The sequence below is a fragment of the Actinomycetospora chlora genome, from assembly GCF_039542135.1.
GTDB classification, from domain to species: domain Bacteria; phylum Actinomycetota; class Actinomycetes; order Mycobacteriales; family Pseudonocardiaceae; genus Actinomycetospora; species Actinomycetospora chlora.
On the sequence record NZ_BAABHO010000015.1, the window covers coordinates 56830 to 113395 of the forward strand.

Annotated in this window: 55 protein-coding genes (2 of these 55 running past the window's edge); 27 read left to right on the top strand and 28 right to left on the bottom strand. The window is 74.6% G+C overall.

The window, feature by feature from the left end; all coding sequences use genetic code 11:
* The 3 genes in view from ABD994_RS11545 to ABD994_RS11555 are tightly spaced (each overlapping or abutting the next) and all read right to left on the bottom strand, a layout consistent with a single transcriptional unit that may run on beyond the window.
* Positions 1 to 377, bottom strand: partial view of an amidohydrolase family protein gene (locus tag ABD994_RS11545; RefSeq protein WP_345414291.1) — the 5' end (the start) only. Its footprint begins 832 nt before the window's first position; only the first 377 of its 1209 coding nucleotides appear in the window; it begins with the start codon at positions 375 to 377; its stop codon lies off the left edge, out of view.
* The gene (locus tag ABD994_RS11550; protein WP_345414293.1) at positions 374 to 658 is read right to left on the bottom strand and encodes a hypothetical protein; all 285 of its coding nucleotides are present in this window, start codon (positions 656 to 658) and stop codon (positions 374 to 376) included. Before ABD994_RS11550 ends, ABD994_RS11545 begins: the two co-directional genes overlap by 4 nt.
* Positions 645 to 1037, bottom strand: coding sequence for a Rieske (2Fe-2S) protein (locus ABD994_RS11555; RefSeq protein ID WP_345414295.1), 393 nt, complete (start codon positions 1035 to 1037; stop codon positions 645 to 647). The genes ABD994_RS11550 and ABD994_RS11555 overlap by 14 nt, the downstream gene beginning before the upstream one ends.
* A 57-nt stretch (positions 1038 to 1094) precedes the next feature.
* Between ABD994_RS11555 and ABD994_RS11560 the strand changes: the two genes are divergently transcribed.
* Positions 1095 to 2015: a LysR family transcriptional regulator gene (locus ABD994_RS11560; protein WP_345414297.1), complete on the top strand. Its 921-nt coding sequence runs from the start codon at positions 1095 to 1097 to the stop codon at positions 2013 to 2015.
* Entirely contained in the window at positions 2012 to 2494 is a 483-nt protein-coding gene (locus ABD994_RS11565) for a protein-tyrosine phosphatase family protein (RefSeq protein ID WP_345414299.1), read from the top strand. The genes ABD994_RS11560 and ABD994_RS11565 overlap by 4 nt, the downstream gene beginning before the upstream one ends.
* Here the strand turns inward: ABD994_RS11565 and ABD994_RS11570 are convergent.
* The 3 genes from ABD994_RS11570 to ABD994_RS11580 all read right to left on the bottom strand — a co-directional run bounded on the left by ABD994_RS11570 (position 2430) and on the right by ABD994_RS11580 (position 4512).
* Complete coding sequence (locus ABD994_RS11570) at positions 2430 to 3014, bottom strand: TetR/AcrR family transcriptional regulator (RefSeq protein WP_345414301.1); 585 nt, start codon at positions 3012 to 3014, stop codon at positions 2430 to 2432. The two genes, ABD994_RS11565 and ABD994_RS11570, sit on opposite strands and share 65 nt — an antisense overlap.
* Positions 3015 to 3046: 32 nt before the next feature.
* Positions 3047 to 3430: a hypothetical protein gene (locus ABD994_RS11575; protein WP_345414303.1), complete on the bottom strand. Its 384-nt coding sequence runs from the start codon at positions 3428 to 3430 to the stop codon at positions 3047 to 3049.
* Positions 3431 to 3618: 188 nt separating this feature from the next.
* The gene (locus ABD994_RS11580; RefSeq protein ID WP_345414305.1) at positions 3619 to 4512 is read right to left on the bottom strand and encodes an isocitrate lyase/PEP mutase family protein; all 894 of its coding nucleotides are present in this window, start codon (positions 4510 to 4512) and stop codon (positions 3619 to 3621) included.
* Positions 4513 to 4636: 124 nt separating this feature from the next.
* On the opposite strand from ABD994_RS11580, the gene ABD994_RS11585 reads away from it, so the two are divergent.
* Genes ABD994_RS11585 through ABD994_RS11600 form a run of 4 tightly spaced genes read left to right on the top strand, consistent with a single transcriptional unit; the run spans position 4637 to position 9907 of the window.
* Positions 4637 to 5293: a GntR family transcriptional regulator gene (locus tag ABD994_RS11585; RefSeq protein ID WP_345414307.1), complete on the top strand. Its 657-nt coding sequence runs from the start codon at positions 4637 to 4639 to the stop codon at positions 5291 to 5293.
* Positions 5290 to 7392, top strand: a complete 2103-nt coding sequence (locus ABD994_RS11590; protein WP_345414309.1) for a hydantoinase/oxoprolinase family protein — start codon at positions 5290 to 5292, stop codon at positions 7390 to 7392. The genes ABD994_RS11585 and ABD994_RS11590 overlap by 4 nt, the downstream gene beginning before the upstream one ends.
* A 2-nt stretch (positions 7393 to 7394) precedes the next feature.
* The gene (locus ABD994_RS11595) at positions 7395 to 9266 is read left to right on the top strand and encodes a hydantoinase B/oxoprolinase family protein (protein ID WP_345414311.1); all 1872 of its coding nucleotides are present in this window, start codon (positions 7395 to 7397) and stop codon (positions 9264 to 9266) included.
* A complete protein-coding gene (locus ABD994_RS11600; RefSeq protein WP_345414313.1) occupies positions 9263 to 9907 on the top strand; it encodes an isochorismatase family protein in 645 nt (214 codons plus the stop codon). The genes ABD994_RS11595 and ABD994_RS11600 overlap by 4 nt, the downstream gene beginning before the upstream one ends.
* A gap of 18 nt (positions 9908 to 9925) precedes the next feature.
* On the opposite strand, the gene ABD994_RS11605 is transcribed toward ABD994_RS11600, so the two are convergent.
* From ABD994_RS11605 to ABD994_RS11620, 4 genes are read right to left on the bottom strand one after another with little or no spacing between them, the layout of a single operon-like run.
* Positions 9926 to 10459 (bottom strand): HAD family hydrolase, encoded by a 534-nt coding sequence (locus ABD994_RS11605; protein ID WP_345414315.1) that lies wholly within the window; start codon positions 10457 to 10459, stop codon positions 9926 to 9928.
* On the bottom strand, positions 10456 to 10992 hold the full coding sequence (locus ABD994_RS11610) for a DUF305 domain-containing protein (protein WP_345414319.1): 537 nt from the start codon (positions 10990 to 10992) through the stop codon (positions 10456 to 10458). Before ABD994_RS11610 ends, ABD994_RS11605 begins: the two co-directional genes overlap by 4 nt.
* Before the next feature lie 26 nt (positions 10993 to 11018).
* Entirely contained in the window at positions 11019 to 12683 is a 1665-nt protein-coding gene (locus tag ABD994_RS11615; protein WP_345414321.1) for an AMP-binding protein, read from the bottom strand.
* Positions 12683 to 13645 carry a cyclase family protein gene (locus tag ABD994_RS11620; protein WP_345414323.1) on the bottom strand — a complete coding sequence of 321 codons (963 nt, stop codon included), beginning with the start codon at positions 13643 to 13645 and terminating at the stop codon, positions 12683 to 12685. The genes ABD994_RS11615 and ABD994_RS11620 overlap by 1 nt, the downstream gene beginning before the upstream one ends.
* 128 nt (positions 13646 to 13773) lie before the next feature.
* On the opposite strand from ABD994_RS11620, the gene ABD994_RS11625 reads away from it, so the two are divergent.
* The 5 genes from ABD994_RS11625 to ABD994_RS11645 are packed head-to-tail and all read left to right on the top strand — an operon-like array spanning position 13774 to position 20233.
* The gene (locus ABD994_RS11625; protein ID WP_345414325.1) at positions 13774 to 14520 is read left to right on the top strand and encodes a Crp/Fnr family transcriptional regulator; all 747 of its coding nucleotides are present in this window, start codon (positions 13774 to 13776) and stop codon (positions 14518 to 14520) included.
* The gene (locus ABD994_RS11630) at positions 14504 to 16111 is read left to right on the top strand and encodes an acyl-CoA dehydrogenase family protein (RefSeq protein WP_345414327.1); all 1608 of its coding nucleotides are present in this window, start codon (positions 14504 to 14506) and stop codon (positions 16109 to 16111) included. The genes ABD994_RS11625 and ABD994_RS11630 overlap by 17 nt, the downstream gene beginning before the upstream one ends.
* On the top strand, positions 16111 to 17160 hold the full coding sequence (locus tag ABD994_RS11635) for an alpha/beta fold hydrolase (protein ID WP_345414329.1): 1050 nt from the start codon (positions 16111 to 16113) through the stop codon (positions 17158 to 17160). The genes ABD994_RS11630 and ABD994_RS11635 overlap by 1 nt, the downstream gene beginning before the upstream one ends.
* 57 nt (positions 17161 to 17217) lie before the next feature.
* Positions 17218 to 18069 (top strand): LLM class flavin-dependent oxidoreductase, encoded by an 852-nt coding sequence (locus tag ABD994_RS11640; RefSeq protein WP_345414331.1) that lies wholly within the window; start codon positions 17218 to 17220, stop codon positions 18067 to 18069.
* A 52-nt stretch (positions 18070 to 18121) separates the two neighbouring features.
* Positions 18122 to 20233, top strand: coding sequence for a DUF222 domain-containing protein (locus ABD994_RS11645; protein WP_345414333.1), 2112 nt, complete (start codon positions 18122 to 18124; stop codon positions 20231 to 20233).
* 78 nt (positions 20234 to 20311) lie between these two features.
* On the opposite strand, the gene ABD994_RS11650 is transcribed toward ABD994_RS11645, so the two are convergent.
* Genes ABD994_RS11650 through ABD994_RS11660 form a run of 3 tightly spaced genes read right to left on the bottom strand, consistent with a single transcriptional unit; the run spans position 20312 to position 22786 of the window.
* Entirely contained in the window at positions 20312 to 20629 is a 318-nt protein-coding gene (locus tag ABD994_RS11650; RefSeq protein ID WP_345414335.1) for an STAS domain-containing protein, read from the bottom strand.
* Positions 20630 to 20633: 4 nt separating this feature from the next.
* Positions 20634 to 21671: a cobalamin B12-binding domain-containing protein gene (locus ABD994_RS11655; RefSeq protein ID WP_345414337.1), complete on the bottom strand. Its 1038-nt coding sequence runs from the start codon at positions 21669 to 21671 to the stop codon at positions 20634 to 20636.
* Positions 21668 to 22786, bottom strand: coding sequence for a PP2C family protein-serine/threonine phosphatase (locus tag ABD994_RS11660; RefSeq protein ID WP_345414339.1), 1119 nt, complete (start codon positions 22784 to 22786; stop codon positions 21668 to 21670). The genes ABD994_RS11655 and ABD994_RS11660 overlap by 4 nt, the downstream gene beginning before the upstream one ends.
* 14 nt (positions 22787 to 22800) lie before the next feature.
* Here ABD994_RS11660 and ABD994_RS11665 point away from each other — a divergent pair, with 14 nt between their 5' ends.
* The gene (locus ABD994_RS11665) at positions 22801 to 23931 is read left to right on the top strand and encodes a GlcG/HbpS family heme-binding protein (protein WP_345414341.1); all 1131 of its coding nucleotides are present in this window, start codon (positions 22801 to 22803) and stop codon (positions 23929 to 23931) included.
* Here ABD994_RS11665 and ABD994_RS11670 read toward each other — a convergent pair whose 3' ends face one another.
* On the bottom strand, positions 23932 to 24936 hold the full coding sequence (locus tag ABD994_RS11670; protein WP_345414343.1) for an ornithine cyclodeaminase: 1005 nt from the start codon (positions 24934 to 24936) through the stop codon (positions 23932 to 23934).
* A 209-nt stretch (positions 24937 to 25145) separates the two neighbouring features.
* Here ABD994_RS11670 and ABD994_RS11675 point away from each other — a divergent pair, with 209 nt between their 5' ends.
* The 3 genes from ABD994_RS11675 to ABD994_RS11685 all read left to right on the top strand — a co-directional run bounded on the left by ABD994_RS11675 (position 25146) and on the right by ABD994_RS11685 (position 27014).
* Positions 25146 to 25787, top strand: coding sequence for an OmpA family protein (locus ABD994_RS11675; RefSeq protein WP_345414345.1), 642 nt, complete (start codon positions 25146 to 25148; stop codon positions 25785 to 25787).
* Positions 25788 to 25879: 92 nt separating this feature from the next.
* A complete protein-coding gene (locus tag ABD994_RS11680; protein ID WP_345414348.1) occupies positions 25880 to 26200 on the top strand; it encodes a YrhK family protein in 321 nt (106 codons plus the stop codon).
* Positions 26201 to 26333: 133 nt separating this feature from the next.
* Positions 26334 to 27014 carry a hypothetical protein gene (locus ABD994_RS11685; RefSeq protein WP_345414350.1) on the top strand — a complete coding sequence of 227 codons (681 nt, stop codon included), beginning with the start codon at positions 26334 to 26336 and terminating at the stop codon, positions 27012 to 27014.
* Positions 27015 to 27084: 70 nt separating this feature from the next.
* On the opposite strand, the gene ABD994_RS11690 is transcribed toward ABD994_RS11685, so the two are convergent.
* Positions 27085 to 28092: an NAD(P)-dependent alcohol dehydrogenase gene (locus ABD994_RS11690; protein WP_345414352.1), complete on the bottom strand. Its 1008-nt coding sequence runs from the start codon at positions 28090 to 28092 to the stop codon at positions 27085 to 27087.
* Between the two features lie 60 nt (positions 28093 to 28152).
* Between ABD994_RS11690 and ABD994_RS11695 the strand changes: the two genes are divergently transcribed.
* From ABD994_RS11695 to ABD994_RS11710, 4 genes are read left to right on the top strand one after another with little or no spacing between them, the layout of a single operon-like run.
* The gene (locus ABD994_RS11695; protein ID WP_345414354.1) at positions 28153 to 28788 is read left to right on the top strand and encodes a DUF47 domain-containing protein; all 636 of its coding nucleotides are present in this window, start codon (positions 28153 to 28155) and stop codon (positions 28786 to 28788) included.
* A gap of 1 nt (position 28789) precedes the next feature.
* Entirely contained in the window at positions 28790 to 29785 is a 996-nt protein-coding gene (locus ABD994_RS11700) for an inorganic phosphate transporter (RefSeq protein WP_345414356.1), read from the top strand.
* Between the two features lie 52 nt (positions 29786 to 29837).
* A complete protein-coding gene (locus tag ABD994_RS11705; protein WP_345414358.1) occupies positions 29838 to 31223 on the top strand; it encodes an FAD-binding oxidoreductase in 1386 nt (461 codons plus the stop codon).
* Positions 31224 to 31260: 37 nt separating this feature from the next.
* Complete coding sequence (locus tag ABD994_RS11710; RefSeq protein ID WP_345414360.1) at positions 31261 to 31710, top strand: hypothetical protein; 450 nt, start codon at positions 31261 to 31263, stop codon at positions 31708 to 31710.
* A gap of 17 nt (positions 31711 to 31727) precedes the next feature.
* Here the strand turns inward: ABD994_RS11710 and ABD994_RS11715 are convergent, their stop codons facing one another.
* The 3 genes from ABD994_RS11715 to ABD994_RS11725 all read right to left on the bottom strand — a co-directional run bounded on the left by ABD994_RS11715 (position 31728) and on the right by ABD994_RS11725 (position 34264).
* Positions 31728 to 32342: a thermonuclease family protein gene (locus tag ABD994_RS11715; RefSeq protein ID WP_345414362.1), complete on the bottom strand. Its 615-nt coding sequence runs from the start codon at positions 32340 to 32342 to the stop codon at positions 31728 to 31730.
* A gap of 66 nt (positions 32343 to 32408) precedes the next feature.
* A complete protein-coding gene (locus ABD994_RS11720) occupies positions 32409 to 33584 on the bottom strand; it encodes a cytochrome P450 (protein WP_345414364.1) in 1176 nt (391 codons plus the stop codon).
* Entirely contained in the window at positions 33581 to 34264 is a 684-nt protein-coding gene (locus tag ABD994_RS11725) for a TetR/AcrR family transcriptional regulator (RefSeq protein WP_345414366.1), read from the bottom strand. The genes ABD994_RS11720 and ABD994_RS11725 overlap by 4 nt, the downstream gene beginning before the upstream one ends.
* A 115-nt stretch (positions 34265 to 34379) precedes the next feature.
* On the opposite strand from ABD994_RS11725, the gene ABD994_RS11730 reads away from it, so the two are divergent.
* The 4 genes from ABD994_RS11730 (at position 34380) to ABD994_RS11745 (ending at position 37369) form a co-directional block, all read left to right on the top strand.
* Positions 34380 to 35378: a zinc-dependent alcohol dehydrogenase family protein gene (locus ABD994_RS11730; RefSeq protein WP_345414368.1), complete on the top strand. Its 999-nt coding sequence runs from the start codon at positions 34380 to 34382 to the stop codon at positions 35376 to 35378.
* Complete coding sequence (locus tag ABD994_RS11735) at positions 35375 to 36394, top strand: phosphotransferase family protein (RefSeq protein WP_345414370.1); 1020 nt, start codon at positions 35375 to 35377, stop codon at positions 36392 to 36394. The genes ABD994_RS11730 and ABD994_RS11735 overlap by 4 nt, the downstream gene beginning before the upstream one ends.
* 142 nt (positions 36395 to 36536) lie before the next feature.
* On the top strand, positions 36537 to 36734 hold the full coding sequence (locus ABD994_RS11740) for a hypothetical protein (RefSeq protein ID WP_345414372.1): 198 nt from the start codon (positions 36537 to 36539) through the stop codon (positions 36732 to 36734).
* A 110-nt stretch (positions 36735 to 36844) separates the two neighbouring features.
* Complete coding sequence (locus ABD994_RS11745; protein ID WP_345414374.1) at positions 36845 to 37369, top strand: hypothetical protein; 525 nt, start codon at positions 36845 to 36847, stop codon at positions 37367 to 37369.
* 5 nt (positions 37370 to 37374) lie between these two features.
* Here the strand turns inward: ABD994_RS11745 and ABD994_RS11750 are convergent, their stop codons facing one another.
* The 7 genes from ABD994_RS11750 to boxC all read right to left on the bottom strand — a co-directional run bounded on the left by ABD994_RS11750 (position 37375) and on the right by boxC (position 46316).
* On the bottom strand, positions 37375 to 38406 hold the full coding sequence (locus ABD994_RS11750; RefSeq protein WP_345414376.1) for an acyltransferase family protein: 1032 nt from the start codon (positions 38404 to 38406) through the stop codon (positions 37375 to 37377).
* 122 nt (positions 38407 to 38528) lie between these two features.
* Positions 38529 to 38705 carry a hypothetical protein gene (locus ABD994_RS11755; protein ID WP_345414378.1) on the bottom strand — a complete coding sequence of 59 codons (177 nt, stop codon included), beginning with the start codon at positions 38703 to 38705 and terminating at the stop codon, positions 38529 to 38531.
* A 41-nt stretch (positions 38706 to 38746) separates the two neighbouring features.
* Positions 38747 to 40021 carry a DUF1501 domain-containing protein gene (locus ABD994_RS11760; RefSeq protein WP_345414380.1) on the bottom strand — a complete coding sequence of 425 codons (1275 nt, stop codon included), beginning with the start codon at positions 40019 to 40021 and terminating at the stop codon, positions 38747 to 38749.
* On the bottom strand, positions 40018 to 41355 hold the full coding sequence (locus ABD994_RS11765) for a DUF1800 domain-containing protein (RefSeq protein WP_345414382.1): 1338 nt from the start codon (positions 41353 to 41355) through the stop codon (positions 40018 to 40020). Before ABD994_RS11765 ends, ABD994_RS11760 begins: the two co-directional genes overlap by 4 nt.
* Positions 41356 to 41461: 106 nt before the next feature.
* Positions 41462 to 43078, bottom strand: a complete 1617-nt coding sequence (locus tag ABD994_RS11770; RefSeq protein ID WP_345414384.1) for a benzoate-CoA ligase family protein — start codon at positions 43076 to 43078, stop codon at positions 41462 to 41464.
* An 80-nt stretch (positions 43079 to 43158) separates the two neighbouring features.
* On the bottom strand, positions 43159 to 44586 hold the full coding sequence (gene boxB / locus ABD994_RS11775) for a benzoyl-CoA 2,3-epoxidase subunit BoxB (RefSeq protein ID WP_345414386.1): 1428 nt from the start codon (positions 44584 to 44586) through the stop codon (positions 43159 to 43161).
* A gap of 5 nt (positions 44587 to 44591) precedes the next feature.
* Positions 44592 to 46316 (bottom strand): 2,3-epoxybenzoyl-CoA dihydrolase, encoded by a 1725-nt coding sequence (boxC, locus tag ABD994_RS11780; protein ID WP_345414388.1) that lies wholly within the window; start codon positions 46314 to 46316, stop codon positions 44592 to 44594.
* A gap of 87 nt (positions 46317 to 46403) precedes the next feature.
* Between boxC and ABD994_RS11785 the strand changes: the two genes are divergently transcribed.
* Positions 46404 to 46844: a GNAT family N-acetyltransferase gene (locus tag ABD994_RS11785; protein WP_345414389.1), complete on the top strand. Its 441-nt coding sequence runs from the start codon at positions 46404 to 46406 to the stop codon at positions 46842 to 46844.
* Here ABD994_RS11785 and ABD994_RS11790 read toward each other — a convergent pair.
* Positions 46841 to 47467, bottom strand: a complete 627-nt coding sequence (locus ABD994_RS11790; RefSeq protein ID WP_345414391.1) for a TetR/AcrR family transcriptional regulator — start codon at positions 47465 to 47467, stop codon at positions 46841 to 46843. The genes ABD994_RS11785 and ABD994_RS11790 overlap by 4 nt on opposite strands.
* 122 nt (positions 47468 to 47589) lie before the next feature.
* Between ABD994_RS11790 and ABD994_RS11795 the strand changes: the two genes are divergently transcribed.
* Together ABD994_RS11795 and ABD994_RS11800 are read left to right on the top strand one after the other, a co-directional pair.
* Entirely contained in the window at positions 47590 to 48378 is a 789-nt protein-coding gene (locus ABD994_RS11795) for an SDR family NAD(P)-dependent oxidoreductase (protein WP_345414393.1), read from the top strand.
* 2 nt (positions 48379 to 48380) lie between these two features.
* A complete protein-coding gene (locus tag ABD994_RS11800; RefSeq protein ID WP_345414395.1) occupies positions 48381 to 49913 on the top strand; it encodes an acyl-CoA synthetase in 1533 nt (510 codons plus the stop codon).
* Here ABD994_RS11800 and ABD994_RS11805 read toward each other — a convergent pair whose 3' ends face one another.
* Together ABD994_RS11805 and ABD994_RS11810 are read right to left on the bottom strand one after the other, a co-directional pair.
* A complete protein-coding gene (locus ABD994_RS11805) occupies positions 49914 to 50564 on the bottom strand; it encodes a hypothetical protein (protein ID WP_345414397.1) in 651 nt (216 codons plus the stop codon).
* On the bottom strand, positions 50561 to 51376 hold the full coding sequence (locus ABD994_RS11810) for a ParA family protein (RefSeq protein WP_345414399.1): 816 nt from the start codon (positions 51374 to 51376) through the stop codon (positions 50561 to 50563). The genes ABD994_RS11805 and ABD994_RS11810 overlap by 4 nt, the downstream gene beginning before the upstream one ends.
* Positions 51377 to 51823: 447 nt before the next feature.
* On the opposite strand from ABD994_RS11810, the gene ABD994_RS11815 reads away from it, so the two are divergent.
* Positions 51824 to 56566 carry part of the coding region annotated (locus tag ABD994_RS11815) for a LysM peptidoglycan-binding domain-containing protein (RefSeq protein WP_345414401.1) on the top strand (this coding region is incomplete at its 3' end). 8622 nt of the annotated region lie beyond the right edge of the window, so 4743 of the 13365 annotated nt are shown.

The window sequence follows — 56566 nt, forward strand, 5'->3', positions numbered from 1 at the left end:
ACGAGCGTCACGTCGCGCTCGGCGCCGTCGGCCGCCCCCGGGGTCTCCTCGGCCAGCGAGGCCTGGTGCGGGATGCGGCCCGAGACGTCCTGCATCGTCAGGCCGGGCGGGTGGTTGTGCAGCGCCAGGTGCGAGGCCTGCGGCCAGTTGCGCATCATCTGGTGCGCGGTGTCCTTGAGCACCGGCGAGTCCAGGAACTCGAGGATCTCCGGCCACGAGTCGAGCTCGACGTGGTGGGAGTCGACGTCGACGATGAAGTACTCGTCGAGGCCGTAGCGCTCGGTGTCGCGGGCCGCGTTGGCCAGGATCTCGCGGCTGTCGGTGTGGGTGGTGATCTCCTGCGTGGGCAGGCGGCGCACACCGTCGTCGATCGTCATGAACTGCTCCTCGAGAACCACAGGGCGAGATCGAACGGGTTGAGGTCGTGGGCGCGCAGCGCGGCGGTGGCGACGACGACCGACTCCGTCGGCGTGACGTCGGTGCCCGCCAGCGGGTGGGCGCCCTCCTCGGCGGCGACGGCGTAGAGCCGCCCCGCGACGGCGAGCAGGCGCCGGGCGACGTCCGGGTCGAGCGACGCGATCGCCCCGTCGCCGAGGCCCGCGTCGACCTCCGTCGTCAGATCGCCGACGAGGGCGGCGATGCGCTCAGACCGAGACACGGATCCGCCCGCCCTGCTCGTCGACGGTGACGGCGCGCAGCGCGTAGTCGGGCCGGCCCGGGTGGCGCCCGGTGGTGACGTCGTACTCGAAGCCGTGCCAAGGGCAGACGATGTGCATGACCGACTCGTCGAACACGGTGCCCAGGCTGCGCTGCTGGTCGTCGAGGCGCTCGCGGACGCGGGAGACGATGCGGCCCTGGCAGGCCGGACCGCCCTGGTGGGCACACACGTTCTCGTAGGCGTAGAGCCGCCCGCCGAAGCGGAAGACGCCGACCGTCACCGCGGCCGCCCCCTCCCCCAGGGTCACGACCAGGCGGCCGCGCTCGGCGACCTCGTGGCTGGCCCCGACGTCGTAGCTGCGCGCGACCGTGCTCGTCATGCGACCACCGTGCGCCGCACCACATCCCTTGTAAAGTTCAGATATCGAGGCTGATTCGTGAGTTCTCCTGGGTATTCGCTGCGGCAGCTCGCGTACTTCGTCGCGGTCGCCGAGGCCGGGACGCTGGCGGGCGCGTCGGCGACGCTGCACGTCTCGGCCTCGGCGCTCTCGCTGGCGCTCGACGAGCTCGAGCGGGCCCTCGACGTCCAGCTGACGGTCCGGCGCCGCGCCCACGGCATCCGTCTGACCCCGGCCGGCCAGGACACGCTGCGGCGGGCGCGGCGGCTGCTGCGCGACGCGGGCGAGCTCGCCGACGCGGCCGGCGGGGAGGCCGGCGACGTCGCCGGCACCGTGCGCGTCGGCTGCTACACGACGCTCGCGCCCGGCCTGCTGCCCGCGACGCTGGGGCGCTTTGCCGTCCGGCACCCGCGGGCGCGCGTCGAGTTCGTCGAGGGCCCGCAGGACGGGCTCCAGCGCGGGCTGCTCGAGGGTGAGCTCGACGTCGGCGTCCTCTACGACCACCGGCTGGACCCCGCGCTCGAGCTCACCGGGCTGTCGTCCAACACGCCCTACCTGGTGCTGCCGGGCGGGCACCGCCTCGCGCACGGGGCGCCGGTGCACCTCGCGGAGCTGGCCGAGGAGCCGATGGTGCTGCTCGACCTGCCGCCCAGCTCGGAGCACGCGCTCGGGGTCTGCCTGGCCGCCGGGCTGTCGCCGCGGGTGCGCCACCGCACCGCCAACCCCGACACCGCGCGGGCGCTCGTCGGGGCCGGGCTCGGATTCTCGGTGCTGGCGCAGCCCGTACCGGGTACGCGGACCCATGCGGGCGACGAGGTGGTCGCCGTGCCGATCGCCGACGATCCGGCTCCCCTGCCGATCGTGCTGGCATGGTCGGGACAGGTGGCGCCCACCGCCACCGCGCGGGCCTTCGCGGCGGCGGCCGCGGGAGACGACGAGGGCGGGAGGAGCCACCGGTGACGGAGGACGTGCAGGAGGACGGCTACGTCGCGGCACACCTGCGGGACGACCTGGACGAGGAGCCGCCACCCTGGCCGCCCCACGAGATCGTCCCCGGCCTGTGGCAGTCGGGCAGCCCCGAGCCCGGGGAGCACTGGGACGCCGTGTTCGACCTGCACGGGAGCGCGCCGCCGCTGGAGGACGTCGAGTTCTACGTGCACTGGCTCATCGAGGACGGCCCGGCGCCGTCGTTCACGACGCTGCGCAGCCTCGCCGACCTCGTGTCGGACCTGCGCGCCGACGGCAAGCGCGTGCTCATCCACTGCGCGGCCGGGATCAACCGCTCCGGCCTGCTGTCGGCCGCGTCGCTGATCCGCGACGGCCACGACCCCGACGAGGCGATCGAGCTGGTCCGTCACGCCCGCACGGGCGCGCTCAACAACCCGAACTTCGTGGATCTCCTGCACGACCCGCGGTGGTCGGCGCGCTCCGGGGACTGAGCGCGTCGAGCTCCTCGAACAGGCCGAGGAGCTCGCCGACGTCGGTCGGGCCCAGGCGCTGCTGGGACCCGATCAGCACCGCGAGGGCCAGGTCGGCCAGGCGGCCGGCGCGGTCGGGCTCCACCTCCGCGGCGGCGAGCGCGTCGGCGACCACCCGCCGGCGCTGCTCGTCGACGCGCTCCTGTACCGCGGCCACGCGCGGGTCGCCGTGGGCCCAGGCGCGGATGGCCGTCTCGGCCTCGTGCGGGAAGGTCAGCGCCAGGTGCTTGAGCACGTCGAGACGGCCCTCGGGGTCGGGCTCGCGGGCGGCGAGCTCGGCCAGCCGGCGGGTGTCGACGGTCTCCCAGTGCTCGAGCAGCGCGTCGACGAAGGCGTCCCAGCCACCGAAGTGGTGGTAGAAGGATCCGCTGGTCACGCCGACGTCCCGGCACAGCGTCGCCAGCCGCAGCCCCGACCGCCCGTCGCGCGCGAGCAGTGCCATCGCCGCGGTGAAGTAGCCCTCGCGGTTGGTCACCGTCACGTCGCCACCCCCGGTGGCGAACGTAGCACCGGCTATGTTCGCTCCCGGCCGCTGGGAACGGTGTCCGCGAACGTCCGGTGCGGCAGGTCGATGCCGTCGGAGTAGTGGTGCGTCGCCGCCCGCAGCCAGAGGGCCTGGCGCTCGTCGGCGTCGGGCTCGGGGAAGCGCTCGCAGACACGGGCGCGTCCCGCGACGACCTCCTCGCACGGCCCCCAGATCTCGGCGTACTCGTAGGCGCCGGCCGCCGTGACGGCCCGGGCGAGCACGGCCGCGTCGTCATGGGTCTCGCTCCAGCCCAGACTGCGCCAGCCCTCGACGTCGGGGCGGTTGCCGGGCGGGTCGGACCACCCGCGGACCTCCCACGCCAGCTCCGCGTGCTCGTGACGACGACGATCGGACAGCGGACGCTCGCTCACGGCGATCACGCTCCTCGCACCTGCTCGGCGACGGAGGCGGCCCGATCGTGGGTGAACGGGTCGTCACTGCCCGGCATACACCGGCCGATCACCCGCGTCGAGCCGACGAAACCGGTCCTTCCGCCCGCCACGGGATGCGGCGGGCGGCGGCGCGGACGATCGTGATCCGGCCGTGATCCCCGGCGACCTCAGACCTGCCGGAAGCGCTCCTCGAGCGCCCGCACCTCGTCGATGCCGACGAGGGAGGTGATCTCCTCGAAGCTCGGCAGGCGGTCGAGCCGGCCCTCCGGGGTGCCGTGGGCCTTCAGGTGCTCGAGGTGCTCGCGCACCCCCGCGGTGGCGGCCAACAGCGCGCCGATGGGGAAGAGCACGAGCGCGTACCCGAGCTCGCGCAGGCGCTCGACGCCGACCGGCGGGGTCCGGCCGCCCTCGGCCCAGTTAAACACCAGCGTGTGGTCGGCGAGCTCGGTCGCGACCTGCTCGACCTCCTCGTCGCTGGTCGGGGCCTCGACGAAGAGCACATCCGCGCCCGCGTCGGCGTACCGGCGCGCCCGCTCGATCGCCGCGTCGATCCCCTCGACGGCCCGCGCGTCGGTGCGGGCGATGATCACGAAGTCGGGATCGGTGCGCGCGGCCACCGCGGCGCGGACCTTGGCCTCCATGTCCTCGGCGGGCACGACCACCTTGCCCGCGAGGTGCCCGCACTTCTTCGGGCTGACCTGGTCCTCCAGGTGGATCGCGGCCACCCCGGCCTGCTCGTACTCGCGCACCGTGCGGATGACGTTGATCGGGTTGCCGTAGCCGGTGTCGGCGTCGGCGATCACCGGCCGGTCGACGGCCTGGACGATCCGCCGGGCGTTGTCGACCATCTCGGCCTGGCCGAGCAACCCCACGTCCGGGCGCCCGAGCAGCGAGGCCGTGGTGCCGAAGCCGGTCATGTAGACGACCTCGAAGCCCGCGTCCTCCACCAGCCGCGCGGTCAGCGCGTCGTAGGCCCCGGGCGCGGCGACCGCCCGCCGCTGGGCCAGCGCGGCCCGCAGCTCGTCGCGCCGCGGGTTGTCCCGGACCAGCAGATCGGCCACGTCCGCCCCTCTCGATCGTCGACGGCGACCGCCATTGCATACACCACGGGGCATCTGCGCCGCCAACCCTTGACGGGCCTCGTAGTTTGCATGCAATCCGTGGAACCAGCCGGGGAGAGCCGACATGACGCGAGCGACCGAGCGCGCCGTCGTCGGCCTGCGCGAGGCCATCCTGGGCGGGGAGTTCGCCGGCGGCACGCGCCTGGGCGAGGTCGAGCTCGCGGAGCGGCTCGGCGTCAGCCGCACCCCGGTGCGCGAGGCCCTGTCGCGGCTGGCCGTCGAGGGCCTGGTCGACCTGAGCCCCCACCGCGGCGCCCGGGTCGCGACGTGGACCGCGGCGGATCTCGACGCCGTCTTCGAGGTCCGCCTCGCCCTGGAGCCGCGGGCGACCGCGCGGGCCGCGACCCGCGCGGGACCCGACGACCTCGCCGAGCTCGACCGGCTCGCCCACGCCATGGACCGGGCCGGACGCCCGGGCCCCGCGCAGGACCTCGACGAGCTCGTCGAGCAGAACCGCGACTTCCACGCCCGGCTCGTCACCGTCTCCGACCAGGCGGCGCTCGCGACCGCCCTGGCGGGCGTCGTCCACACGCCCGTGGTCCTGCGCAACTTCCACGCCTACGACGCGGACTCCCTGGCCCGCAGCCTGGCCCACCACCACGAGGTGGTCGCGGCGCTGCGGGCCCGCGACCCGGACTGGGCGGCGTCCGTCATGCGCTCGCACATCGGCAACGCCCGGGCGGCACTGCTCGGGCCCCGACCCCTCGAGGAGGCCCGGTGACCTATCGGTTGGGCGTGGACGTGGGCGGCACGTTCACCGACGTGCTGCTGGTCGACGAGGACGACGGCCGCACCTGGCGCGCGAAGACGCCGTCGGTGCCGGCCGACCAGTCGGTCGGGGTGCTGACCGGCATCCGGAAGGTCTGCGACGAGGCCGGCATCGCCCTGCGCGACGTCGGCCAGGTCCTGCACGGCACGACGGTGGCCACCAACGCCATCCTCGAGGGCAAGGGCGCGCGGGTCGGGCTCGTCACCACGACGGGCTTCCGGCAGGTGCTGCAGATCGCGCGCTCCTACGTCCCCGGCGGGCTGGCCGGGTGGATCATCTGGCCGAAGCCCGAGCCCCTGGCCGCGCTGGAGAACACCGTCGAGGCCGACGAGCGCATCGCCAGCGACGGCAGCCTCGTGCGGCCCCTCGACGAGGACGGCGTGCGGGCGCGTCTGCGCGAGCTCGCCGGGCACGGCATCGAGGCGCTGTGCGTCTCGCTGATCAACTCGTTCGCCGACCCCGCGCACGAGCGCCGCATCCGCGAGATCGCCGGCGAGGAGCTGCCCGGGGTCCCGGTGTCGCTGTCCAGCGACGTGCTGCCCGAGCTGCGCGAGTACGAGCGCGCGGTGACGACGGTGGCCAACGGCTACGTGCAGCCGCAGGTCGCCCGCTACGTCACCCGCCTGTCCGAGCAGCTCGGCGAGGCCGGCGTGGCCGGCGACCTCGCGATCCTGCGCAGCGACGGCGGGCTCGCCGGCTCCGCGGCGGCCGCGGCGAACCCGGTGACGATGCTGCTGTCCGGCCCGGCCGGCGGCGTGACCGGCGCGGTGTGGGTGGCCGAGCAGTGCGGCCTGTCCGACCTCATCACCTTCGACATGGGCGGCACCTCCACCGACGTCGCGCTCGTGCAGGGCCTGTCGCCGCGGATCGGACGCGAGACCCAGGTCGGCGACCTCACCGTCCGCGCCTCCTCGATCGACGTCAGCACCGTCGGCGCCGGCGGCGGCTCGGTGGCCCACGTGCCCGAGCTGACGAAGGCGCTGCGGGTCGGGCCGCAGTCGGCGGGCGCCGACCCCGGGCCGGCCTGCTACGGCCGCGGGGGCACCGAGCCCACCGTCACCGACGCGAACGTCGTGCTCGGCTACCTGCCCTCGAGCCTCGCCGGCGGCGAGGTCACCCTGGACCGCGAGGCCTCGCGGGCCGCCGTCGCGCGGATCGCCGAGGGCATGGGGCTCGACGACGTCGAGACCGCCGCCGCGGGCATCGTCGACATCGTCAACGAGAACATGCTCGGCGGCCTGCGCCTGGCCACCGTGCAGCAGGGCTTCGACCCCCGCGACTTCGCGCTCGTCGCCTTCGGCGGCGCCGGGCCGCTGCACGCCAACGCGCTGGGCCGACTGACCGGGGCCTGGCCCGTGGTCGTCCCGCCCTCCCCCGGCGTGCTCTGCGCGCTCGGGGACGCGACGACGTCGCTGCGCAGCGAGGCGGCCCGCACGTGCCTGCGGCGGTTCGCCGACATGGACGCCGGCGAGCTCGCGACGATCCTCGCCGACCTCGCCGAGGAGGCCGGCCGGCGCCTCGAGGAGCAGGGCGTCGCCGCCGCCGACCGGCGCACGACCTACCAGGTCGACGTCCGCTACTTCGGCCAGGGCTTCGAGATCGCGGTGGACGTGGACCCGAGCTGGCTGGGTGACGAGGGAGACGCAGCGGAGCGGAGCTCGACCCGGAACGTGGGCGCGCTGCAGAAGCTCGGCGAGGCCTTCGACACCGAGCACGAGCGGCTGTTCTCGTTCCTGCTCACCGTCGACCACGAGCTGGTCAACGCCCGGGCCACCGTCACCGGACCCCGCCCGGAGGTGACCGGCACCCACGTCGACGCCGGTGACGGCGACCCGTCGCGGGCGCGGGTGGACACCCACCCGGTGTACGTCGACGGCGGCTGGGTCGACGCGCACGTCTACGACCGCGGGGCGCTGCGGGCGGGCGACGTCGTCGCCGGTCCGGCCGTGGTCGTCGAGATGGACTCGACGACCCTCGTGCTGCCCGCGCACCACGCCACCGTCCACCCGAGCGGCAGCCTGCTCCTCGAGCCCGACACCCGGGAGGCCTGACCATGGCGCGCATCGTCGAGACCGCCACCGAGCCGCTCGCGTCCGTCGACGTCGACCCCGTGACGCTCGACCTCGTCGAGAACGGGCTGCGCAACGCCCGCTACGAGATGGACGAGGTGCTCTTCCGCAGCGCCCTGTCGCCGGGCATCCGCGAGCAGCACGACGAGTTCCCCCTCATCGCGGACCCGCAGGGGCGGATGGTCGTCGGCCAGTTCGGCCTGTCGATCCCCGACTTCCTCGACGGGTTCGACGGCGACATCGTCGAGGGCGACGTCCTCATGACCTCCGACCCGTACGCGTGCGGGGCGGCGATCAGCCACGCCAACGACTGGCTGGTCGTCACGCCGATCTTCACCGAGGGCCGGCTGGTGGGCTGGGCGTCGATGTTCGGGCACATGTCCGACGTCGGCGGCAAGACGCCGTGCTCGATGCCCACCGACGCCCGCACGATCTACGAGGAGGGCGTGGTCGTCCCGCCCTTCAAGCTGTACTCGGCCGGCCAGGTCAACGAGGACGCGCTGCGGATCATCCTCAACCAGGTGCGGATGCCGGACTGGAACCGCGCCGACCTCAACGGCCTCGTCGCCGCGTGCCGCACGGCGAGCCGGCGGGTGGTGGAGATGTGCCGGCGGTTCGGCACGGCGACCTACCTGGCGGCCCTGCAGTCGCTGCTCGACCGCAACCACGACGCGATGAAGGCCCTGCTCGCGGCCGTCTTCACCGACGGCGAGACGATCAGCTTCACCGACCACATCTGCGACGACGGCGTCGGCAACGGGCCCTACGAGCTGCGCATCGCGCTGACGCGGCACGGGGAGAAGGTGCACCTCGACTTCACCGGGTCCTCGCCCCAGGCCGAGGGACCGGTGAACTACTACCTCAACGAGAACCTCGCGCGGATGTTCTTCGGCATCTACATGATCACGGTGGCCGACCCGCAGATCCTGTGGAACGACGGCTTCTACCCCTTGATCGACGTGACGATCCCCGAGGGCTCGTACTGGAAGCCGCGCCCGCCCGCCGCGCTCAACGCCCGCAACCACGGCATCGGGCGGGTGTTCGACCTGTTCGGCGGGCTGCTCGGCCAGACCAACCCGGCGCTGCTCAACGCGGCGGGCTTCTCGTCGTCGCCGCACTTCATGTACTCCGGGTACTACAGCGGCGGGGAGCGCGCCGGCGAGTGGTTCCAGCTCTACTCGATCGGCTTCGGCGGCATCCCCGGCCGCCCGCTCGGCGACGGGCCCGACGGGCACTCGCTGTGGCCGTCGTTCGTCAACATCCCCTGCGAGTACCTGGAGTCGTACTACCCGCTGCGCATCGAGCGCTGCGAGACCGTCGCCGACACCGGCGGCGCCGGGGTGCACCGCGGCGGCAACGGCGTCGACGTCGCCTACCGCTTCGACGAGCCCGGCACCATCGCCATCCACGACGACCGCTGGCTCACCTACCCGTGGGGCGTCAACGGCGGCGAGCCGGGCGCGCGGGGGCGCAAGTGGATCGAACGGGCCGACGGCACCCGCGAGGTGCTGCCCTCGAAGTGCCACGACGTGCCGGTCCGTCCGGGCGACGTCCTGCACTTCGTGACGTGGGGCGGCGGCGGCTGGGGCGACCCGCTCGAGCGCGACCCCGACCTCGTCGGGCTGGAGATCCGTCGCGGTCTGGTCACCGCCGACGGCGCGCGCCGCTACGGCGTGGTGGCCGACGACGCCGGCGCGGTGGACGCGGCGGCGACCGAGGCGCTGCGCGGCGAGCTCCGGGCGGGGCGCACCGGGCCGCTGCCGGTGTTCGACATGGGTCCGCCGGTGGAGGAGCTGCTGGCGCGCTGCGAGGAGGAGACGGGCCTGCCCGCCCCGAAGCGCCCGGTGTGGACGTGACGCACGGGGACGCGTTCTCGGGGCGGGTCGGCTGCGGGTCGCGGCCGGCGGTGGTGGTCGTCGACATGGTGCGGGCGTACTTCGACGACGGCGGGCCGCTGCAGCTGCCGTCCCGCACGGCGGTCGACGCGTGCGCGTCGCTGGTCGACGCGGCGCGGGCCGGCGGGCACCCGGTCGTGTGGACCGTCGTGCGCTACGGCCCAGACGCCGGCGACGCCGGGTGGTTCGTGCACAAGGTGCCGGCGCTGCGCCACTTCGCCGAGGGCGCGCCGGGCGGGTGGGGCGACGTCGTCGCCCCGCTCGCCCCCGCGCCGGAGGAGACGGTGGTGGTCAAGCAGTACGCCTCGGCATTCTTCGCGACCTCGCTGGCCTCGACGCTGCTCGCCCGGGGCGTCGACACCGTCGTCGTCTGCGGGGTGTCCACGTCGGGCTGCGTGCGGGCCTCGGCCACCGACGCCCTGCAGCACGGCTTCCGCCCGCTGGTCGTCCGCGAGGCCTGCGCGGACCGCAGCGCCGCGCTGCACGAGAACAACCTCGTCGACCTCGACGCCAAGTACGCCGACGTCGTCGACCTCGCCGAGGCGCGCGCCCGGCTCGGCGGCCCGGACGGCGACTGCGGCGGGGCGCCGCGGCCGTCCTGAGGGCACGACCCGCCGCGGTCACTCGGCTGCGGTCAGACCGCCGTCGCGGCGCCAGACGTCGCCCTCGACGTGGTCGAGGTCGAGGTCCCGGGCCGCCTGCAGGGCCTCCGGCGAGCGGGCCACGAGCAGCGCCATCCACAGCGGGTAGTGCTCCTGCTGGCGCAGGGCGACCTCGTGCTGGGCGGCGATGAGCATCCCGGGCTTGGGCAGGCGGCACCAGCAACGCGCGTGGTCGGGCATCGGCGCGTCGGGGTGGTGCGGGCAGAGCACGACGTGGTCGAGCAGGTTGGCGACGCGCTCGCGCACGGTCCACAGCGTGCGCATCGCCGTCTGCTCGTCGGTCTCACCCAGCGCGACGCCGGACTGCTGGCTGAAGCCGATGATCCGCCCGCCGGCGCCCTTCCACAGCCGCAGGCGCTCGACGGCGTCGACGAAGACGTCGATGTCGAACGGTCCCCGGTACGGGCGGCCGAGGTCGTCGGGCGTCTTGCGCAGCACGCCCTCGACCTCGACGAACAGCATCGGCACCGCGGGCCGCGCGGGAGGGGTCATGGCCCCGCGATGCTAGTCCCGAGCCGCCGCATCGTGGTGATCTCGCCGGACTGCGCGGCGAGGAGGACCTCGGCGTAGCGGCGCAGGGTGTCGTCCCGACCCGTCGCGAGGTAGTCGCGCGCCATCGCCAGCGCGCCCTCGTGGTGGGTGATCATCGTGTCCAGCCAGAGGCGCTCGAAGTCCGGACCCCGCAGCTCCCGCAGCCGCGCGACCGTCTCCGGAGCGGCCATCCCGCTCATGGTGTGCGCGTGGACGGCCGGCAGGCCGCGCGCCAGCGCGAGGCCCTGCAGCTGGCCGATCTCCTCGACCTGGTCGCGGTCGATGCGCAGCGCGATCGCCTCGAGCCCCGGCGACGCGCCCCGCCCGCCGACCATCGCCGTGAGCTCCAGCGCCTGCTCGTGGTGCGGGACCATGCCCCCGACGAACCCGGCGTCCGCCGAGGTCGGATCCGGCACCGGCGGGGTCACGGGGGCGTCGGCGCACCCCGCGGCGGCGAGCACGACCAGCAGGACGGCGGCGAGGACCCGGAGCATCGCCCCCGATCCTCGCCGACGTCCGGCTACTGGCGCAGCGCGCGGCGCAGGAGCTTGCCCGTGACGGTCTTCGGGATCTCGTCCATGAGCTCGACCTGGCGGGGGTACTTGTACGCCGACATCCGCTCCTTGCAGAACGCGATGAGCTCGTCGGGCGTCACCTCCTGGCCCGGGCGCAGGCTCACGAACGCCTTCACCGTCTCGCCGCGGTACTCGTCGGGGACGCCGACGACGGCCGCCTCGCGGACCGCGGGGTGCTCGTAGAGCACGTCCTCGACCTCGCGGGGCCAGACCTTGTAGCCGCCCGCGTTGATCTGGTCCTTCTTGCGGTCGACGACGTAGAACCAGCCCTGGTCGTCCATGTAGCCGACGTCGCCGGTCTTGAGCTCGACCGACCCGTCGGGCGCCCGCAGCGCGTTCTCGGTCTCCTCGGGCTTGTTCCAGTAGCCGGGGACGACCTGCGGGCCGCGGGTGACGATCTCGCCGACCTCGCCGACGTCGGCGTCGCTGCCGTCGTCGCGGGCGATCCGCACGACGGTGGAGAACACCGGCACGCCGACCGACAGCGCGCCCGACGCCGAGTCCACGGGCGCGTCGCCGCCGAGGGGGACGCCGTGCGACGGCGAGTTGGTCTCGGTGAGCCCGTAGAAGTTGTGGATGTAGTGGCCGAACTGCTCCTGGAACGCCTTGACCGTCGAGGGCGGGATCGGCGCGCCGCCGGAGTAGACCTTGACCATCGACGACAGCGCGTCGCGGTCGGCGTTCGGCGCGTTCATCATCGCGATGAACACCGTGATCGACCCGATGGAGAAGGTCGGGCGGTGCTCGCGGATCGCGTCGACGACCACGCCCGGCTCGAACCGGTAGGCCAGCACGAGCGGCGCGGGCAGCAGCAGCGCGATCGCCATGTGCCCGACGACGCCGGTGATGTGGAACAGCGGGGCCACGCCGAAGATCGAGTCCTCGCGGCCGAGCTGGATCCAGTCCCGGTAGGTCTGGGCGTTGAACACGATGTTGCGATGGGTGTTCATCGCGCCCTTGGGTGGGCCGGTGGTGCCCGACGTGTAGCCCAGGAAGGCGACGTCGTCGCCGTCGAGCTCGACGGGCTCGGGCGTGCGGTCTCCGACCGACTCCAGCACCTCGGTGAGGTCCTCGGTGCCCTCGTGGCGGGTGCGCTCGACGCCCTTGAAGAGGCGCTCGTCGTGGCGCGTCTGGAACTCGAGCGGCGAGGTCGTCCACGCGATCCGCAGCGACGGGATCGTCGGCACGACCTCGGCCGCGACCTGCCCGAACAGGTCCTCCTCGGCGAGGATCGCCGTCGCCTCGCAGTCGGTGAGCAGCGTCGTCAGCTCGCGGACGCGGCTCATCGGGTTGATCGAGACGACGATGCCGCCGGCCTTCCAGGTGCCGATCACGGCGATGAGCACCTGGGGGATGTTCTGCAGGTAGGTGGCGAGCCGGTGGCCCTTCTCGAAGCCCCGGTCGACCAGCGCGACGGCGAACTGGTCCGAGAGCCGGTCGAGCTCGCGCATCGTCAACGTGCCGTCGAAGTACTTGACGATGATGCCGTCCGGGTCGCGCTCGAGCGCCGCGCGGAACATGTGCAGCGCGCTCGGGAACTCGACCTCGAGGTCCGCCGGGTAGTCCTCGCGGTAGCGCGCCAGCCACGGGCGGTCGTCATAGGTGCCCATCAGCGGATCACCACCGGGTTCACGGGCGCGCCGGTGGCCTCGTGGATCTTCAGCGGCGCGGCGGTGTAGAGGAAGTCCCAGCGGCCGTCGGCCGCGCAGGCGTCGGCGAGGTCGTCGAGCCAGATGATCTCCGCCAGGCTGACGCCGAGGTTGCGCAGCAGCGAGGCGTGCAGCGGCAGGAGCACGCCGCTCTCGGGGTCGGCGGTGACCTCGTTGGCGATGGTGTCGGTGACGAGGTTCGGGATCTCCTTGTCCTGGAACCACTCGACCAGCTCGCGGGAGTACGTCAGGCCGGGCTCCACGAAGCCCTCGTAGAACTCGTCGGCCGGCGTCGCGTAGAAGTACTTCAGGAAGCCGGTGCGCACCAGCAGGATGTCGCGGTTCTCGATCGACGTCCCCTGGGCCGCCGCGGCCTCCTCGAGGTCGCGGTGGGTGAACGTCTCGCCCTTGTCCAGCCACTCCTTGCCGCGGTGGCGGGCCATGTCGATGAGCACCCCGTGCCCGGCGATGCCGCGCGTGGCGATGGGCAGCACCGACGCCCAGCTCATGCCGCCGCCGTTGGTGGTGTCGGCCGAGCGCCCGTTCCAGAGCGTGTCGTCGTACCAGGCGTGGCCGAGCGCGTCGTACTGCGACGAGCCCTGCAGGAAGATCTCCGCCTTGTCGTCGCTGGCGCGCAGGCCGCCCGGGAAGCTCGGGCCGTTGCCCGACTCGAACAGCTCCTGGTCCCAGACCATCTCGCGCTTGATGCCCTCGCGGCCGGGGAAGACCGGGTCGCCGTGCGGGTGGCCCATCGGGCACTGCAGCGTGAGGACCTGGCCGTCGCGCACGCTCCCCACACCGCGCAGGACCTGGTTCGCGTCGAGGTAGTTCAGCGACCCGACCTCGTCGTCGTCACCCCACTTCCCCCAGTTCTGCGGCGGGTTGTCGCCCAGCAGTTCCCGCATGGACGGGGCGTCGGCCATGAGCTCCTCCTCGAGATCACGTTGACGATCACCGTGACGTGGCCCACGGTGCCCCGTCGACCACGCAGCGACAAGTGCTGGCCCTCGCGGACGGCGACGCCCATCACAACGTTCGCTACGGTTGCTCCATGCGGCCGATGGTCGAGGAGCTCGCGGAGATCGAGTGGTTCCGCCGCCTCGCGCCCGGCCACCTCGCCGCGCTCGCCCGCTCCTGCCGGGTGGAGACGCTCGCGCGCGACGCCGCGCTCTACCGCTCGGGCGGCGCACCGGACGCCTTCTTCGTGCTGCTCGCCGGGCGGGTGGGCGCCTGGCGCGGAGAGCCGAGCGATCCCGAGTCGATGCTCTACTTCGTCACCGACGTGCGGCACGAGAGCCTGTGCCTGGAGAACGTCGTGGCCGACATCCCCTACTTCGCCACGATGCGCGCCCTGCTCGACGGCACCCGGGTGCTCCGCGTGCCGCGCAGCGCCCTGCCCGGGATGCTCGACGCCGATCGTGACCTCGGCATCGCCATCGCCCGCCACATCGCCGAGCGCCTGCAGGCCTTCACCGAGCAGATGACCGATCTCGGGTCGCTGCCCGTGACCCGCCGGGTGGCCAAGTTCCTGCTCGCCTGCCAGCGCCCGGACGCCGACCTCATCGTCGTGACGCTGCGCCAGGCGGAGGTCGCGAGCCGGCTCGGGGCCGCCCGCCAGTCGGTCAACCAGGCCCTGGCCACGCTCGCGGCGCGCGGCATCATCCAGCCCGTCGGCCGCGGGGTCTACCACCTGCTCGACCGGCCGGCGCTGGTCGCGCTGGCCCGCGGCGGCGCCGCGCCCGGCCCTGGCCGCCCGGCGCGCGGCGTGGTCGGATCCGCCCGTGCCCGCGACGCATGAGGTCACCAACCAGGTCCCCGATCTCGTCGGCCACGACGTGGCCGCGGATCCCCCACTGCTCGAGTCCCTGGAGCGCGAGGGGGCCGGCTGGGCCCGGGACGAGCTGCACGAGGTCGGGCGCCGGGCCGGCTCCGCGGAAGCGCAGGAGTGGGCCGACGCCGCGCACCGCCACGAGCCCCGCCTGCGCACGCACGACCGCGTCGGCCACCGCGTCGACGAGGTCGACTACGACCCGGGCTACCACGCGCTGCTGACCGAGGCCGTCGGGCGCGGGTTCGCGGGCGCCCCCTGGGCGGACGACCGGCCCGGCGCCCACGTCGCCCGCGCCGCGGGCTTCCTGACCTGGTCGCAGCTCGAGGCGGGGCACGGCTGCCCGGTCTCGATGACCTACGCCGTGCTGCCCGCGCTGCGCGCGGCGCCGGAGCTGCTCGCGGCGTACGGCCCGGGCCTGACGAGCCGGGTGTACGAGCCCGGCCTGCGCGTACCGACCGAGAAGCGCGGCCTGCTCGCCGGCATGGGCATGACCGAGAAGCAGGGCGGGTCGGACGTCCGGGCCAACACGACGGTCGCCCGGCCCGACGGCGAGACCTACCGGCTGACCGGGCACAAGTGGTTCACCAGCGCGCCGATGTGCGACCTGTTCCTGGTGCTCGCGCAGGCCCCGGACGGGCTGACGTGCTTCCTGGTGCCGCGCGTGCTGCCCGACGGCACCCGCAACACGTTCCGCATCCAGCGGCTCAAGGACAAGCTCGGCAACCGTTCCAACGCGTCCTCGGAGCCCGAGTTCGACGAGACCGTCGCCTGGCGCGTCGGCGACGAGGGCCGCGGGGTCCGCACGATCATCGAGATGGTCGCCTGCACCCGCCTGGACAACGCGCTGGGCTCGGCGGCCGGGATGCGGGCGGCGGTGTCGCGGGCGGCGCACCACGTCCGGCACCGGGCCGCGTTCGGTCGCACGCTGTACGACCAGCCGCTGATGCGGGAGGTGCTGGCCGACCTGGCGTGCGAGTCCGAGGCGGCGGTGACGCTGGCGATGCGGCTGGCGGGGGCGCAGGACCGGTCCGCGCGGGATCCCCACGACGCCGCGTTCCGCCGGATCGGCGTGACCCTGGGCAAGTACTGGATCTGCAAGCGCCAGACGGCCGTCGTCGGCGAGGCGCTGGAGTGCCTGGGCGGCAACGGCTACGTCGAGGAGTCCGGGATGCCGCGGCTGTTCCGCGAGTCGCCGCTGAACTCGATCTGGGAGGGCTCGGGCAACGTCAACGCGCTGGACCTGCTGCGGATCCTCGCGCGGGAGCCGGCGTCGCTGGAGGCCTGGCGGGCAGAGGTGTCGGGCGTCGACGATCGGATCGACGCCGGCCGCAAGGAGGTCGAGGCCGAGCTCGCGCACGCCGACGAGCGCTCCGCGCGCCGGCTCACCGAGCGGATGGCCGTGCTGCTCTCGGGGGCGCTGCTCGTGCGGCACGCGCCGGCGGCGGTGGCCGACGCGTACGTCGCGTCACGGGTCGACGGCGGGGGCGGCCACGCGTTCGGGACCCTGCCGCGGGGCACGGACGTCGACGCCGTCCTCGACCGGCTCCCGGTGACCTGATGGACCTCCTTCCGGGTGTGCGGGCCGCCGAGGTCCAGGGCCGCGTCCGCACCCACTACCTCGAGTCCGGGCCGGCCGACGGCGAGCCCGTGGTGTTCGTCCACGGCAACCTCTCGACCGGCCGTTTCTTCGAGCACCTCATGCCCGGCGCCCCCGAGCGCTGGCGGATCCTCGCCCCGGACATGCGCGGGTTCGGGCGTACCGAGCCGGCCCCGATCGACGGCACCCGCGGGCTCGGCGACTGGGCCGACGACCTCGTCGGCTTCCTCGACGCCCTCGGGATCGACCGCCCGCCCCACCTCGTCGGGTGGTCCACGGCCGGTGCGGCGATCGCCCTGGTCGCCCGGGCGCGTCCGGTGGCGTCGCTGACGTTCCTCGACCCGGTCTCGCCGTACGGGTTCGGCGGGGTGTTCCGCGACGGCCGCCCGTGCTTCCCGGACTTCGCGGGCTCGGGCGCGGGCGTCGCCAACCCGGAGTTCGTGCAGCGACTGCGCGACGGCGACCGCTCCGAGGACAGCCCGCTCTCGCCGCGCACGGTCATGAACGCGACCTACTGGCGCGCGGGGCACCGTGAGCCGCCGGCACGCGAGGACCTGCTCGTCGACGAGATCCTGCTGACGCAGATCACCGACGACGGCTACCCCGGCGACGCCGCGCCCTCGGAGCACTGGCCGGGCGCCGCGCCGGGCACGCGGGGACTGCTCAACGCCCTGTCGCCCAAGTACTGCGACTGGTCCTGGCTGCCCACCCTGCGCGACAGGCCGCCGGTGCTGTGGACCCACGGCGGGCAGGACGTCGTCGTGGCCGACGGCTCGGCGCTCGAGCTCGGCACGCTCGGCGCCGGCGGGGTCGTGCCCGGCTGGCCGGGCGCGGACGTCTTCCCGCCCCAGCCGATGGTCAGCCAGATCCGCGACGTCCTCGAGGCGTACCGCGCGGCCCGGGGGCGCGTCGAGATCGAGCCCTTCCCGGACTCCGGCCACGGCCCGCACGTCGACGCCGCGGACCGGTGGGCCGCGACGTACTGGGCGTTCCTGGAGTCGTTGCGTTAGCGGAACGAGGTTCCGTATCGTAGGCGGAACAGAGTTCCGCCTTCCTCGGGAGACCTCGTGCCCAGCTTCGGCATCGTCACCGCACCCCAGCAGGTCAGCTACGACGACGTCCTGCGCGTCTGGCGCGAGGCCGACACCGTCCCGGAGATCGAGCACGCGTGGTTGTTCGACCACCTGCTGCCCATCGGTGGCTCGATCGACGGCCCGATCCTCGAGGGTTGGACGCTGCTGTCGGCCCTCGCGGCGCAGACCTCGCGGCTCGCGGTGGGTTTGCTCGTCACGAGCAACCGCATCCGCCCGCCGGCCCTGCTCGCGAAGATCGCGACGGTGGTCGACCACGTCTCGCGCGGCCGACTGGTCCTGGGCCTCGGGGCCGGTTCGCGGCCGAGCATCCCCTGGGCCCGGCGGGAGTACGAGGCGCACGGGCTCCCGTACCACGACTTCGGCGACTCGGTCGCAGCGCTCGACGAGGCGTGCACGGTGATCGAGCGGCTGTGGACCTCCGACGCGCCGTTCGACTTCCACGGCGAGCACGTGCAGGTCACCGGCGCGTTCGGCAACCCGAAGCCCGTGCAGCGACCGCGCCCGCCGATCCTCATCGGCGGTCGGGCCTCCGCGACGCTCCGCGTCGTGGCGCGGCACGCCGACCTGTGGAACATCCCCGGCGGCGACCTCGCCGACTGCGTGGAGCGCAGCGCCCTGCTCGACCGGTACTGCGCCGAGATCGGCCGCGACCCTACGGAGATCACGCGCTCGATCCACCTGCCGGTGTCCTACGAGCACCCGGAGGACACGCGGAAGGCCGTCGGCGAGGCCGTGGCGGCGGGGTTCGGGCACGTGACGCTGGGCCTGCCCGCGCCGTGGCCCGAGGGCGTCGCGCGGTGGGTGGCGGACGAGATCATCAGGTAGGCATCGATCGTCGGGCCCGGGACTGTCGGGGGTCGGGGCTAGCGTTCCGTCCGTGAGCATCGACCAGGACGTGCGGCCCTCGGTGGCCGCTGTCTTGGATGGTCTGATCGCGGGTCCGGAGCTGGATGGCCTGTTGGAGGAGCTGTCGGCGGCGGCGTTGGCCGGGGAGGACCTGGCCGCGTATCTGCGGGCGTGCGCCCGCCAGCAGGCCCGCTCGGAGTCCCGGACGTTGACGGCGATGCACCACCTGGGTCGGGCCCGGGCGGGCTCGACCGAGCGCTATGCGGGCTGTGACGAGTTCTCAGGGGACGAGGTCGCCGCGACGATGTGCTGGTCGCGGTCGATGGCCACCCGCAAGCTGGGGCTGGCCGACGATCTCGAGACGCGCCTCCCCGCGGTCGGCCAAGCCGTGTGGGAGGGCCGGCTCGATCTCGCCAGAGCGTCGCGGTTGTGTGAGTGGACCCGGGATGTGCCCGACGACCTGGCTCGTCACGTGGCCGACGTGCTGCTGCCGGCGGCAACGAGCATGCCCGTGGGGGAGTTGATCGACCGCATCGAGCAGGTCGTCATCGAGCTCGACCCCGACTGGGCGGCCCGCCGCGAAGCCAAGGCGCGGCGCAACGGGCGGCTGATCCTGCAGGCCAACCCGTCCGGCACGGCGACCTTGTCGCTGGTGGATGTGGCGGCGACGTCGGGGTTGGCGATGCGCGACCGGGTCGACGCCCTCGCCGCCGCCATTCGCGGGTTGGGCGTGTTGACCCCGGTCGGGACGCTGCGCAGGGAGGTGGCCGAGCGGCTGCTCGACGGGTCCCTGGCCGGCCTCGACGACCGCGCGGTGGCCGTCCTGCTGGCTGCCGAGTATCACGCCCCCGGCAACGACCCCGACCCCGGTGGCGGCCCCAGCGACGGTCCCAGCGATGGTGGACCCACCGGCGGCGGCCCCAGCGACGGCGACCCCAGCGACGGCGGACCCAGCGACGGCGACCCCAGCGACGGCGACCCCAGCGACGGCGGACCCAGCGACGGCGACCCCAGCGACGGCGGACCCAGCGACGGCGGACCCAGCGACGGCGGGCCCGACCCCGAGCCCTGCCCTGGACCGCGCGGCCGCGAGGACGACCACGGCGCCACCGGCGGCCCCGCTGGCGACGAGCCGGGCGGCCCCGAGTGCGGCGGCCCCAGCGGCGGCACGGAAGGCGGCACCGGGCAGGGTCTGCTCGACCTACCCGATCTCCCCGGCGAACCGGAACCGTTCCCGCGGCTGCTCGAAGGGCCCGAGCCCGGCCCCGGCCGGGTGCGCGCCGGGGTCGGGGAGGTGCGGCTGCGGCTCTCGACGGCCTTGGGGCTCGATGACCTGCCCGGCCAGGTGCCCGGCTACGGCACCGTCCTGGCCCACCCCGCCCGCACCCTGCTGAACCACTACCGCCAAGGGGAGTGGCGGATCGTCTGCACCGACGACCAGGGCCGCCTGCAGCACGTCTTGCTCGCCCGGCGGCGACCACACCGGCCCCGACCGGGCGGGTCGGGGCAGCGGTGCCGGGCGATCGTCGAACTCCACGTTCCGACGACACTGCTCGCTGCCCTCGACCCCCGAGACCACGGCCGGTGGGCGCCGCTGCTCGGCGAGCTCCAGGCCAGGCTGGCCGAGCTACCCCGCGAGGGCGGGCCGCCGGCGGCCACCGGAGCCGACTTCTCCCGCCGGCGGCCGCGGGTCGAGATCGACCGCTGGACCCGGGTCCGCGACCGCTGCTGCGTCGCCCCCGCCTGCCGACGCCGCGCCCAGTCCGCCGACCTGGACCACACCGTCGACCACGCGTGGGGTGGGCCGAGCCTGGACTGGAACCTCGGCGTGCTCGACCGCCACCACCACCGCGCCAAACACCACGGCGGCTGGACACTGCACCAACCCGCACCGGGGCACTTCGTGTGGCGCACCCGCGCCGGCATCCGGCACACCACCAGACCGAGAAAGATCCTCGTCGAGCCGGTCGCGCCCCGACCCGCTGCCGCACCCCGCCCACTACCCGACGACGGGCCGGTCTGGGCCGACGACGACCACCCCGACTGGCGCGCCCACTACCGACGGCGCACCGGGTTGGCCGAGCCGCAGCGCACCACCACCAGGCCCGCCGTCCACCCCGCCGACGACCCGCCACCGTTCTGACCCCGATAGCACTCCTGACAAGCTCGGAAGATCGACGTGGATAGGTCGGGCAGAGCATCCCCCGACCGAGCCGCTGTCCTAGCCGAAGACCTGGTCCAGGCCCGTGAGGCGCAGCGCGCGGGCGGGCTGCCCGTGGGCGCCACGCAGGGCGAAGGTCGCCCCGATCTCGCTCGCCCGGCGCTGGGCCCCGAGCAGGACCCGCAGGCCGCAGGAGTCGCAGTAGGTGACGTCGGCGAGGTCGAGCACCAGGCCCGACGGCCGGCCCTCGGGTGCTGCGTCGAGCGCCGCGCCGACGGCGTCGTCGAGGCGGCCGTGGCTGTCGTAGTCGAGGTCGCCCCCGACCAGCACGACGGCGTGACCGCCGGTGCGCTCGGTGCGGATCGTCAGCTCCGTCACGGCCTCACCCCACCGGCTCCGGGAGTCCCCCGCGCGCACCCCGCAGGAGCCCGACGGTGCGGGGCGAGTCCGCGAGCGCGACGGCGAGGGCGTCGAGCGCGGGCCCGACCTCCTCGGCGTGCAGCCCGGACGGGATCGACACCGACCCGACCCAGGAGACGAACCCGTCGAAGAGCGTGGGGTCGTCGACGAACACCGCGGCCGCGAGGAAGTCGACGAGGTGGCCGAGGTCGTCGGCGAGCTCCTCGGGGACGGCGGTGATCTCGACACCGGGCCGTGCGGCGGCGGCCGCGAGCCGGACCAGCTCGGCCCGGCGCGTGTGGAGCACCGCCTGCTCCTCCCGGGCGCTGCGATCACCGGCAGGAGTCGCGACCGTGACCTCGTCGCGGAACCAGGGCCCGTCGGGGTCGGCGGCCAGCATCGCCGCCGCGGCGCGGGCGTCGGGCGCCCACCCGTCGGCCCCGACCGCCCGGGCCCACCGGCCGTCCTCGCCGAAGGCGGGACCCCCGGCCAGCACCGGCGTGCCGGTGGCGCGGCACGCCTCGACCATGCGCCGGGCCGCGGGCAGCCGCGACGGCAGCGAGCTGGAGATCGCGACCACGTCCGGGCCGACACGGTGCACGTGCGTGGCGAGCTGCGCGGCGGGCACCGACGCGCCGAGGAACTCGACGGCCCAGCCGTGGCGGGCCAGGACCTCGGCGAGCAGCCGCGCCGGCAGGCCGTGCCACTCGCCGTCGAGGCACGCGACCGCGACCGTCCCCAGCCCCGAGGGAGCGGGCACCGGGGCGCGCTGGGCGATCGCGGCGACCACGCGCTCGCTGATGTGGGTGGCGACGTGCTCCTGCACGACCGTCCACTCCCCCGCGGCCCAGCGGTCGCCGATCTCGCGCTGCGCGCCCGCGACGACGTCGAGCAGGACCGTCTCGGCGTCGACGCCCGCGTCGAGGGCGCCGAGCGCCACGGCGACGGCACCGGACTCGTCCGACGCGGCGAGCCGGTCCAGGTAGGCGGCGCGCAGCCGGTCGGGGTCGGTGATCGTCACGCCTCGCTCCTCGCGGGTCGGGAGGGGAGCGGCGGCGCCTGGATCGCGAGCAGCGCGACGTCGTCGTGGTCGTGCCCGTCGAGCCACCCGACGACCACCTGCTCGAGGTGCTCGCAGAGCACCGCGGGCGGGGCGCCGGCGCAGCGCGGCAGGGTGGCGGCGAGGCGCTCCTCGCCGAAGAAGTCGCCGGACCCGCGGGCCTCGACGACCCCGTCGCTGTAGAGCAGGCACGTGTCGCCGGGCGCGAGGGTCACCTCGGCCTCGCCGAACCGGGCGTCCCGGATGCCGCCGACGAGCATCCCGGCCACCGGCACGGCCTCGACCTCGCCGCCGGCGCGCAGCACCAGCGGCGGCGGGTGGCCGCCGCTGGCCAGCCGCAGCGTCACCGTGCCGTTGGCGGCCGGGTGGGCGTCGCCGAGCACCATCGTCGCGAAGCGCGGGTCCTCGTCGCGGGTGGCGACGGCGTCGAGCAGCGCGGTGTTGAGCAGCGGCAGCAAGCGCCCGGGACGGTCCTCGAGCAGGCGCAGCGCGTGCCAGGACTGGCGCACCCGCCCGGAGAGCACCGCCGCCTCGATGCCCTTGCCGCAGACGTCGCCGAGCAGGAAGGCCGAACGTCCGGCGCCGCCGACCACCTCGTAGAAGTCGCCGCCCACGCGCAGCGTCTCGCGGGCCGGGCGGTAGGCCGCGCCCCACAGCACGCCCGGGGTCTCGGGCAGGCGCGGGGCGGCGAGGCTCTCCTGCAGGACGGCGCCGAGGTGCGCCTGCTCCTCGTGCAGCGCGGCCGCGGCCAGCGCCGTGCCGGCGCGGGCGACGTAGGCGCCGAGCAGGTCCTCCTCGGCGGCCGCGAGGTCGCCGTGGTCGGGCAGGCGCGGGTCGGCCAGCACGACGAGCGCCTCGACGACGCCGGTGGTCGGCACCGGGCAGACGCGCAGCGGGACGCCGCCGGCGTCGGGGGCCAGCCCGGTGAGGGCCGTGAGCTCGGCGGCGAGGCGGGGGTCGCCGGTGCCGTCGGCGTCGCCGGCGAGGACGGCAGCCAGGTGCGGGACGCGCTCGAGCTCGGGCGTCCCGGCGTGCCGAGGCGGGGACGCCCGCCGCCGAGCTCGGCGCCCGCCCACGTGACCGTGTCGTCGTGGCGCACCACCAGCACGGCCCCGGCGGCGAGGCGGGGCACGGCCAGCGCGACGGCGCGCCGCGCGGTGCGGTCCAGGTGCAGTACGCCGTGCAGCGCGCGCCCGGCCTCGGCGAGGAAGGCCGCCCGCTCCTGGGCGGCCAGCAGGGTGTCGGTGCGCGCCTGCTCCCCGGAGACGTCGCGCAGGTACCAGCACACGTCGCCGTCGTGGGTCTGCGGCAGCGGGGGCGACACGGGGCCGAGGGCCGGGCCGCGGCGGCCCCGCACGTGCCGCTCGCCGGTCGGGTGCTCGACGACCGCGTCGAACCCCTCCGGCTCGCCCTCGCGCACGGCGCGGGCGAGGACGTCGCAGCGGGCCACGTCGACGACCTCGCCGACGCGCAGCAGCGGCAGCAGCTCCAGGGCGGCGGTGTTGGCCGCACGCACGACCCCGGAGCGGTCGCAGACGACCACACCCTCGTCGAGGCCGTCGAGGAGGCCGGGGCCGGGGCCGGTGGGGGTCGCCGGGAGCGCCGGCGGCGGGGCGGCGGGAACTGCTCCGGAGCCACGGAGTTCAGGCGTCGCCGCGCCGATCCGTGCGTCCATGGGCCGTCCCTCCCTGGTGGTGACGGTCGGCGACACCCTAGACGACGCCGATCATCTCCACCCCGAGCAGGGCGTTGGTACCGGCGGGCCCCCGGCGGGTACCGGCCCGCCATGAGCATCAACCTCGAGCAGGCCCAGAGCATCGTGTCCGCCGCGCTCGCGCACGCCCGCGCCCAGGGGTTCAAGCCGTTGACGGTGGCGGTGCTCGATCCCGGCGGCGCGCTCGTGGCCCTGGGCCGCGAGGACGGCTCGGGCTTCCTGCGCCCCGACGTCGCGACGGCGAAGGCCTACGGCGTGCTGGGCCTCGCCATGGACAGCCGGGCGATCGCCGCCCGCGCCGCCGACTCGGCGGAGTTCTTCACCTCGGTCGCGGCGCTGTCCGGCGGCAAGGTCTTCTCGGTGCCCGGCGGGGTGTTCATCCACGACGACGCCGGCACCCTGCTCGGCGCGGCCGGCGCCAGCGGTGACGCCTCCACCGCCGACGAGGAGGCCGTCGTGGCCGGCATCCGCGCGGCCGGCCTCACCCCGCGCACCGGCGCCGAGTAGTCACGCCGGGAGGACCGTGCCCAGGTCGCGGGCCACGGCGGCGTCGTGGACGTCGGCGGCGAGGGCGACGTCGAGGACGCCCATGCCGAACGGGTTGCTCAGCACGACGTCGTCGGCCCGTGCCCGTCCGGGATGGTCGCCGGCGACGACCTGCGCCAGCATCGCGTCGACCGTCCTGGCGCCCGGCCGGCTCTCCCCCGGCGGCGCCAGCGTGCCCTCCCGCAGCATGCGCCCGAGCAGGCGGCGGTCGTCGGCCGCGACGAGGCCCCAGTCGTCGACGACCACGAGGTCGGCGCCCGTCACGACCTCGGGCAGCACGTCGTCGAGCGAGACGTGGGCGACGAGCGCGCCCGGCGCGAGCCAGTCCAGCGCGAGGTAGCCGGTGGTGGTCGTCGTGGTGCAGACGACCAGCCCCGCGCCCCCGACGGCGGTGCGCGGGTCGTCGGCCACCTCGGCGCGCCGCCGGGCGGCCAGCGCCCGGGCACGGGCCGGGTCCAGGTCGTGGACCACCACCGACGCGTCCGGGTACTCGGCGCCGAGCAGGTCGAGGTGCGACTCGGCCAGCGCCCCGCACCCGAGCACCGCGATCCGGTCGACGCCGGCGGCGAGCAGGCGGGCCGAGAGCACGGTGTACGCCGCGGTGCGGGTGGCCGAGATCCACGCGGCCTCGAGCATCGCCACCGGCCGGGCGGTGTCGGGGTCGAAGAGGAACGTCCAGCCCTGGGCACGCGGCAGGCCCCGACCCGGGTTGTCCAGGCTCGAGTTGATGACCTTCAGACCCACCGCCGGCCGGTCGCCCCACACCGCGCCGGGCAGCGCGAGGCTCCGCGCGGAGGCCCCGGAGGCCGTCCGCCAGGGCAGGTAGGCCTCGTCGGGCAGCGTCGTCGCCCCGCGCGCGTGGGCGAGGAGGGTGGCCTCCACCGCGGCGACGGGGTCGACGTCGGCGGCCGCGGCCACCACGTCGTCGCGGCGCAGGACGCGCAGGGCGGGCTCGGGGCTGCTCATCGGCCGGTCACGGCGCGCGATCCTCCCGTGTCACCGGTTCGCCGCCTCCCGCGACCCACCCCGGGTGAGCACGCTGGAGGCGGACCGCGCGCCGGAGGGCCGATCGTCGCAGCGGCCGGACGCCGTCCGGCCGCATCGGCACTCCACCCGCGCGTGGCGCGGCACGGACCGGGCACAGTGCGCACACGGCGGGAGGAGGTGACGGGGTCGTGACGGGAGGCGGGCACCACCGCGGGCGCGTCACCGACCGCCCGGGTGGTGCGCACTGGTGGGGCGGCACCGGCCGGGCGGGCGGCGGCTCGCACGCGCGCCGCGCCGTGCGCCGCGGACCGCTCCTGCTGCTCGCGCTCGTCGCCGTCCTGCTGGTCGCCGGCGTGGTCGTGGGGGTCGTGGGCCTCGGGGACAGCGGCAACGGCAGCGGGCCGACCCCGGCGGCCTCCGCGTCGGGGCCACCGCCGGCCACGACGCGCCCCGCGATCGAGCGCACGACCCCGGCCCCCGACGCGGCGGTCCTCCAGTCCACGATCGACGAGGTCCTCACCGGTGCCCCGCTGCGCTTCGCCGCCGACTCCGCGACGCCGACCCCCGAGGCCGTGGCGGCGGTCGACCGACTCGCCGCGGTCCTCACCGCCACCCCGGGCCCGCCGGTGACGGTCGAGGGCCACACCGCGCCCGCGGGTGAGGAGACCGGCAGCGCGCAGCAGCTCTCCCGCGAGCGCGCCGACGAGATCGTCCGCCGCCTCGAGGCGGCCGGCGTCCCCACCGGGCGGCTCACCGCCGTCGGCGTCGGGCCGGCCCGGCCGCTCGCCACGCTGGAGGCGAGCCGCCGGGTCGAGCTGCGCGTCGGCTAGCCGCTCGTGTGAGGTCGAGGTTTGGGCGGCCCTTGGATCACCCACCTCTGCGGTCACGTCGCGAGCGCCGCCCGACCATCCGTGGAGGACCGATGAGCCAGGACACCGACCAGCACCAGGACCCCGACGCCGGGCACGAGGGTCAGGCCATCACCCTGACGCTCGGCAACCAGGAGCTGGTGCTGCGCCAGCGCTACGAGCTGCTGAGCATCGTCAACGACATCGGGATCTTCTTGTTCTTCACCGTCGGCAGCGTCGCCTTCTACTGGCACGAGCTGTTCAACCTGGGCGTGACACTCTTCGTCATCGGCAGCGTGATGCTGGGCATCCGCCCGACGATCCGGCTCTTCCGCCGCATCCAGCTCCGCAGCCTCACCCGCGGCACGCCCAACGAGGTGGCGCGCGACTTCTGACGCGCCCCGCCGCGGCGGTTTCGGGGCCGGGTCAGCGGCTGTGCCCCGGTACCGGGTTGAGCAGCTCCAGCCCTCCTGGCGGACGCGTTCCGCCGATCCCCCACCGGCCGACCTCCACCGGCCAAGGAGCCCCATGAGCACGCGCAACACCGTCCTCCACGCCCTGCACGACGTCGGCCTCGCCGCCTGGTTCGGCGGCTCGCTGTTCGGCCTCGCGGGCCTCAACGGAGCGGCCGAGGAGGCCGGCGACCGCCGGACCGCCGACCGCGTCGCGAGCATCGGCTGGGCCAAGTGGAGCCCGGTCAACACCCTGGCGATCGGCGCGCACGTCGTCGGCGGCGCCGGCCTGCTGGCCGAGAACCGCAAGCGCGCGATCGCCCAGAAGGGCCACGCGGGCACCGTCAACGCCAAGCTGGCCCTGACCGCCGCCGCGATCGCCGCGTCGGCCTACACCCGCCTCGTCGGCAAGAAGGTCGAGGACGCGGTGATCCACCGGGCGAGCGGCGTCTCGTCGTCCACCACGTCTGCCGTGTCCGACGCGACCACGAAGCAGGGTGGCGCCACGGCCTCCGGCGAGACGATCCGCGAGGCGGACAAGCGCATCGGCCAGGCCGCCAGCACCGTCGCCGACCAGCTGCCCGTCGACGCCGCCCGCGCCAACCGCCATCTGCACGCCCTGCAGTACGCGGTCCCGGCGCTCACCGGCGCCATCGTCGTGCTCTCGGCGCAGGCCAGCGAGCAGCAGCGCCCCGGCGACCAGCTGCGCGGCATCGCCCGCCGCGCCACGGAGGTCGTTTCGAACATCGCGGCCTGAGCACGTCCCGACCGCACGACTACTGGCTGGTACCGCTCGCTCAGCGAGCAATACCAGCCAGTGAGCGCGTCTAGGCCGGGCGCACGACCGCCTTGATCGACTCCGGGTCGCGCCGGGCCGCGAGCAGCGCGTCGACAGCCCCGTCGAGGTCGTGGTGCGAGGTGACCATGTCGTCGAGGCGCACGGCGCCCGAGGCCGCCAGCGCGATCGCCGCCGGGTAGACGTGGGCGTAGCGGAACGTCCCCTTCACCGTGATCTCCCGGGCCTGCAGGAGGTCGAGCGGGAGCGTCACCTGCGCGCCGGTGCCGACGAGCACGACGGTCGCGGCCGGGGCGGTCGCCGCGATCGCCGCGTCGACGGCGGCCTGGACCCCGCTGCACTCCAGGACGACGTCCGCGGGCGGCACGTCGTCGCCCGCACCCGGGTCGACGACGGTGTCGGCGCCGAACTCGCGCGCCACGTCGCGGCGGCGGGCCACCGGGTCGGACAGCGTCACGTGCGCCGCGCCGCGGGCCCGCGCGACCTGCAGGCACAGCAGCCCGACCGGCCCGCCGCCGGTGACGAGCACCCGCGTCCCCGGGCCGATGTCGGCCTTGCCGGCCGCGTGCACGGCCACCGCCAGCGGCTCGATCATCGCGGCGGCGTCGTCGGAGAGCGCGTCGGGCACCGGGTGCGCCCGGGTCGCGGGCACCGTCACGTACTCGGCGAACGAGCCGTCGATCGGCGGGGTCGCGAAGAACTCGATGAACGGGCACAGGTGGTAGCGCCCGCGCACGCACTGCTCGCAGCGCCCGCAGTTGCGCTGGGGCTCGACGGCGACGCGCGTGCCGACGACCGGGCCGTCGACGCCCTCGCCGAGGGCGCTGACCACGCCGGACGTCTCGTGCCCGAGCACGAGCGGGCCGTGCATGACGAACCCGCCGATGCGCCCGTGGTCGTAGTAGTGGACGTCGGATCCGCAGACGCTCACCGCCCGGACCGCGACCTGCACCTCGCCGGGTCCGGGGCTCGGGACCGGGCGCGTCTCGACGGTGATGCGCTCGGGCTCCTGCAGCACGGCCACGCGTTGGTCTGTCACGCCGCCCAGCGTGCGGGACGCGCGGCCGGGCGTCATCCCGGAGCCGCCTACCATCGCGCGATGGCCTTCCGCCTGACGCCCCACGAGCGCGGCTTCTACCCGCTGTTCACCCGGGCCGCCGAGAACATCGTGGTCGCCGCCGACCTGCTCGCGGACCTGGTCGCGTCCGAGGGCCCGGACCGCCCAGCCCTCGCCGCGAAGGTCAAGGACACCGAGCACGACGGCGACAGCGTCACCCACGAGATCCTGGTCAAGCTGAACTCGACGTTCGTGACGCCGTTCGACCGCGAGGACATCTACCGGCTGGCCTCGTCGCTCGACGACGTCCTCGACGCGATGGAGGAGGCCGCCGACCGTGTCGTGCTCTACCGGCTCGGCGTGCTGCCCGCGGGGATCGCGGCGCAGGTCGAGGTCCTGCAGCGCGCCGCCGCGGCGACCGCGGAGGCGATGCCGAAGCTGGAGAAGGTCGAGCAGCTCCAGCCGTACTGGATCCACGTCAACTCGCTCGAGAACGAGGCCGACGACGTCTACCGCGCGCTGCTCGGCGAGCTGCTGGCCCCGCCGGAGGACGCTCCGCCGGCCGAGGTCCTCACCGTGCTGAAGCTCAAGGAGGTCGTCGAGGTCCTCGAGCAGGCGGCCGACGCGTTCGAGACGGTCGCCAACACCGTCGAGAGCATCGCGGTCAAGGAGTCCTGAGGTGGAGCTCGCGGTGATCGTCGTGGTCATCGTCGCGGCGCTGGCGTTCGACTACACCAACGGCTTCCACGACGCCGCCAACGCGATCGCGACCTCCGTCGCGACCCGGGCCCTCGCGCCGCGCACCGCCCTGCTCATGGCGGCGGTGATGAACCTCGTGGGCGCCTTCCTCGGCACCGAGGTCGCCTCCACCGTCGGGAGCGGGATCATCGCGGCACCCGAGGGCATCTCCGGGCTGGTCGTGGTGCTCGCCGCGATCCTCGGCGCGATCGCCTGGAACCTCGTGACCTGGTGGTTCGGCCTGCCGTCCTCGTCGTCGCACGCGCTCATCGGGGGTCTGGTCGGGGCGGCGCTGGCCGCGGCGGGCACCGTGCAGTGGCACGGGGTCCTGGACAAGGTGATCATCCCGATGGTCCTGTCACCCGTGGTCGGTTTCGTGCTCGCCGGCCTGCTGATGACCGGGATCCTGTGGATGTTCCGGCACGGGCGCACGCGCCGGGTGACCACCGGGTTCCGCCACGCCCAGACGGTCTCGGCCGCGGCGATGGCGCTGGGCCACGGCCTGCAGGACGCCCAGAAGACGATGGGCGTCATCGTGCTGGCGCTGGTGGTCGGCGGCTACCACCAGGGGTTCGACGTGCCGTGGTGGGTCGTGCTGCTCTCGGCGGGCGCGCTGTCGCTCGGGACGTACTCCGGCGGCTGGCGGATCATGCGCACGCTCGGGCGGCGGATCATCGACCTCGACCCGCCGCGCGGGTTCGCCGCGGAGACCACGGCGTCGGCGGTGCTCTACACGACGGCCTTCGCCTTCTCCGCGCCGATCTCCACCACCCAGACGATCACCGCCTCCATCCTGGGCGTCGGGGCCACGCGGCGACTCTCGGCCGTGCGGTGGGGCGTCGCGGGCAACATCGCCGTCGCGTGGGTGCTCACCCTCCCCGCCGCCGCGGCGGTCGCCGCGCTGGCGTTCTGGCTGCTGCACCCGATCCTGGGCTGACCGGGCGTTCGCGCCTTACCGTGAGGGGCCGGACACCACAGGAGGCGCCGCCGTGACCACGATCTCGAGGGCTCCCGTCGTCGACGCCCTGCAGGGCGCCCTGCCCGCCGGGCGCGTGCTCGACGACCCGGACGTGCTCGCGAGCTACGCCCACGACGACGCCGAGTGGGCGCCGCACGCGCTGCCCCTCGCCGTGGTGCGGCCGCGCTCCGCCGAGGAGGCCCAGGCCGTCGTGCGGGCGTGCCTGGCGCACCGCGCGCCCGTCGTGCCGCGGGGCGCGGGCACCGGGCTCTCCGGCGGCGCCAACGCGAGCGAGGGGTCGGTCGTGCTCTCCACCGAGCACATGACCGACGTGCTGGAGATCGACGCCGCGGAGCGGCTGGCCGTCGTCCAGCCCGGCGTGGTCAACGACGACCTGCGTGCCACCTGCGCGGAGCAGGGCCTCTGGTACCCGCCGGACCCGGCGAGCGCGCCCTGGTCGACCATCGGCGGCAACGTCGCCACCAACGCCGGCGGGCTGTGCTGCGTCAAGTACGGCGTCACGCGCGACTACGTGCTCGGCGTGCAGGTCGTCAACGGGCTCGGCGAGCTGGTGCGGCTGGGGCGGCGCACCGCCAAGGGCGTCGCCGGGCTCGACCTGGCCGGGCTGATGGTCGGCTCCGAGGGCACGCTCGGGGTGATCACCGAGGTCACCGTCAAGCTGCGGCCCGCCCGCGCCCCCGAGCACACGGTCGCCGGCTACTTCGACTCCGTCGTCGACGCGGGCCGCGCCGTCGCCGCCATCACCGCCGCCGGGCTGACCCCGTCGGCGCTGGAGCTGGTGGACCGCACGTGCCTCGAGGCCGTCGACGCGTGGAAGAACATGGGCCTGGCCGCCGAGGCCGACGTCGTGCTGCTGGGGCGCTCGGACGCGCCGGGCGCGGCCGGCGATGCCGAGGCCGGCGAGATGCTGCGGCACTTCGAGGCCGCCGGCGCGACGTTCGCCGCGCAGGCCGCCGACGCCGAGGAGGCGGAGGCGCTGTTCGCCGCCCGACGGCTCGCCTACCCCGCCCTGGAGCGGCTGGGCCCTGTGCTCACCGAGGACGTCTGCGTCCCCCGGGCGGCCGTGCCCGAGATGCTGGGCCGCATCCAGGACATCGGGCGTCGCTACGACACCACGATCGCCAACCTCGCCCACGCCGGCGACGGCAACCTGCACCCGCTGCTCATCACCCCGGTCGGCGACGAGCCCGCGCGCGAGCGGGCACAGGCCGCGTTCGAGGAGATCCTCGCCGACGCCCTGGCCCTCGGCGGCACGGTCACCGGCGAGCACGGCGTCGGGCTGCTCAAGCGGTCCGGACTCGAGCGCGAGCAGAGCCCGGAGGTGCTGGCGATGCAGCGCGCGGTCAAGACCGCGCTCGACCCGCACGGCATCCTCAACCCCGGCAAGGTGTTCTGACCGTTTCGCCGGGGCGGGCGCCGGGGACCTCGGCGCGGTGACCAGCTCTCCTGACGCCACCGACGACGCCCGCGGTCCCGACCGGCGCGGCGACCTGGACGACGCGACGCTCGAGGCGCTCGGCAAGCTCTCCGAGGGCCTGGAGTTCGTCGAGCGCGCCCGCGGGCACCTCTACGCGTTCCACCAGCTCCAGGGCACCGCCGACCTCACCATCGGCCAGGCCGCCGACGCGTTCCGCGAGGCCGGGCACGAGGCGATCGCCGACGCGATCTCCACCGAGCTCGTGGGCCGCAACCTGCTCGAGGGCCGGTGGAGCTTCCAGATCGTCGAGGAGTACGACGACACCTACTGGTCGGTGGTCCGCGACCACGAGCGCCGCGCCCGCGAGCAGCTCGCCGAGGGTCGGCGGCACGTGTTCGAGGCGAGCATGAAGGAGAACCGCCGCACCCCGGGGCAGCGCCACCACGAGGCGCGCCCCGGCGACTGAGAGCCCGGGCCCGGGCGTCAGCGGGAGCCGGCGCCCCGGGTCCCGGGGACGTTCGGGGTCGCGGCGCCGCGGCACGGCACGCCCCAGACCCCGCGCTCGGCGAGCCGCGCACGGTCCTGGGCGGCGCGGACGGCAGGCATGACCTCCGGGGCCGCGTCGGTCGCGTAGGCGCGGGCGATGCCGGCCTCCGCCGCGAGGACCGCGTAGTCGCCCCCGCCGTCGAGGGTGACCGTGGCCAGGCGGCGCTGGAAGCGGTCGGCCGCGCGCTCCTCGCCGACCAGGGTCACCGCGCGGCGGTCGAGCACCTGCGAGGCGAACGTCGTCGCCTGGGCGCCGTAGCAGGTGCCGGGGGGCTGGACGCCGAGCGCGCGCACCCGGATCACCGGTCCCCCGTCGGGCAGTCGCGCGTCGAACGTGACCGCGTCGACCACGCGCAGCACGTTCACCCGCTCGCCGGCCGCATCCGTGTCCAGCTCGGCGAGCGCCGCGCGGGGGCCGGGGACGGCCGCCGGGGCGGCGATCGGAGCGGGGACCGGGGCGGCGGGGACGCTGGTCAGGGTGACGACGGCGCCCGCCGCGCACCCGACGACGGCGACACCGAGGAGGTAGCGCGCGAGCGCGAGGCCGGACACGACCCCTATCGTGACTGATCGTGACCAGTAGTCGACGCTGGGTCACCAGGGCTGGTCGTCACCCGATCAGGTCGCGACGACGGGCAGCGCGCGGGTCCCGAGCACACGACCCGTGTACGGCCGTTGCTCCCCCTCCCCCACGGTCAGCGCAGCGTAGCGAGCGGTCATCTCCTCCAGCGCCACCCGCGCCTCGAGCCGCGCCAGCGGTGCCCCGAGGCAGAAGTGGATGCCGTGGCCGAACGCCATCTGGGCGCCGCCGCCGATGCCGGGACGGGTGGGGTCGAAGCGCTCCGGGTCGGGGTGGGCGTCGGGGTCGTGGTTCGCCGAGAGCAGCCAGGTCATGACGACGGAGCGGGCTGGCACGGTGATGCCGGAGATCTCTACGTCCCGCGTGGTGGCGCGGGCGGTCAGCGGGAACGGCGGGCGCAGGCGCAGCACCTCCTCGACCGTCGCCGTGATGCTCGACGGGTCGGTGCGCAGCGCGTCCCACGTGCCCGGGTGCTCGTCGATCACCCGCACCGCGTTGCCCAGCAGCAGCGTCGTCGTGATGTGCCCGGCGAACAGCAGCAGCATCGAGAAGTTGGCCGCCTCCTCGTCGTCGAGCCGCCGGCCCTCGACCTCGGTGGTCACGAGCGCCGAGATGAGGTCGTCGGCCGGGTCGGCACGGCGGGTGCGGCACCAGTCGCCGAGGTAGCCGGTGATCTCACCCATCGCGTCGCGGACCGACGGGTCGTTCATCGCCTCCTTCGGGTCGTCGGCCTGCAGGGAGAACAGCCCGTCGGCCCAGGCCCGGAAGCGGCCCCGATCGGCCGCGGGCAGGCCGAGCATCTCGGCGATGACGGTGACCGGCAGCGGGAACGCCAGCGCCTCGACGAGGTCGAACCCGCCAGGACCCGACGGCAGCATCTCCCGCGTCAGCTCCCGGATCCGCGGCTCCAGGCCGGCCACGCGCTTCGGGGTGAACGAGGCGCTCACGAGGTGGCGCAGGGCCCGGTGCTCGGGCGGGTCGATGCGCGTCAGCATCCCCTTGGTCATGCGCTCGGAGCCCGGCATCACCGCCGAGAAGTCGGAGCTGAACGTCGCGACGTCGTGCAGGGCCTCGGCGACGTCGGCGTGGCGGGTGACGTGGTACATCCCGTAGCGATCGGGCCAGACGGGTGCGTCGGCGCGCAGGGCGGCGAGCCAGTCCAGCAACACGGGCAGGTCGGAGGTGTCGGGCGGGAGGTCGAGCGTGGTGGTCATGGCTCCTCCGGGAGGGCCGCGGTGAGGTGGTGCAGGGTGCGCTCGTAGAGCGCGGCGAGCTCCGGGGCGGCCGCGGCGAGGGCGGCCGGGGCGGGCTCGCCGGGCGGGGCGAACCCCGCCCGGACGACGGCGGCGAGGGCGTCGGCCCGGGCCGTCACGTCCATCCCGGCGGCGGCCGGGACCAGGTGGTCGAGGAAGAAGCCGACCGTCGCGGCGTTGAGCCGGTAGACCAGGTCGGGCGTCGTGTCCGGGTCGTCGGCGAGCAGGCCGTGGCGGTGCAGCAGCCGGAAGTGCGCCGCGGCGAACTCCCGCTTGTCGGTGACGATCTCGAGGCCGGTCTTCGTGTCGGTCGCGATCGCGCCGAGCACCTCGACGTCGCCCGCCATCAGCGCGCGGGTCAGCGGGCGGCGGTGCACGGCGAGGTAGGTCGTGCGCAGCGTCGCGGCGAGCGCGGCCTCCGCCGGGTCGGCCCGCAGGGCGTGGAGCAGCTCGCGGGTCACGTCGATCGACTCGCGCACCAGCACCGCCGCGAACAGGTCGAGCTTGCTCGCGACGTGGAGGTACACCGTGCCCTTGCCGACACCGGCGCGGCGGGCCACGTCGTCGACGGTCACCCGCCGGTAGCCGTGGGCGAGCAGGAGCTCGCCCGCCGCGTCCAGCAGCTGCGACACCCGTCCCACGGGCCTCTCCTCTGACTCGTGACCAGATGTCACATCCGGTCATTCGTCAGCCTGGCCCCGTCCCGGCCCGGCCGCAAGGGCTGCGCGGTGATCGTCGGCGCGGCATGCTGCGGGCATGACGAGAACGGTGCGGTTCTCCGAGCTCGGCGGGCCGGAGGTGCTGCGGATCGTCGACGAGCCGCCACCGGTGCCGGGCCCCGGCGAGGTGGCGGTCGACGTCGCGGCGATCGGGCTCAACCGCGCGGAGTCGATGTTCCGGCGCGGCACCTACATCGAGGCGGCGCGCCTGCCCGCCGGGCTGGGCTACGAGTGCTCCGGCACGGTCGCGGCGCTCGGCGAGGGCGTCACGCGGTGGTCGGTCGGCGAGCGCGTCAGCGTCGTGCCGGCCTTCTCCATGAACGACCACGGGGTGTACGCCGAGCGCGCCGTCGTCCCCGCCCGGGCCCTCGTCCCGCTCCCGGACGCGACGGGCTGGGTCGACGGCGCCGCGGTGTGGATGCCGTTCCTCGTGGGCTACGGCGGGCTGGTCGAGACCGGCGGGCTGCGCGCCGGCGACCACGTCCTGGTGACCGCGGCGACCTCCAGCGTCGGGCTGGCGGCCATCGCCGTCGCCAACCGGGTCGGGGCGGTGCCGATCGCCACCACCCGCTCGAGCAGCAAGGCCGAGGCGCTGCGGGCGGCGGGCGCGGCCCACGTCGTCGCGACCGGCGAGGAGGACCTCGTCGCGCGGGTCCTCGAGATCACCGGCGGGCGGGGCTGCGAGCACGTGTTCGACGCCGTCGCCGGCCCCGGCGTCGCGGATCTCGCCCGCGCGACCGCCGCCGGCGGCGTCCTGACCGTCCACGGGCTGCTCTCGGGCGAGCCGACACCGTTCCCGGCCGAGACGTTGCCCGATCTGTGGATGCGGGCCTATACGTTGTTCGCGATGACCCACGACGAGCAGCGGCTGCGCCGCGCGGGCGCCTTCGTCGGCGCCGGCCTCCGTGACGGAACCTTCGCCCCGCAGGTGGACCGGGTGTTCGACGGCCTCGACGCGGTGGTCGAGGCGCACGAGTACCTCGAGTCCGGCACCCAGGTCGGCAAGATCGTCCTGCGCGTCGGGGCGGCGGCGTGAGCGCGGAGGAGGTCCCGGACACCGTCGTGCGGTGGTTCCGGGGGAACATCGACGAGATCGACGGCGAGATCACGTTCACCCGCATCGCGGGCGGGCGGTCGAACCTCACCTACCGCGTCACCGACGAGGCCGACCACGCGTGGGCGCTGCGGCGCCCGCCCCTGGGCGGGGTGCTCGAGACTGCGCACGACATGGGCCGTGAGTGGCGGTTCCTGTCCGCGCTCAACCCCACCGAGGTCCCGGTGCCGACCCCGCGCGCCTTCTGCGACGACCACGACGTCTGGGGCGCGGACCTCTACGTCATGGACTTCGCGGCCGGCAAGGTCCTCAACGACGCCGAGTCCGGCGCCGCGGTGCCCGACGCGGCGCGCGCCACCGTCGGCACCTCGACCATCGACGTGCTCGCGGCGCTGCACCACGTCGAGCCGGCGACGGTCGGGCTCGACGACCTCGCCCGGCCCGGCAACTTCGTGGCCCGCCAGCTCAAGCGCTGGCACCGGCAGGCGCACTCGTCGGCGATGGAGGACCTCTCGGCCATCGACGCCGCCCACGACGCGCTGGCCGCGCGGGTGCCCGAGGGCGAGGTCGGGATCGTCCACGGCGACTTCCGGCCGGGCAACATCGCCTACGACCCCGACGGACGCGCGGTGGCGGTGTTCGACTGGGAGCTCGCGACGATCGGCGACCCGCTGTGCGACCTCGGGCACCTGCTCGTGTCGTGGAGCGAGCCCGACGACGCCGTCCCGGCCGCCCTGCCCAGCCCGACCCCGGCCGGCGGCTACCCCACGCGGGGCGAGCTGATCGAGCGCTACACCGCCGCCACGGGCACCGGCGACGTCGACATCGCCTACTACCTGGCGTTCGCCCGCTGGCGCGCGGCGTGCATCCACGCCGGGGTCTGGACGCGCTACCGCGCCGGCGACATGGGCGCCGACGCCGACCCCGACGAGGTCACCGGCCCCGAGGCCATCACCGAGCAGGCCCGGCGCGCCCTCGCGGAGCTGGACGGCGCCTGACCCCTGCTCACGTCACACGGTGGGCGCGGTCACGGAGCGGGGTCGTGGGCGCCGGTTCGGGCACCACACTGGGTGCGGTCCCGCGTCCAGCGTCGGCGTGCGGGGTCGCTCCCCCTCACCGCCGACGTGCCCGGAGTCCGTGATGATCACCGGCGAATGCCACTACTGCCACTCCGTGCGGGTGTGGAAGCTCTACCCCGTGCGCCACGAGGACGGCTGCCCCACCGGCGGGCGCCGACCGCAGCGGCTCAGCCCCGGCGAGTCGCTCCTCTTCGCCCACCCCGACCTCGCCGAGCTCGACCTCGAGATCAGCGCCTGGTACCCGCAGGTCGCGGCCTGAGCGATCACCATATGCCGTTTTGTTAGTCTTTTCGGGCTATGACCGTGGCCCTCGACCCGGACATCTCCTCTATTCTCGTCACCCTGCGTCGTGATGGTGCTGGGGGGACGATGACCGAGGAGAGGTGGACACCGCCGGAGCCGCGTCGGGCCGAGCCCTGGCTGCCGGGCACGCGCCGGGGCTGGGTGCGGGCGCTGGGGCAGGTGTCGGGGCTGCTCCTCGCGCTGCGCACCGAGGAGGCCGACGGCGCGACGCCCCCCGACCCGCTCGCCGACGGCCTCGCCCTGCGCGCGTGGAGCTCGCTGACCGGGCCGGTGCTGCGGGACCTCGCCCGACCCACGGTGCCCGAGGTCGACATCGTCGACCTCGCCCTCGTCGGCGCGGCCGCCCGCGTGCTGGGCACGTCGCTGTGCCGGTGGCGGGCCGGCGCCCCGGCGGACGTCGTGACCGCCGTCCTGCGCCGCGAGGCCGCGGTGCACGGCTGCTCCCCCGAGCACCTGGTCGCCCAGGTCGCCCGCGTCCAGGGCGTGCTCTCCGCCGCCGACGAGCTCTCCGGGGCACAGGTGTGGTGGGCGCTCGACGACGGCGACCCGTCGACGCCGGCGCGGGACGTGACGCCCGCGCTGCGGGACTGACGGGCTCATCGCCAGGACGGCACGGCCCAGCGCCGGTGGAGCGCTCGCACCCGCGGCCCGCAGCGGTGCGGCTTGTGTCGCAGCGCCGGGCGCTCGATCAACGGCCACGAGACGGCCGCGCACGCCGCCGACCCGACCAGCGCGACGAGCAGCACCAGCCACGGCGAGCGCCACCCGAGCCCGACGACCGCGAGCTGCTGGATCGGGAACGCCGTGAGGTACATCCCGTAGGAGAGGTCCCAGGACCCCGTCGGGTGCCGCACGCACGCCGGCGCCCGTAAGGCGACCACGAACGCCGACGATCCGATGAACACCACCGAGCCGGCCGACGCCGCGGTGGTGCCCCAGGTCGCCGCCCAGAGCGCGGCACCGCCGACCGCGACCCACCACGACGGGACCCACCGGCGGCACGCGTGCTGCGCGGCCATCCCGAGCGTGAAGCAGGCCAGCGCCTGCTCCACGTAGGCCGGCCCGGGCCCGACGACCAGGAGGTGAGCCACCGCCGCGGCCGCCAGGAGGTAGACCGCCGCCGGGCGGCGCAACAGCGTCGTCGAACCCAACAGCACGACGGCGCCGTAGGCCATCGCCTCCCACGGCAACGACCAGATCGACCCGTTCACGGCCGCACCGCCGAGGACGCCGGGCAACGTCCACTGCAGCGGCCAGAGCGCCACGTTGTTCAGCACGTACCCGGGCGTCGCCGGGTCACGGAGGTAGGTCGAGATCGGCAGTGCCGTCACCAGCGGACCCAGGACGACCGCGGTGCCGAGCACGACGACGATCAGCAGCGGCCACAGACGCAGGGCGCGGCGCGCGAGGAAGCGCCACGGCGACGGGTCCGCGAGCCACGACCCGGTGACGAGGTAGCCGGACGTCGCGAAGAAGATCCCGACACCGAGCGTGCCCGGGTCCGTGCCCGACGCCGTCCCGAACAGGTTCGTCGTGCTGCCGGTCAGCACCCAGGAGTGGTGCACCAGCACCAGCACGACCCCGACCAGGCGGAGCAGATCGAAGGCGTTCTCACGGGGGACGGTCACGGTGGGGACTGCACGCTCGGTGGTGGCCGTCACGGTCGGTGAGCATGCCGCACCGAGATCCGGAGTCCGCGCCGGGTGGCCCGTCCCGAGCGTGTCGACCCGCGGTCGGCACCGAGGAGGAGCTACCTCTCCGGCTCGGGCTCCGGGCCGTCGAGGGGCTCCTCGTGGTCCGAGCCCAGCACGGCGCCCGGCACGTCGCCGCCGGGCTCGACGGTCGGCTCGTGGTCCGGCTCGCCCTCGGTGGGCGGCTGGTCGGCCGTGGCGAGGGGGTCGGTGCGGTCGGAACGCTGGCCGGCCATCGGCGTGACCTCCTGGTGGGGTGGACCACCACCGTAGGGCCTCAGGTCCGCAGCAGCCCGGCGATCGGGGTCCGGCCGAGCCCGAGCACCGGGGTGGGGTCGGCGCCCAGGACACCGGTGAGCATCGTCGCGTAGACGTCGCGGAAGTCGACGTGCGCGCGCAGGTCGCCGTCGTCGAGGTCGGTGAGGCTGGGCTGCTGGCCGAAGAAGCCGGGCGTGACGCCGCTCCCCAGCACGAACACCGGGTTGGCCGTGCCGTGGTCGGTGCCCTGGCTCGCGTTGGCGCGCACGCGGCGGCCGAACTCCGAGTAGACCAGCGTGACGACCTGGCGACCCGCCTCGGTGCCGGCGAGGCGGTCGGCGAACCCGGACAGCGCCGCGTCGAGCTCGCCGAGCAGGCGTTGCTGGGTGGTGCGCTCGTCGGCGTGGGTGTCGAAGCCGCCGAGCGAGACCGAGTACACCCGTGTCGGCACGCGGGCCTCGACGAGCGCGGCCACCGTCTGCAGCTGGGAGGCGAGCTCGGAGCGTCCGCCCGCGCCCTTCCTGTTCCCGGCGGCGTTCCCGGCGGCATCGCCGGCCGCGTCCGCGGGCCCGTCGCCGCCGCTGACCACCGGCCCGAGCACCTGCTCGACCTGGCCGAGGTCGCGCCCGGAGCGCGCGACCCGGGCCCGCAGCGTGTCGTCGCCGGCGTCGACGCCCGCCAGGCCCCGGAACGCCGCGCCGAGCGCCCCGGAGGGCAGCCGCTCGCCGCCGGGTGGCAGCGTGGACGCCGCGGTGCGGTCCCCGGAGAGCAGCGGCGGGAGCACCGAGTCCATCGACACGGCGCGCAGCGGGTCGTCGCCGGTGTGGTCGAGCCAGCGCCCCAGCCAGCCCGACCCGGTGGGCGAGGTGGGCGACCCCGTCTGCCAGATGGCCATCGAACGGAAGTGGCTGTGGTCGGGCGCCGGGTAGCCGACGCCGCGCACGATGGCCAGGTTGCCGCCGTCCCACTGCTTCTTGAGGCCGGTCATGCCCGGGTTGATCCCGAGGCCCTCACCGAGGTCGAGCACGTCACCCTCGGCGTAGGCCAGCTCGGGGCGCGCGCTCCGGTAGGCGGGGTCGGCGGCCGGGACGACCGTGCCCAGCCCGTCGTTCCCGCCGTAGAGCGTGACGACCACGAGCACGCCCTGCCCGGGGCGCAGCGGGTCGTGGACGGCCTCGTGCAGCAGATCGGTCCAGTCCACCTGGGTGGCGCCCAGGGCGAGGCCGGCGGCCACGGTCACGCCGGAGAAGGCGAGGAAGCGGCGCCGGGTGACGGTGGGCAGGCGGTTCGTCATGTGCTCACCACGTACTCGGGGGTCAGGGCGGCGACGGTGAGGGTCCGGCGCGGGTCGGCCTCGCCCGCCACCTGCTGCAGGGCGGCCAGGCTGCGCGGGCTCCAGGCGTCCACGCCCAGCACCTGGCGCGCCCAGTCGATGCGCGCGGCCGCCCCCGCGGGACCGGGCGGCAGCGGCGAGCCCGCGACGACGGCCTCGGCGAGCGCGAGCCGGGACAGGCCCGCCGACGGCGTCAGCCACGCCGGGCCGGCCGGCCAGCCGCCGACGCTCGGCGGCCGGAACGGGACCTGGCCGAGGGCGGTGAGCTGGGTGACGAGCGGGTCGCGCCGGGGACGTCCCGGCCGGCCGCCGGGCGCCGCGACGACCGCCGACGCCCGCACGCCGACGGCCCGCATCAGCCCGACCGCCCACTCGACGGGCTGCTTGACGACGGTCGTCGCGCTGTCGCGGAACGGCGCCGACGTCGCGAGCGCCCGCAGCAGGCCCCGGACGTCGGTGCCCGGGCCGTAGGCGTCGGTGAGGTCGCCGAGGACGGCCGGGGTCGGCGGCGTGGACGAGGACACGAGCCGGTACCAGAGCCGGCTCGCCACGAAGCGCGCCGACTCCGGCCGGTCGACGACCATGTCGACGAACCGGGGCGCGTCGATCGGGCCCGTCGTCCCGAAGATCGTCTTCGGGCCGGTGTCCTGGCGGCGGGCGACCAGGCGGACGTCGCCGTCGGTGCGGTCGACGGTGTAGCCGGTCAGCGCCCGGGCCGCCTCGCGCACGTCGGACTCGGCGTAGTTCCCGACCCCGAGGGCGAAGAGCTCCATGAACTCGCGGGCGAGGTTCTCGTTGGCCGCGCCGACCTTGTTCTGCGCGGCGTCGAGCCACACCATCATCGCCGGGTCGACGACCATCGCGTGGGCCAGCGTCCGGAAATCGCCGAGGCCGAGCGTGCGGAACGTCTGGTTCTGCGCCAGCAGCGCGGCGGGCTCGCGGACCTTCTGCGCCGACGTCGCGAAGTGGCCGTGCCAGAACCACACCAGCCGCTCGGGCAGCGGGGCCGTCGTCGCGGTCATGCGGTCCAGCCACCAGGTCGTCAGCTGCGCCTGGCCGGTCTGGCGCGCCTGCTGCTCGGCGGCGCGGTCGGTCGCGTCGGAGCGCGGGGAGGTCGGGATCGGGGCGAGCGCGGGCGGCGGTGTGGCCGCCACCCCGGGGTCGGGGCCGGGCGCCAGGAGCGCGTCGAGGGTGGCGTCGAAGCCGCGGGCCGCCGCGAGCTCGCCGGGCAGCGGACCGAAGCCGAGACGGTCGAGCAGCCGGCGTGTCGCGGCCCGGTCGTCGAGCTGGACCATGCGCCCGAGGGTGCGACTCCCCCGGCACCGACGGGAAGGCCGCCGCGCCAGACCTCAGGGACGCTTCAGGAGCGGATCACCGGGAGCCCACGCCGGGGGCCGGCCGTCAGTGCGCGGCCTCGAGCGTCGGGGCCTCGTGCACGCGGGCCGTCGCCAGCTCGCGGAGCTTGAACCGCTGGACCTTGCCGGTCGCCGTGCGGGGCACCTCGTCGATCGCGATGACGCGGCGCGGCCGCTTGAACGACGCCAGACCCTCGCGGCACCACGCGACGAGCGCGGCCTCGTCCACGGTGTGCCCGTCGCGGGGGACGACGCAGGCCACCGGCAGGTCGAGACCGTCGTCGTCCGGGACGGCGACCACGACCACCTCGGCCACCGACGGGTGTGCCACGAGCCGCTCCTCCAGCTCGGCCGGCGTCACCCAGATCCCGCCGACCTTGAGCACGTCGTCGGTGCGGCCCAGGCAGGTGTAGGTGCCGTCGGCGTTGCGGACGTAGGTGTCGCCGGTGCGCAGCCACTCCCCCTCGAACACGAAGCGGTTGGTCGCGGTGCGGCACCAGTAGCCGGTGCAGATCGAGTCGCCGCGGACGTAGAGCGTGCCGGTCTCCCCGTCGGGGACCGGGTGGCCGTCGGTGCCGCGGATCTCGACGTCGTAGCCCGGCACCGGCACGCCGGAGGTGCCGGGCGAGACCTCCCCGGGCCGGTTGGAGATGTAGATGTGCAGCGCCTCGGTCGACCCGATGCCGTCGAGGACCTCGATACCGAAGACGTCGCGCATCCCGTTGACCATGCGCGCCGGCAGCGCCTCCCCCGCCGACGCCCCACGCCGGACGGTGGCGAACGCGGCCGGGTCGACCTGCCCGGCCTCCGCCGCGGCGAGCAGCGGCCCGTACGAGCTCGGCGTACCGAAGAACATCGTCACCCGGTGCCGCGCGGCGAGGTCGGCCAGCAGCGCCGGCGACGGCCGCGACGGCTCGAGCACCGCGGCCGCCCCCACCGAGAGCGGGAAGAACATCGAGTTGCCGATGCCGTAGGCGAAGAACAGCTTGGCCACCGACAGGCACAGGTCGTCGGGGCGGATGCCGAGCACCTGCTGGCCGTAGGTCTCGCACACGAACCGGATGTCGGCGTGCCGGTGCATCGCCGCCTTCGGCTTGCCCGTGGTGCCCGACGTGTAGAGCCACAGCGCCTGCGACTCGTCCCAGGTGTCGTACGCCGGCGGCGTGCCGCCGAGCGCCTCCCCGGCCGCCAGCATCTCCGCCCACGTGCGGGTGCCGACGCCGCTGCCGAACCCCGACGGGTCGTCGCCGGTGACCACCACCTCGGCGACGTCGGCGCCGGCCTCCCGCGCCGTCGCGACCGCGACGCGGGAGGTGTCGGCGAACTCCGAGGAGGTGAGCAGCAGCCGGGCCCGGGAGTCGCCGACGAGCACCGCCAGCTCCGGGCCCCGCAGCATCGTCGACACCGGCACGGCCACCGCGCCGAGGCGCATCGTCGCGAGGATGCCGGTGAACAGCTCGACCTCGTCGACCATGCACAGCACGACCCGCTGCTCGGGCTGCACGCCCAGCGCCGCCAGCCCCGACGCGACGCGGCCGACCTCGGCGTCGAGCTGCGCGTAGGTCAGCGTCGCCGACGGCGCCCGCACCGCCACGCGGTCGCCGTCACCCGCCGCGAGGCGGCGGCCGACGAGGTACTCGGTGGCGTTGAACGACTCCGACATGCGCGGCCCGTCCTCGGTGTGGTGGTGGCGTGGTGTGGGGTCGCCCGATGGTGGCCCGCGCCACCTCACGGCGGTAGGGGTCAGTTGAAGTGCACGTACTCGAAGTCGACGGGCTTGTCGTTGATCCCGTTGGTGGGCGGGGCGATCCAGCCGGCGATCTTCCCGGGCTCGAGGACGGGGTGCATGAGGCCGCGGACGTGGGTCTTGTCGACCTCGGTGGGCAGCCACCTCGCGGCCTGCGCCTCCCACTCCTGCGCCGAGACGATCCGGCCGTCGGGCGTGATGTGCTGGCCCGCGAACGCCCCGACCTGACGGTTGAACCCGGCGTGCGGCAGGTAGAGCCGCGCGTCGATGCCGTGCTTCTCGAGGATCCGGTTCCAGCGCTTGAGCCCGCCGCGGCAGTCGCTGGTGTACTCGCTGCGCAGGTCCTGGTTGAGCGCGAGCAGCGCCGGCACCTCGGTCGTCGTGATCTGGCCGTCGCGCACGGCGTCCACCGCGCCGGCGTCGTCGGCGAGCACGTGGTCGTCCTTGCGCCGCTCCTCCTGCCAGCGGCCCTTGAGCCCGGCGGTGAAGTAGTTGGCGGCGTTGGTGGACGACTCGTTGCCGAACAGGTCGAGCGAGACCGTGTAGTGGAAGTTGATGTACTTCTGGAGCATGTCCAGCGGGATGCCGCCGGCGCCCGCGACGTCCTCCGAGTCGTGCTCGTTCATCAGCTCCGCGGTGCGGGTGACCACGCGGTCGATGCCGGTGGTGCCCACGAACATGTGGTGGGCCTCCTCCTTGAGCATGAACTCGCAGGTCCGCGACAGCGGGTCGAAGCCCGACTCCTTGAGCGTCCCGAGCTGGTACTTGCCGTCGCGGTCGGTGAAGTACGTGAACATGTAGAACGACAGCCAGTCCGGGGTCTCCTCGTTGAAGGCCCCGAGGATGCGCGGCGAGTCGTCCGAGCCGGAGTTGCGCTGCAGCAGCTGGTCGGCCTCCTCGCGCCCGGCCCGGCCGAAGTAGGCGTGCAGCAGGTAGACCATCGCCCAGAGGTGACGGCCCTCCTCGACGTTGACCTGGAAGAGGTTGCGCATGTCGTAGAGCGACGGCGCGGTGGCCCCGAGGAAGCGCTGCTGCTCGACCGACGCGGGCTCGGTGTCGCCCTGGATGACGATGAGGCGCTGCAGGTCGGCGCGGTACTCGCCGGGCACCTCCTGCCACACCGGCTCGCCCTTGTGCTCACCGAAGGCGATCTTGCGGTCCGGGTCGTGCTCGGCGAGGAAGACGCCCCAGCGGTACTCGTTCATGGGCACGTGGTCGAAGTGCGCCCAGCCCTCGCGGCCGACGTCGACGGCCGTGCGCAGGTAGACGTCCTTGGTGTCGACCGCGGGGCCCATGTCGCCCCACCAGTCGAGGAAGTTGGGCTGCCACCGCTCGAGGGCGCGCTGGAGCTTGCGGTCCGACGCGAGGTCGACGTTGTTCGGGATCTTCGCATCGAAGTCGATCTTCGGGCGTGCAGAGGTCATGGTGGTTACACCCGCTTCTTGTCGAAGTCGGCCTTGCGGCCGGTGCCGTACTTGCGCAGCGCGCCCTCGGGGCCGCTCGCGTTGGGACGGATGAAGATCCAGTTCTGCCAGGCGGTGAGCCGGCCGAAGATCCGCGTCTCCATGGTCTCGGGGCCCACGAACCGGTGGTTGGCCTCCATGCCGGTCAGGGCGTCCGGGCTCAGGGAGGCCCGCTCCTCGAGCAGGATGCGGATCTCGTCCTCCCAGTCGATGTCGTCGGGGGCGTCGGTGACCAGGCCCGCCTCCTCGGCGTCGGCGCCGGTCAGGCGCTCGCCCACGCGCTCGTGCAGCTCGGCGACGTGCTCGTCGTCGCCGTAGAAGCGCGAGGCCAGGCGGGTCAGGCCGTTGCCCATCGGGAAGGCGCCGAAGTTCGACTCGGTGAGGACGATCTGCGCCGGGTCCTGCTCCTCGTCGGCGTCCTCGAAGACGCCCTCGAGCATGTACTGGCGGTCGCAGGCCAGCGCCAGCTCCAGCAGCGCGCCGGCGAAGCAGCTGCCGGGCTCGATGAGCGCGATGAGGCTGCGGCTCGTGACGTCGAGGCGCTTGAGCGTGCGCTTGAAGTAGTGGCGGATCTCGTTGACCAGCCAGTCGGTGCCCGAGTGCTCGGCGATGACCCGCTCGAACGCCAGCGCACCCTCCACCGAGCCCTGCGTGCGGATCAGCCACGTGCCGATCTCGAGCTCGTTGGTGCGCAGGCGCAGGATCAGGTCGTCGAGCTCGCGGGTCATGGCCAGCGGCCAGAAGTCGGCGCCGAGGGCGTGGATGCGCTCGAGGGACTCGGGCACGGTGCCGGGCTCGGGACCGAGGACGGTGATCGTCGCGGTGCGGGCCTCGCGGTCGATCTCGCAGCGGACGTTCGGGTAGGTGATGCGCCCCAGAGAGTCGGACTCGTCGGTGACCTCGCGACGCAGCGGGGGCAGCGCGACGCCGGTGGCGTCGGTCGGGCGCGACGACCCGGCGGCGGCCTCCGCGGCCCGGGCCCGGACCGTCTCGTCCCACTGCTTGCGGGACACCGTCTCGTCGACGAGCTTCCACTCGACGGCCTTCGGGCCCTGGAAGCCCTCGGACTTCGTGGCGAAGATGTCGGCGCGGTCCTTGCGGACGTGGCGCTTGTCGGTGACGCGGGTGAGCCCGCCGGTGCCGGGCAGCACGCCGAGCAGCGGCACCTCGGGCAGCGCGACCGCGCTCGAGCGGTCGTTGACGAGCAGGATCGTCTCGCAGGCCAGGGCCATCTCGTAGCCGCCGCCGGCCGCCGTGCCGTTCAGCGCGGCCACCCAGGTCTGGCCCGAGTGGGCGGTCATGTCCTCGATGCCGTTGCGCGTCTCGTTGGTGAACTTGCAGAAGTTCACCTTCCAGGGGTGGCTCGACTGCGCCAGCATCCGGATGTTGGCCCCGGCGCAGAAGTTCGAGTCCTTGCCGCTGGTGAGCACCACGCTGCGCACCTCGGGGTGCTCGAAGCGCAGCCGCTGGGTGATGTCGTAGAGCTCGATGTCGACCCCGAGGTCGTACGAGTTGAGCTTGAGCTCGTACCCCGGGACGAGGCCGCCGTCCTCGGCGACGTCGAGGTAGACCCAGGCCGTCTCGCCGTCGACCTCCAGGCGCCAGTGCCGGTAGCGCGCCGGGTCGGTGTCGAAGTCGACCTGTGGAACGGTCTCGGGGTGTGCGGCCGGCGCGTCGTCGAGAACGGTCACGGTGGTGGTCCTCCCTTGTCGTGCGCTCCACACTCTACGAGAATCCGACGACAGTGCATAGACCTGTAGAACTTTGGGGAGGTCACGATGACATGGCACTGGGTGGCCGAGCAGGACCCCCGCTGGGACCAGGAGAAGGCCGCGGCGCTGGGCGACCTGCCGCCCACGCTGTTCGGCCTCGGCCACCCCGAGGTGGGCCGTCCGCTCGGTGACACGTGGTGGCGCGTGGAGGACGACACGGGCGCCGCACTCGGCTACGGGCGACTCGACGACACGTGGGGCGACGCCGAGATCCTCATCGTGACCGCGCCGGACCGGCGCGGCTCGGGCGTGGGCGCCTTCGTGCTGGAGAACCTCGAGCGCGAGGCCGCCGCCCGCCAGCTCAACTACGTCTACAACGTCGTGCCCACGCGCCACCCCGAGGGCGACGCGGTCCGGACGTGGCTGACCGACCGGGGCTTCGACGCCACCGAGGTCGGCGAGCTGCGCAAGCGCGTCGCGAGCGGCGCGGCGCCGGGCGGCAGCTAGGCGACCAGCGTCGGGAGCTGGCGGCGCAGGCCGTCGCGCAGGCCGTCCAGCGCCCCGGGCGCGCCCGCGAGGTGGCGCAGCAGCGCCTGCTGGAACAGGCCGTCGACGGTCGCGTAGGCGAACGACGGGGTGCAGGTCGGGACGGTCTCGAGAAGCTCGGCGTAGGCCTGCACCGTCCGCCAGATCATGCGCTCGAGGCTGTCGTCGATCTCCGCGACGTCGGCGCGGAAGGACTCCTCGAACAGCGACTGCGTGCGCAGGTCGTACCAGAGACGGTGCAGCACCGCGTCCTGGTCGAGGGTGCCGACGAGCGCGTCGCACACCCGCGCGAGCAGCTCGGACGGGTCCCCCGCCGGGGCGACGATGCCGTCGTAGCGCTCCACGCAGTGCGCCTTGTAGCGCCGCACGCCGTGGGTGATGAGGTCGACCTTGTCGCGGAAGTAGTAGTGCAGCACGCCGTGCGAGAAGCCCGAGTGCTGCGCGATCTCCCGCAGGCTCGTGCGGGCGTAGCCCAGCTCCGAGAGCGTCAGCAGCGCGGCGTCGGCCAGCTGCCGGCGCCGCTCGTCGAACTTGTCGACCTGCCGGCGCGCGATGCGATCGGCCGACCCGGCGGTGCTGGCCATGGCCAGGAGCGTAACCGTCTTGGACAGTCGTCCAAGAGAATCTTGACGCTCGTCCAGACGGCTCCCTACGTTGTGACCTGCGTCGCAGTCGGCGGCGCACGGGCGGCGGGAGGGACAGACGGATGAGTGACGAGCTCGCCGGGCGCAGGGTGCTGATCACGGGCGGCGCCCGGGGCCTCGGCGCCGGGATGGGCACGGCCATGGCGGCCGCGGGCGCCTCGGTGGTGCTGGCCGACGTCCTCAAGGACGTGGGCGAGCAGACCGCCGCCGGCATCCCGGGCGCGCACTTCGTCGCGCTGGACGTCACCGACGACGCGCAGTGGGAGGCCGCCGTCGCCCAGACCGTCTCCGAGCTCGGCGGGCTCGACGTCGTGGTCAACAACGCCGGCCTCGAGGTCACCTCGCTGCTGGTCGACACCGAGCCCGACGACATCCGCCGCATGCTCGAGGTCAACCTGCTCGGCACGATGCTCGGCATCAAGCACGCCTTCCGCGCCATGCGTCCCGGCGGCGCCGCGGGCCAGGGCGGCGCGGTCATCAACGTCGCCTCGGTGGCCGCGACCATCGCGTTCCCGGCGATCGCGGGCTACTCGGCGACCAAGTCGGGCGTCGACCGGCTCACCCGCGTCGCCGCCATGGAGTCGGGCAAGCTCGGTTACGGCGTGCGCGTCAACTGCCTCTACCCCGGCCTGGTGCCCACCGACATGGGCGTCAAGCTCGCGGTCGAGACGTCGGGGCTCGGCCTGTTCGAGAGCCCGGACGCCGCCGTCGGCGCGGTCGTCGAGCTCACCCCGTCGGGCCGCCTCGCCGAGGTGTCCGACATCGCCGACGCCGCGGTGTTCCTCGCGTCGGACAAGGCCCGCTTCGTCAACGGCATCGGCCTGCCGGTCGACGGTGGGATGGGCATGTAGTCGTGTCCTTGACGTCCTGGCTCGACAAGGGGGCCTCGCTCGACCCCGGCGCACCCTGCCTGACCCTGGACGGGGTGTCGCTGACCTACGGCGACGTCGTCGCCCTGAGCCACCGGGTCGCCCGGGCGCTGCGGCGCTCGGGCGTCCGGCCCGGCGACAAGGTCGGCATCCTGTCGGCCAACGACCCGATCGCCTTCGCGTGCGTCTTCGGCGTCGCCCGGGCCGGCGCGGTGTGGTGCCCGATCAACCCGCGCAACGCGGCGGCGGAGAACCAGGAGCTGCTCGCGCTGTTCGACTGCGCGGCGCTCATCCACCAGGCCGGGTTCGGCGAGCTGGTCGACGCCATCGCGCCCGGCCTGCCGCAGCTGAGCACCGTCGTGTGCCTCGACGGGGCCCGCGGGGCGACGCCGTCGTTCGGCGACTGGCTCGCCGCCGCCGACGGCGACCCGCCCGCCGAGGCGGCGCCGCCCGACGACGTCGTGGCCCTGGTCGGCACCGGCGGCACCACCGGGCGGCCCAAGGGCGTGATGCTCACCGACCGCAACCTCGAGGCGATGTCGGCGATCACGCTGATGAGCTATCCGTTCGAGGGTCGGCCGGTGTACCTGGCGCTCGCGCCGCTGACCCACGCGGCGGGCGTGCTCTGCTTCCCGGTGATGGCGCTGGGCGGCGAGATCGTCGTCATGGCGAAGCCCGACGTCGCGCGCTTCCTCGCGCTGATCGAGCGCCACCGCGTCACGCACACGTTCCTGCCGCCGACGCTGATCTACATGGTGCTGGGCCACCCGGATCTCGCGTCGACGGACCTGGGCTCACTGCAGTGCTTCTGGTACGGCGCGGCGCCGATGTCGGTGTCCCGGCTCGAGGACGCCCTCGAGCGGATCGGGCCGATGGCGCAGCTGTTCGGGCAGTCCGAGGCGCCGATGATGGTGTCGACGATGTCGCCGGCTGATCACCGTCACGCCGACGGGACCGTCGCGCGTGAGCGGCTCGCGTCCGCGGGCCGGCCGTCGCCGCTCGTCACGGTGGCGATCATGGGCGAGGACGGGACGCTGCTGTCCCGCGGCGAGCGCGGCGAGATCGTGGTGCGGGGCTCGCTGGTGATGGCCGGGTACTACCGCAACCCGCAGGCCACCGCGGAGGTCTCGGCGCACGGCTGGCACCACACCGGCGACATCGGCTACCTCGACGCGGACGGCTACCTGTTCATCGTCGACCGGGCCAAGGACATGGTCATCACCGGCGGGTTCAACGTGTACTCCGCCGAGGTCGAGCAGGCGCTGATGGCCCACCCGGACGTGCGCGACTGCGCGGTGGTCGGCCTGCCCGACGACAAGTGGGGCGAGCGCGTCACGGCGGTGATCGAGCTCGCGCCCGGCAGCACGGTGTCGGCGGACGACCTCGCCGCCTTCGTCAAGGAGCGCCTCGGCAGCGTCAAGGCGCCGAAGCAGATCGAGTTCTGGGACAGCCTGCCCCGCTCGACCGTCGGCAAGATCCTCAAGACCGACGTGCGGGCGGCCCTGACGCGCTCCTAGCTAGGTGGACCGCTTGCGGTGCGCGCGGAGCTGGTCGGGGGTCGGGCGGAAGACGGCGCCGTCGTTGTAGCGGCGCTCGAGGTCCGTCGCGACCTCGTCCATGAACGCCTCGACACCCGCGGACATGTTGTCCGGCACGCCCGTCGCGTCGGGGCGTCGGGCGGTCCAGAAGATCGCCGCCCGGAAGCGGGCGAAGACGGCGTCGTTGACGTAGAAGCTGCGGTAGCCGTTGCCGTCGGGGTCGATCGAGGGGTCGTCGAGGGCCGTCGCCCACTGCTCGTCGGCGACCGGCTTGCTCCGGCGGCGAGCGCCGCGGGCGGCGGCGGAGCCGGAGCGCGGACGGGACGTGCCCCCGGCCGCGGCCGCCCGGGCCGGCGGGGGTGGTGTCGGGTTCCGCCGACCCGTGTCCGTGGGACCCGGTTCGGGTGTGTCCGGCGCCGGGCCCTCCGGGACCGTGTCCTCGGGACCCGGTGCGGGGGCGGCGGGTACCTCGACCTCCGGAGCCGTCTCCGTCGGGACCGCCGGCTCGGGCATGGCCTGCTCGCTCGTCGGGGCGGCCGTCGGGCGCCGGGTGGCCCGGCGCGGGGCGGGCGCCGGGGCGTCCGGATCGATGCTCATCCGCCGGCGCAGGGCCTCGGCCTTGGAGCTCACGCCGAGGCCTCCGCGTCCTGCTGGCCCGCGGCGCGGAGTTCGAGCACGAAATCGCGGAAGATGGCGGCGAGGTTCGACGACGCGACATCCCGGCGGTCGCCGAGCCGCTCCCCGAGCTGGAACGCCTCGTGGACCGTGGCCCGCCGCGGGACCACCGCGCGGACCTCGTCACCGAACTGCTGGCGGACCTCCTGGTAGATGGCCTCGTCCATCCCGACGCGCATGTCGAATCCGCTGAGGACGACACCGGCCCACTTGAGCGGATGCGCGCGCTGGATGCGCTCGACGCGGACCCGCGCCTCGAGTGCCTTGCGGATGGCGTCGCGGGTCGGCGCGATCGGCGCGTAGGCGACGTCGGCCGCGTACATCGCCTGCGCCACCAGGGAACCCGTCCGGCCACCGGTGTCGATCATCACGAGTCCGTAGGCCGACGAGAGTCCCGCCTTCTCCAGCAGATCCCGCAGGAGCCACGTGTCGAACAGGTTGGCCTGCGCGACCGCGCCGAGAGAAGAACCCGCGGGAACGAGGTCGACGTCCTCCCACTGCGTGTCGAGCACTTCCTCGCCGAGTCGTTGCGCGCCCACGTCGATGTCGAGCTCGGCCGATCCGTCGACCGCACCCGCGGCCTCGAAGACGTCGCCCAGTCCGGTCGACTGCGCCGGCACCCCGAACTTCGTGCTCGCATTGCGCTCCGGGTCGGCGTCCACGATCAGGGTCGGGATGCCCAACCGCGACGCCTCGCCGGCCATCAGCACCTGCCAGAGCGTCTTGGCCACCCCGCCCTTGCCGCTCAGCACGGTCACTGCGGTCATCTGTCGCTCCTGTCTCTAGCTAGAGAGGCGTCACGGGCAAGCCTCGTGTGTCTGGCCCTGCTGATCTCACTCGCGTTCAGGGCGAGAGGGGCCAGCGACGCATGGACGGTAAGACATGGGGAGCACCGCGTGGGGCCGATAGCAGGAACTGCTCGCGGCTCCCTCCCGACACACCGTCGTCGCCGGCGGGATCACCCCGTCGCTTGACGGGGCGGCCGACGCCCGTGCTAGCTTCTCGACGTCGCGGTGCTGACGACCCGCACTCGTGACGCCCCGCAGGACCCGCCGCGTGAGCTCCGGCCGCGAGCGACCTGCCAGCAGGACCGGTGAGACCACCGCGTGAGCCCCAGGCCGCGGATGGCAGCCCCACCGTGAGCGTTCTCCTCTCCCTTTCCTCTCGGCTCCGCTCGTCGGCGGCCGACACCTCTCCGGCAGGAGCGCCGTTCCATGTCCCCCGCCGGTGTCCGCCGTGGCACCCAGCGCCTGCTCGACGGTCTCGTGACCGTCGTGCTGCGTGCGCTGGTGTGGTCACTCGGGCTCGCCGCGGGTGCGCTGGTGCTCTGGTTCGCGTCCCACGTCGTCGCCGCCGTCCCGTCCGTCGCCGCCACCCGCGAGGTGCAACTGGCGGCGAACGCGACGCCGGTCGTCGCCGCGGGACCGCCGCTGCCGAAGTTCACCGGCGTCGCCACCGCCTCGGACGCCTCCAACTCGGCACCCGGCGCGAACAGCAGCGGCTCGACCTCGGACTCCGCGAACTCCGCACCGGCCGCCAGCGGTGGGGACACGGGAGGCGGCGCCTCGGACTCGTCGAACTCCGCGCCGGCCGCCCAGGACGATTCGGGCGGCGACGACTCCGGCGGCAGCGAGTCCTCCGACTCCGGCAGCAGCGACTCCGGAGATTCGGGCAGCGAGTCCTCCGATTCGGGCGACTCCGGCGACAACGGTTCCGGAGATTCGGGCAGCGAGTCCTCCGATTCGGGCGACTCCGGCGACAACGATTCCTCCGGTGGCGACCAGGACGACGACGGGCGCCAGCCCGGCCCGGGCACCGCCGCGGAGGACAACGGCTCCGGCGACTCCGGCGAGTCCGGCGACACCGCTTCCGACAGCGGCAACCAGAACGGTGCCGACACCGACACCGACACCGACACCGACAACGGGAACGCCGACGGTGACGACGGCGGGTCGAACGACCAGGAAGCCTCCAGCGGCGACCAGAACGACGACGGCCGCCAGCTCGGCCCGGGCACCACCGCCGACGACGCCGCCGCGGACGATCAGGGCGACACCCCGGACGAGCACCAGGCCGACCAGACCGGCGACCAGAACGACGACGGCCGCCAGCCCGGCCCGGACACCACCATCGACGACAACGGCGCCGCGGGCGGCGACACCAACGCCGACACCAACGCCGACACCAACGCCGGCACCGACGAGGGCGGCCAGGGCGGCCAGGGCGGCGAAGCCGGCGGCTCGGAGGAGCACCGGACCGATCAGACCGGCGACCAGAACGACGACGGCCGCCAGCCCGGCCCGGACACCGCCACCGACGACGCCGCCGCGGACGATCAGGGCGACACCCCGGACGAGCACCAGGCCGACCAGACCGGCGACCAGAACGACGACGGCCGCCAGCCCGGCACCGACCCGAGCGCCGGCGGCCGGGAGGAGGAGACCGCCGACGCGCCGCAGGACGAGGGCGCCGCCTGGACGACGGATGCCGCGTCCACGGACGGCGCGACGGACGACGCAGCCCTGTGGACACGGGAGGGTGGGTCGGTCGAGGGCGACGGCGTCACCGGCGACCACCGGACCGAGGCCTCCGAGGACCCCGGCACGCAGCCGATCGACTCCCGAGCCGGCCCGGACGGGACCCCCTCCGGAGACCAGGACGACGACGGCCGCCAACCCGGTCCCGGCACCGGCGACGCCGGCCACCCCGCCGTCCGGCCAGCCTCCGCGACACCCGGCGACCAGAACGACGACGGCCGTCAACCCGGCACCGGCGGCGATGACGGAGCCGTGGACGGGCCCGTCGCCCAGGACGCGGCGACCGCCCCCACGGGGGACCAGAACGACGACGGTCGCCAGCCCGGTCCGGACACCGACGATGGCAGCGACCAACCGGCCGTGCAGCCCGCCTCCACCACGCCCGGTGACCAGAACGACGACGGTCGCCAACCGGGCACGGCCGGCGACGAGGAGCCTGCCGACGACGCGGGGCAGTCCGACGACGACGTCGGTCCCGACGGCGAACCCTGGGACGCGAAGTACGTCCCGGTGCCCGACGCCGGCACCGGCGAGCCGCTCCCGAACGGCAACGGCGACGTCATCGGGGTCAACGACCGTGGTGACCGCATCGTCGAGTACGAGGGCGGCGGGCGCGGGACCGTCGACAGCTCGGGCGCGAGCAACGACATCGTGGGCATCGAGGGCAGCTCGGCGGAGGAGGCCGGCCCCGAGGCCCAGCAGATGGTCGAGGACTACTACGAGCAGCAGCGCCGGGACGAGGCCGGCGAGACCGCGCCTCCCGGCGACCCGGCGACGCCCGAGGAAGCCGCCGAACAGGGCGGTCTGTACCAGGGCGGAGCCGACCTCGGCCGTGACCTGGGGGACGTCGCCGACACGGTCGACGGGTCGGACCGTGACCCGGACACCCTCGCCGACCACGGTTGCGCGAGCGCCGGCGGGGTCACCGGCTGCTCGGCGTCGGTGACCGACGCGGAGGGCCAGGAGCACCGTGCCGTCTCGCTCGACGGCACCGTCATCACCGGTGATCCAAACCGCGAGGCCCGGGTCGACGTCCCCGGTGTCGGCTCCTCCGGATGCGACGCCGGGGGTGCCTGCTCGAGCGACGCGGGCGGTATGACCGTCGACTCCCACGGCGACGGCGACCACGGCGGCCGCATCACCCGTGACCCGGCGACCGGGCTCGTCGACGGCACCTACAGCGGCGACGGGCGAGCGGCGGACGACCAGGGTCGCGTCGCGGACACGACCGACGGCGGCCGGATCGACCACGTCGGCCCCGACCCCGACGGCCCCGTGGTCATCGCCGGCGGCGGCACGGGCGACCTCACCGACGCGCAGGGCAACCACGCACAGGTGCACGGGACGAACGACGACGGCACCGGCGGCAGCAGCACCCTCACCGAGGGTGCGGACGACGGGCCCACGCGCTTCCACACGGACGGCCGCGACTGGGACGTGACGACGCCGGTCGGCGACCGCGAGGACGTCGTCCGGGGCGCCGCCCCGACCGACGCCGAGGTCCGCCTGCGCGGCGAGAACGGCGAGGCCGCGCACGTCGACTGCGGGGAGTGCAGCGCCCGGTTCGCCGATGGTGAGGGCGGCGCCGCCCCCCAGGGTCGGCTCGACGCCCAGAGCCGTGGCCCCTCGGGCGAGCGCGCCCGCGTCGACGCCACCGGGCGCGCGTCCGAGGTCCACGACGCCACCGGCCGCCGCTACGAGAACCGCGACGAGGAGGCCGGCCGGCTCGCGCTGGTCGGCACCGACGCCGAGGGCTGGGGCGGCAACGCCTCCTGCGTCGGCGACTGCTGGGCCCGCGACCGCACGGGAGCCGAGACGCACGTCGGCACCGCGGACGTCACCGACCCGATGAACCCGACCGACGAGGACGGGACCCCGCGCACCGAGCACCAGCTCGGCACGATCAACCACCGGTTCGCGACCGGTGCGGACGACGGCGGCGAGTGGACCGTCGGCAACATCTGGGAGCAGACCGGCTCCACCACGGCCGGCGGCACGGTGTCCTACGACCCGACCCACGGTGGTGGGGGCAGCGTCACCCAGTTCTTCCCCGACGCCGTGGACCGGGGCGGGGCGGCCTGCGACTTCGGCTCCGGCGCCACCTGCTCCGCCGCGAGCGCGGACGGCGAGCACCGCGTGAGCATCAGCGGTCCGACGACGATGGACCCGGCGCCGGGCATCGAGCCCGACCAGCGCGGGGTCCGGCTGTCCTACGACGGGGGCTGGAGCACCTCGGAGATCGCCGTCGGCTCGGACCCGACCAACGTCGCTCCCGACGCGGAGCGCATGCCGTGGCTCGCCGTGCCGGACCAGGCCGTGACCGACCTCGACGGCCGCTACACCCACGGTGCCGAGCGCCCCGTCGACACCCGCGCCGGCGCGCTCCCCGGCCAGGCGGAGTCCGGGCTGCCCGCGCTCACCGTCAACGGCCCCTGGTTCGAGAGCGCCCGCGACTCGCTGGGCATGAGCACCCTGCGCAGCCAGGTCGGCGAGCAGGAGTCGGCGCGGACGGTGGGGCCACAGTTCGACGACGTCCAGCGGCAGCTGCTCGACGGCCTCGCCGACGGCGTCATGTCACCGGACGAGCAGCGCGCCATCACGGCCGGCGCCGACGCCATCGACGAGCAGCACCCCGGCGTGGTCGACCGCTGGAGCGACGACCGCGGCCTCGTCGACGCGATGAACGCCTACCAGCAGGCGCAGCCGGAGTACGCCCAGTACCTCGCCGCCCGTTCCCCCGAGGTCACCTGGCAGGCACTGGGCGTCCCCGAGGGCGACCCGCGGCGCGGCCAGGCGCCCAGCGGTGAGGACGTCCGCGCGGCTGCGGACGCCATCGTCGCCCGGCAGCGCGGCGTCATCGACGCCCGCAACCGCCTCGACGACCTGGCGGGGTCGCCACAGTCGCAGGACGTCGCGCGGCGGGCGGACGCGTGGGAGGACCAGCTGGCCGCCGCACAGCAGGGCGGCATCACGCAGGCCGAGGCCGACGCCCTCAACCGGACGCGCGACGGCATCGTCGCCGACGCGGCGCCACTCGACGCCGAGCAGCGCGACCTGCTCGGGCAGCTGCGCGGCCAGCAGCGCGACCTGCGGCACGTCGACCAGGCGCTCGCGACGACGTCCGGCATCGACGGCCTCGACACGCTCCCGGATCCGGCCTACGCCGCCGGGCTGGCCCTGCCCGGCGGCACCCTCGACGTGGTCGACCACCTGCAGGACGGCCTGCCCGCGCCGACCGACCAGACCTCGACGGACTACCAGGCCGCGCTGGGCCACATCCGGTCGATCGCGGACCTGCAGTACCGGGGGGCGCTCGACGACCAGCGCGACATCGTCAGCCCGCTGGGTGCCGCGCGGCTGCCGTCCACGACCGTGCCCGACATCCCGGGCGCCATGCGTCTGGGCACGGTCGTGGACGAC

Bases quoted from the DNA above. Each gene is read 5' to 3' on its own strand.
- ABD994_RS11555 (WP_345414295.1), bottom strand. From the start codon at position 1,037: ATGACGAGCACGGTCGCGCGCAGCTACGACGTCGGGGCCAGCCACGAG.
- ABD994_RS11585 (WP_345414307.1), top strand. From the start codon at position 4,637: ATGACGCGAGCGACCGAGCGCGCCGTCGTCGGCCTGCGCGAGGCCATC.
- ABD994_RS11595 (WP_345414311.1), top strand. From the start codon at position 7,395: ATGGCGCGCATCGTCGAGACCGCCACCGAGCCGCTCGCGTCCGTCGAC.
- ABD994_RS11605 (WP_345414315.1), bottom strand. From the start codon at position 10,459: ATGACCCCTCCCGCGCGGCCCGCGGTGCCGATGCTGTTCGTCGAGGTC.
- ABD994_RS11610 (WP_345414319.1), bottom strand. From the start codon at position 10,992: ATGCTCCGGGTCCTCGCCGCCGTCCTGCTGGTCGTGCTCGCCGCCGCG.
- ABD994_RS11615 (WP_345414321.1), bottom strand. From the start codon at position 12,683: ATGGGCACCTATGACGACCGCCCGTGGCTGGCGCGCTACCGCGAGGAC.
- ABD994_RS11620 (WP_345414323.1), bottom strand. From the start codon at position 13,645: ATGGCCGACGCCCCGTCCATGCGGGAACTGCTGGGCGACAACCCGCCG.
- ABD994_RS11625 (WP_345414325.1), top strand. From the start codon at position 13,774: ATGCGGCCGATGGTCGAGGAGCTCGCGGAGATCGAGTGGTTCCGCCGC.
- ABD994_RS11635 (WP_345414329.1), top strand. From the start codon at position 16,111: ATGGACCTCCTTCCGGGTGTGCGGGCCGCCGAGGTCCAGGGCCGCGTC.
- ABD994_RS11670 (WP_345414343.1), bottom strand. From the start codon at position 24,936: ATGAGCAGCCCCGAGCCCGCCCTGCGCGTCCTGCGCCGCGACGACGTG.
- ABD994_RS11680 (WP_345414348.1), top strand. From the start codon at position 25,880: ATGAGCCAGGACACCGACCAGCACCAGGACCCCGACGCCGGGCACGAG.
- ABD994_RS11685 (WP_345414350.1), top strand. From the start codon at position 26,334: ATGAGCACGCGCAACACCGTCCTCCACGCCCTGCACGACGTCGGCCTC.
- ABD994_RS11695 (WP_345414354.1), top strand. From the start codon at position 28,153: ATGGCCTTCCGCCTGACGCCCCACGAGCGCGGCTTCTACCCGCTGTTC.
- ABD994_RS11720 (WP_345414364.1), bottom strand. From the start codon at position 33,584: ATGACCACCACGCTCGACCTCCCGCCCGACACCTCCGACCTGCCCGTG.
- ABD994_RS11730 (WP_345414368.1), top strand. From the start codon at position 34,380: ATGACGAGAACGGTGCGGTTCTCCGAGCTCGGCGGGCCGGAGGTGCTG.
- ABD994_RS11740 (WP_345414372.1), top strand. From the start codon at position 36,537: ATGATCACCGGCGAATGCCACTACTGCCACTCCGTGCGGGTGTGGAAG.
- ABD994_RS11745 (WP_345414374.1), top strand. From the start codon at position 36,845: ATGACCGAGGAGAGGTGGACACCGCCGGAGCCGCGTCGGGCCGAGCCC.
- ABD994_RS11755 (WP_345414378.1), bottom strand. From the start codon at position 38,705: ATGGCCGGCCAGCGTTCCGACCGCACCGACCCCCTCGCCACGGCCGAC.
- ABD994_RS11760 (WP_345414380.1), bottom strand. From the start codon at position 40,021: ATGACGAACCGCCTGCCCACCGTCACCCGGCGCCGCTTCCTCGCCTTC.
- ABD994_RS11765 (WP_345414382.1), bottom strand. From the start codon at position 41,355: ATGGTCCAGCTCGACGACCGGGCCGCGACACGCCGGCTGCTCGACCGT.
- ABD994_RS11770 (WP_345414384.1), bottom strand. From the start codon at position 43,078: ATGTCGGAGTCGTTCAACGCCACCGAGTACCTCGTCGGCCGCCGCCTC.
- boxB (WP_345414386.1), bottom strand. From the start codon at position 44,586: ATGACCTCTGCACGCCCGAAGATCGACTTCGATGCGAAGATCCCGAAC.
- ABD994_RS11785 (WP_345414389.1), top strand. From the start codon at position 46,404: ATGACATGGCACTGGGTGGCCGAGCAGGACCCCCGCTGGGACCAGGAG.
- ABD994_RS11790 (WP_345414391.1), bottom strand. From the start codon at position 47,467: ATGGCCAGCACCGCCGGGTCGGCCGATCGCATCGCGCGCCGGCAGGTC.
- ABD994_RS11795 (WP_345414393.1), top strand. From the start codon at position 47,590: ATGAGTGACGAGCTCGCCGGGCGCAGGGTGCTGATCACGGGCGGCGCC.
- ABD994_RS11810 (WP_345414399.1), bottom strand. From the start codon at position 51,376: ATGACCGCAGTGACCGTGCTGAGCGGCAAGGGCGGGGTGGCCAAGACG.